General features: G+C 69.7%; 43 protein-coding genes and 2 tRNA genes (1 of these 45 cut by a window edge). 17 read left to right on the top strand and 28 right to left on the bottom strand.

From position 1 onward, the window contains the following. The 9 genes from FZO89_RS18675 to FZO89_RS17055 all read left to right on the top strand — a co-directional run. Positions 1–219 (top strand): hypothetical protein (locus FZO89_RS18675; RefSeq protein ID WP_222928166.1); only part of this gene is annotated, 219 nt, incomplete at its 5' end. Between the two features lie 577 nt (positions 220–796). Further along, the gene (locus tag FZO89_RS17090) at positions 797–1,453 is read left to right on the top strand and encodes a hydrolase (protein ID WP_149104625.1); all 657 of its coding nucleotides are present in this window, start codon (positions 797–799) and stop codon (positions 1,451–1,453) included. An 85-nt stretch (positions 1,454–1,538) separates the two neighbouring features. After that, on the top strand, positions 1,539–1,988 hold the full coding sequence (locus FZO89_RS17085; RefSeq protein WP_149104624.1) for a DoxX family protein: 450 nt from the start codon (positions 1,539–1,541) through the stop codon (positions 1,986–1,988). 110 nt (positions 1,989–2,098) lie between these two features. Then, the gene (locus FZO89_RS17080) at positions 2,099–3,940 is read left to right on the top strand and encodes an amidohydrolase (protein ID WP_149104673.1); all 1,842 of its coding nucleotides are present in this window, start codon (positions 2,099–2,101) and stop codon (positions 3,938–3,940) included. A gap of 52 nt (positions 3,941–3,992) precedes the next feature. Continuing rightward, entirely contained in the window at positions 3,993–5,648 is a 1,656-nt protein-coding gene (locus FZO89_RS17075) for an MFS transporter (RefSeq protein WP_149104623.1), read from the top strand. Then, the gene (locus FZO89_RS17070; RefSeq protein ID WP_149104622.1) at positions 5,645–7,075 is read left to right on the top strand and encodes an alginate export family protein; all 1,431 of its coding nucleotides are present in this window, start codon (positions 5,645–5,647) and stop codon (positions 7,073–7,075) included. Before FZO89_RS17075 ends, FZO89_RS17070 begins: the two co-directional genes overlap by 4 nt. Before the next feature lie 579 nt (positions 7,076–7,654). After that, a tRNA-Ala gene (locus FZO89_RS17065) sits at positions 7,655–7,730 on the top strand. A gap of 61 nt (positions 7,731–7,791) precedes the next feature. Then, a tRNA-Glu gene (locus FZO89_RS17060) sits at positions 7,792–7,867 on the top strand. Between the two features lie 356 nt (positions 7,868–8,223). Continuing rightward, positions 8,224–8,436, top strand: coding sequence for a hypothetical protein (locus tag FZO89_RS17055; protein WP_149104621.1), 213 nt, complete (start codon positions 8,224–8,226; stop codon positions 8,434–8,436). Positions 8,437–8,467: 31 nt separating this feature from the next. Here the strand turns inward: FZO89_RS17055 and FZO89_RS17050 are convergent, their stop codons facing one another. Both FZO89_RS17050 and ppsR read right to left on the bottom strand, forming a co-directional pair. Then, the gene (locus FZO89_RS17050) at positions 8,468–8,986 is read right to left on the bottom strand and encodes a DUF1249 domain-containing protein (protein ID WP_149104620.1); all 519 of its coding nucleotides are present in this window, start codon (positions 8,984–8,986) and stop codon (positions 8,468–8,470) included. 151 nt (positions 8,987–9,137) lie between these two features. After that, a complete protein-coding gene (gene ppsR, locus FZO89_RS17045) occupies positions 9,138–9,959 on the bottom strand; it encodes a posphoenolpyruvate synthetase regulatory kinase/phosphorylase PpsR (protein ID WP_149104619.1) in 822 nt (273 codons plus the stop codon). Positions 9,960–10,071: 112 nt separating this feature from the next. Between ppsR and ppsA the strand changes: the two genes are divergently transcribed. Continuing rightward, positions 10,072–12,489: a phosphoenolpyruvate synthase gene (gene ppsA, locus FZO89_RS17040; RefSeq protein ID WP_149104618.1), complete on the top strand. Its 2,418-nt coding sequence runs from the start codon at positions 10,072–10,074 to the stop codon at positions 12,487–12,489. Between the two features lie 51 nt (positions 12,490–12,540). On the opposite strand, the gene FZO89_RS17035 is transcribed toward ppsA, so the two are convergent. Together FZO89_RS17035 and orn are read right to left on the bottom strand one after the other, a co-directional pair. Then, positions 12,541–13,398: an EcsC family protein gene (locus FZO89_RS17035; protein WP_149104617.1), complete on the bottom strand. Its 858-nt coding sequence runs from the start codon at positions 13,396–13,398 to the stop codon at positions 12,541–12,543. A 61-nt stretch (positions 13,399–13,459) separates the two neighbouring features. Further along, a complete protein-coding gene (gene orn / locus FZO89_RS17030; protein WP_149104616.1) occupies positions 13,460–14,041 on the bottom strand; it encodes an oligoribonuclease in 582 nt (193 codons plus the stop codon). A 61-nt stretch (positions 14,042–14,102) separates the two neighbouring features. Here orn and FZO89_RS17025 point away from each other — a divergent pair, with 61 nt between their 5' ends. Next, positions 14,103–14,582: a DUF2721 domain-containing protein gene (locus FZO89_RS17025; protein ID WP_149104615.1), complete on the top strand. Its 480-nt coding sequence runs from the start codon at positions 14,103–14,105 to the stop codon at positions 14,580–14,582. 90 nt (positions 14,583–14,672) lie between these two features. On the opposite strand, the gene tadA is transcribed toward FZO89_RS17025, so the two are convergent. From tadA to FZO89_RS16990, 7 genes are all read right to left on the bottom strand, one after another. Continuing rightward, a complete protein-coding gene (tadA, locus tag FZO89_RS17020) occupies positions 14,673–15,206 on the bottom strand; it encodes a tRNA adenosine(34) deaminase TadA (protein WP_149104672.1) in 534 nt (177 codons plus the stop codon). Between the two features lie 19 nt (positions 15,207–15,225). After that, entirely contained in the window at positions 15,226–16,212 is a 987-nt protein-coding gene (locus tag FZO89_RS17015; RefSeq protein WP_149104614.1) for an aldo/keto reductase, read from the bottom strand. A 228-nt stretch (positions 16,213–16,440) separates the two neighbouring features. Beyond that, entirely contained in the window at positions 16,441–16,941 is a 501-nt protein-coding gene (locus FZO89_RS17010; protein WP_149104613.1) for a hypothetical protein, read from the bottom strand. A gap of 62 nt (positions 16,942–17,003) precedes the next feature. After that, positions 17,004–18,569 (bottom strand): glutamine-hydrolyzing GMP synthase, encoded by a 1,566-nt coding sequence (gene guaA, locus FZO89_RS17005; protein ID WP_149104612.1) that lies wholly within the window; start codon positions 18,567–18,569, stop codon positions 17,004–17,006. A 37-nt stretch (positions 18,570–18,606) separates the two neighbouring features. Beyond that, on the bottom strand, positions 18,607–19,239 hold the full coding sequence (locus tag FZO89_RS17000; RefSeq protein WP_149104611.1) for a LysE family translocator: 633 nt from the start codon (positions 19,237–19,239) through the stop codon (positions 18,607–18,609). A 149-nt stretch (positions 19,240–19,388) separates the two neighbouring features. Continuing rightward, positions 19,389–20,846, bottom strand: coding sequence for an IMP dehydrogenase (gene guaB, locus FZO89_RS16995; protein ID WP_149104610.1), 1,458 nt, complete (start codon positions 20,844–20,846; stop codon positions 19,389–19,391). Between the two features lie 321 nt (positions 20,847–21,167). Continuing rightward, positions 21,168–22,025 carry a cytochrome c oxidase assembly protein gene (locus FZO89_RS16990; RefSeq protein WP_425480490.1) on the bottom strand — a complete coding sequence of 286 codons (858 nt, stop codon included), beginning with the start codon at positions 22,023–22,025 and terminating at the stop codon, positions 21,168–21,170. Between the two features lie 54 nt (positions 22,026–22,079). On the opposite strand from FZO89_RS16990, the gene FZO89_RS16985 reads away from it, so the two are divergent. Then, the gene (locus FZO89_RS16985) at positions 22,080–22,601 is read left to right on the top strand and encodes a CopD family protein (RefSeq protein ID WP_262378756.1); all 522 of its coding nucleotides are present in this window, start codon (positions 22,080–22,082) and stop codon (positions 22,599–22,601) included. Here FZO89_RS16985 and FZO89_RS16980 read toward each other — a convergent pair. From FZO89_RS16980 to folD, 5 genes are all read right to left on the bottom strand, one after another. After that, on the bottom strand, positions 22,547–23,077 hold the full coding sequence (locus FZO89_RS16980; protein WP_149104607.1) for a DUF2231 domain-containing protein: 531 nt from the start codon (positions 23,075–23,077) through the stop codon (positions 22,547–22,549). The two genes, FZO89_RS16985 and FZO89_RS16980, sit on opposite strands and share 55 nt — an antisense overlap. A gap of 8 nt (positions 23,078–23,085) precedes the next feature. Then, positions 23,086–23,421, bottom strand: a complete 336-nt coding sequence (locus FZO89_RS16975; protein ID WP_149104606.1) for a hypothetical protein — start codon at positions 23,419–23,421, stop codon at positions 23,086–23,088. Further along, positions 23,418–25,961 carry a cytochrome c oxidase subunit I gene (gene ctaD / locus FZO89_RS16970; protein ID WP_149104605.1) on the bottom strand — a complete coding sequence of 848 codons (2,544 nt, stop codon included), beginning with the start codon at positions 25,959–25,961 and terminating at the stop codon, positions 23,418–23,420. The genes FZO89_RS16975 and ctaD overlap by 4 nt, the downstream gene beginning before the upstream one ends. After that, the gene (locus FZO89_RS16965) at positions 25,958–26,542 is read right to left on the bottom strand and encodes a cytochrome c oxidase subunit II (protein ID WP_262378755.1); all 585 of its coding nucleotides are present in this window, start codon (positions 26,540–26,542) and stop codon (positions 25,958–25,960) included. The genes ctaD and FZO89_RS16965 overlap by 4 nt, the downstream gene beginning before the upstream one ends. Positions 26,543–26,797: 255 nt before the next feature. Next, entirely contained in the window at positions 26,798–27,658 is an 861-nt protein-coding gene (folD, locus tag FZO89_RS16960) for a bifunctional methylenetetrahydrofolate dehydrogenase/methenyltetrahydrofolate cyclohydrolase FolD (protein ID WP_149104604.1), read from the bottom strand. A 67-nt stretch (positions 27,659–27,725) separates the two neighbouring features. Here folD and FZO89_RS16955 point away from each other — a divergent pair, with 67 nt between their 5' ends. Together FZO89_RS16955 and FZO89_RS16950 are read left to right on the top strand one after the other, a co-directional pair. Next, positions 27,726–28,031, top strand: a complete 306-nt coding sequence (locus FZO89_RS16955; RefSeq protein ID WP_149104603.1) for a DUF1244 domain-containing protein — start codon at positions 27,726–27,728, stop codon at positions 28,029–28,031. Between the two features lie 6 nt (positions 28,032–28,037). Next, the gene (locus FZO89_RS16950; RefSeq protein ID WP_149104602.1) at positions 28,038–28,805 is read left to right on the top strand and encodes an alpha/beta hydrolase; all 768 of its coding nucleotides are present in this window, start codon (positions 28,038–28,040) and stop codon (positions 28,803–28,805) included. An 82-nt stretch (positions 28,806–28,887) separates the two neighbouring features. Here the strand turns inward: FZO89_RS16950 and FZO89_RS16945 are convergent, their stop codons facing one another. From FZO89_RS16945 to ndk, 11 genes are all read right to left on the bottom strand, one after another. Then, positions 28,888–29,952: a DUF2272 domain-containing protein gene (locus FZO89_RS16945; RefSeq protein ID WP_187471235.1), complete on the bottom strand. Its 1,065-nt coding sequence runs from the start codon at positions 29,950–29,952 to the stop codon at positions 28,888–28,890. 131 nt (positions 29,953–30,083) lie between these two features. Then, positions 30,084–31,211, bottom strand: coding sequence for a molybdopterin-synthase adenylyltransferase MoeB (gene moeB, locus FZO89_RS16940; protein ID WP_149104600.1), 1,128 nt, complete (start codon positions 31,209–31,211; stop codon positions 30,084–30,086). Positions 31,212–31,249: 38 nt separating this feature from the next. Continuing rightward, on the bottom strand, positions 31,250–32,476 hold the full coding sequence (locus FZO89_RS16935; protein WP_149104599.1) for a molybdopterin molybdotransferase MoeA: 1,227 nt from the start codon (positions 32,474–32,476) through the stop codon (positions 31,250–31,252). Between the two features lie 3 nt (positions 32,477–32,479). Further along, positions 32,480–33,073, bottom strand: coding sequence for a molybdenum cofactor guanylyltransferase (gene mobA, locus FZO89_RS16930; protein ID WP_149104598.1), 594 nt, complete (start codon positions 33,071–33,073; stop codon positions 32,480–32,482). Positions 33,074–33,085: 12 nt separating this feature from the next. Further along, a complete protein-coding gene (gene der / locus FZO89_RS16925) occupies positions 33,086–34,486 on the bottom strand; it encodes a ribosome biogenesis GTPase Der (protein ID WP_149104597.1) in 1,401 nt (466 codons plus the stop codon). 245 nt (positions 34,487–34,731) lie between these two features. After that, a complete protein-coding gene (bamB, locus tag FZO89_RS16920) occupies positions 34,732–35,958 on the bottom strand; it encodes an outer membrane protein assembly factor BamB (protein ID WP_149104596.1) in 1,227 nt (408 codons plus the stop codon). After that, entirely contained in the window at positions 35,958–36,590 is a 633-nt protein-coding gene (locus FZO89_RS16915; protein ID WP_149104595.1) for a YfgM family protein, read from the bottom strand. Before FZO89_RS16915 ends, bamB begins: the two co-directional genes overlap by 1 nt. Positions 36,591–36,697: 107 nt before the next feature. After that, complete coding sequence (locus tag FZO89_RS16910; RefSeq protein ID WP_149104594.1) at positions 36,698–37,528, bottom strand: helix-turn-helix domain-containing protein; 831 nt, start codon at positions 37,526–37,528, stop codon at positions 36,698–36,700. Then, positions 37,525–38,340 carry a tetratricopeptide repeat protein gene (locus tag FZO89_RS16905; protein ID WP_149104593.1) on the bottom strand — a complete coding sequence of 272 codons (816 nt, stop codon included), beginning with the start codon at positions 38,338–38,340 and terminating at the stop codon, positions 37,525–37,527. Before FZO89_RS16905 ends, FZO89_RS16910 begins: the two co-directional genes overlap by 4 nt. Further along, a complete protein-coding gene (gene rlmN, locus FZO89_RS16900; protein WP_149104592.1) occupies positions 38,327–39,481 on the bottom strand; it encodes a dual-specificity RNA methyltransferase RlmN in 1,155 nt (384 codons plus the stop codon). The genes FZO89_RS16905 and rlmN overlap by 14 nt, the downstream gene beginning before the upstream one ends. A gap of 26 nt (positions 39,482–39,507) precedes the next feature. After that, complete coding sequence (ndk, locus tag FZO89_RS16895) at positions 39,508–39,933, bottom strand: nucleoside-diphosphate kinase (protein ID WP_149104591.1); 426 nt, start codon at positions 39,931–39,933, stop codon at positions 39,508–39,510. 197 nt (positions 39,934–40,130) lie between these two features. Between ndk and FZO89_RS16890 the strand changes: the two genes are divergently transcribed. From FZO89_RS16890 to FZO89_RS16880, 3 genes are all read left to right on the top strand, one after another. After that, the gene (locus FZO89_RS16890; RefSeq protein ID WP_149104590.1) at positions 40,131–40,751 is read left to right on the top strand and encodes a TetR/AcrR family transcriptional regulator; all 621 of its coding nucleotides are present in this window, start codon (positions 40,131–40,133) and stop codon (positions 40,749–40,751) included. Between the two features lie 29 nt (positions 40,752–40,780). Further along, the gene (locus FZO89_RS16885) at positions 40,781–43,153 is read left to right on the top strand and encodes a 3-hydroxyacyl-CoA dehydrogenase/enoyl-CoA hydratase family protein (RefSeq protein ID WP_149104589.1); all 2,373 of its coding nucleotides are present in this window, start codon (positions 40,781–40,783) and stop codon (positions 43,151–43,153) included. A gap of 156 nt (positions 43,154–43,309) precedes the next feature. After that, the gene (locus FZO89_RS16880) at positions 43,310–44,512 is read left to right on the top strand and encodes an acetyl-CoA C-acyltransferase (protein ID WP_149104588.1); all 1,203 of its coding nucleotides are present in this window, start codon (positions 43,310–43,312) and stop codon (positions 44,510–44,512) included. A 76-nt stretch (positions 44,513–44,588) separates the two neighbouring features. Here FZO89_RS16880 and galU read toward each other — a convergent pair whose 3' ends face one another. Next, on the bottom strand, positions 44,589–45,312 hold the 3' portion of the coding sequence (gene galU, locus FZO89_RS16875; RefSeq protein WP_149104587.1) for a UTP--glucose-1-phosphate uridylyltransferase GalU. The gene runs 179 nt beyond the window's last position; the window shows 724 of its 903 coding nt (coding positions 180–903); the start codon falls outside the window, past its right edge — the gene reads right to left on this strand; its stop codon occupies positions 44,589–44,591.

Here is a 45,312-nt window from a genome sequence, read left to right as displayed (position 1 = left end):
GAAGGGACAACCGTGGTGCGCCAGCGCGAGGCCGCATCGAAGTCACGGGTTCAGCTTACGTTGTCACGCCGGTTCCAGTCGATACGATCAGACCAGGCGGGCATGGGGCGCACCGCGTCCGGGGAGACGCTCCCGGGACGCGAACCATCTGCGGTCGCGACATCGCGCTGGACGGAGATACCGACGTGCTTCGGCGCCGAAGTGATCGACTGCAAATGAACGATGCGTACGGGCGTCGAATTTTCCTCAGCGTGAACGCAATCCGTGCAGTCGGGTCTATGCGAGGAACATCCGATCCCGCGCGAGGAAACATCGAGCGTGCCGGGTACCCAACTGCGCATGCGGGGACGATTCAGGCCCGTACGCATCGCGCGGAGTCGCCTAGCTTTTCCCACATGAGAATCGGAAGACGCGTCCGGCGGCGGTTCGATCCAAATCACCGTATAGAACGACAATCCCCTTGCGTCCTCCTGATCGACACTGGACGCCAAGAAAGCTGACGGCATGGCGCATGTCTCCGAGAGCCCGATGCCGCCAACAGGTGAGGTGCACGGTGGTCGTGCCGAGGCTGGGGGTGTGAAGATGCATTCGGCCGTCTTCGGCACGACGCCCGCCCACGCCGGACACCTCGCTGCGCTGTTCCTGGCCGGCGGCCCGCGCGCGCTCTTGTGCGATGCCGAAGTCTCGCCGTTGACAGCCGCGTCTGCCACCGCTCATCGCATCCGCACCTGTCGGTTGGCACACGGATGCCATCGCAAGCCAATCCTCCCCTGCCCACCAACAGACTGGACGCCCCATGCCTAGCGCTACCCCGAGCCCGGCCAAGAGCCTGCTGACCCCGAACGACCACACGTTGATCCTGATCGACCACCAGTCGCAGATGGCCTTCGCGACCAGGTCGATCGCCGCCGAAGTGCTGCGCAACAACACCGCACTGGTCGCCAAGAGTGCCGCGGGCTTCAGGGTCCCCACCATCCTGACCACGGTCGCCGAGAAGAGCTTCTCCGGTCCGATCTTCGACGAGATCACCGATGCCTTTCCCGACGAGCCGAAGATCGACCGCACCACGATGAACACCTGGGAGGACTCGCGCATCGCCGAGAAGGTCAACGCCATCGGCAAGGACCGCATCGTGTTCGCCGGACTCTGGACCAGCGTCTGCATCGTGGGTCCAGTGCTGTCGGCGCTCGACCAGGGCTTCGAGGCCTACGTCATCACCGACGCCAGTGGCGACATCAGCGACGAGGCGCACGAGCGTGCAGTGCAACGCATGGTCCAGTCCGGCGCGCGGCCGTTGACCAGCGTGCAGTACCTGCTGGAACTCCAGCGAGACTGGGCGCGCAGCGGGACCTACGAACTGGCCACCGGCATCGCACGGGTCAACGGCGGCGCCTATGGCCTCGGAATCACCTATGCCAGGACGATGTTCAATGCCGGCGAGGGCGGGCACTGACCGACTGACTCCAGATGCCGTGCCCCGGCCAATGTGGCACGGCTTCCGCGCATTCGATTCTTTCCCTTGCCAAGGAGAGCAAAGGATGCCTACGTATCCCGCCCCTCCTGACTTCCCGCCTGCCGACATCGGCCTGCTGCTGCTGCGGCTGGCCGCCGGCGGCTTCCTGCTGCCACATGGCCTGGGCAAGCTGTTCGGCTGGTTCAGCGGCCCCGGGCTGTCCGGATTCGCCCAGGAACTGCGCGGGTTCGGCCTGCCTGCTCCGCCCCCGGTCCCTCTGATGCTGGCGGCGGCGCAGACCCTGGCCGGGCTGTGTGTCGTGCTCGGACTGTTCACTGCCGCCGCTGCGGTTCTGGGAGCCGGCTTCCTCGCCTTCACCGCTGCGCTCAACCGCGGACGCGGCTGGTTCTGGATGCACGGCGGCATGGAGTACCCGCTGCTGTGGACAGCGACGCTGCTGGCGTTGGCGCTGCTGGGTGGCGGGCACTGGTCGTTCGATGCACTGCTGTTCCATCACACCGGAGCGACGCCATGACCGCGCCGATCCACGATCCCTCCCGGCGCCGCTTCGTCGGTGCGCTCGCCGCTGGCGCCACCGTCGCCAGCCTTCCCGTCCACGGCCTCAATCCTGCGCAGGAGCGTTCCATGGCGGACCTGATCGTCCACAACGCCCGGATCACCACCCTCGAACCCAGGCAACCGGTGGCAAGTGCCATCGCGGTCGCCAACGGTGTCGTCGTGGCGGTTGGCGACGAGGCGGCGGTGATGGAGAAGGCCGGCAGCACTACCCGCATCGTCGATGCGCAGGGCCGCCGCCTGATTCCCGGCCTCAACGACAGCCACACCCATCTGATCCGCGGCGGCCTGAACTACAACCTCGAACTGCGATGGGACGGCGTGCGCTCGCTGGCCGATGCCATGGCCATGCTCAAGGCGCAGGTCGCACGCACACCCGCGCCGCAATGGGTGCGCGTGATCGGCGGTTTCACCGAGCACCAGTTCGTCGAGAAGCGACTGCCGACGCTCGAGGAGATCAATGCTGCCGCGCCGGAAACCCCGGTCTTCATCATGCGCCTGTACGACCGCGCCCTGCTCAACCGCGCCGCGCTGCGCGCGGTGGGCTACGGCAAGGACACCCCGAACCCGCCCGGCGGCGAGATCCAGCGCGACAAGGCCGGCAACCCCACGGGGTTGTTGCTGGCCAAGCCGAACGCGATGATCCTCTACGCCACGCTCGCTGCGGGGCCGAAACTGCCGCCCGAGTACCAGATCAACTCCACGCGCCACTTCATGCGCGAGTTGAACCGCCTGGGCATCACTTCGGTGATCGACGCCGGCGGGGGCGGCCAGAACTACCCGGACGACTACGCGATCATCCGCAAGCTGCATGCCGACGGCGAGCTCACGGTGCGCATCGCCTACAACCTGTTCACCCAGAACCAGGGCGGCGAGCTGGCCGACTTCGAGCGCTGGACGCAGATGCTGTCCGCGCGCGAAGGCGACGACATGCTGCGCCACAACGGCGCCGGTGAGATGCTGGTGTTCTCGGCCGCGGATTTCGAACTCTTCGGCGAACCGCGCCCCGAGCTGCCGGCGGGACTGGAACCGGGCCTGGAACAGGTGGTGCGGCTGCTGGCCGAACACCGCTGGCCATTCCGCATCCATGCCACCTACGACGAGAGCATCTCGCGCATCCTCGACGTGTACGAGAAGGTGGACCGCGATGTACCGTTCGACGGCTTGCACTGGATCGTCGACCACGCCGAGACCATTTCCGACCGCAACATCGACCGGGTACGTGCGCTGGGCGGCGGCATCGCCGTGCAGCACCGCATGGTCTACCAGGGCGAGGAGTTCGTCGAACGCTATGGCGCCCGGGCCGCGCGCCACACGCCGCCGATCCGGCGCATGCTCGATGCCGGCGTGCCGGTCGGCGCCGGCACCGACGCCACCCGCGTGGCGAGCTACAACCCGTGGGTGGCGCTGTACTGGCTCAGCACAGGACGCACCCTCGGTGGCCTGCAGCTCTACCGCGACGACAACCGCCTCGAGCGGGAGCAGGCGCTGCGCCTGTGGACCCACGGCAGCGCATGGTTCTCGACCGAACAGGCGCACAAGGGCGTGCTGGCCGTCGGCCGGTTCGCGGATTTCAGCGTGCTGTCGGCCGACTTCTTCGCCGTGCCCGACGAGGCGATCCTCGACATCACCAGCGTGCTGACCGTGGTCGCCGGCAAGGTGGTCCACGGCGACGGCGACTACGCGGCACTGGCGCCGGCGCTGCCCGCGCCGATGCCCGACTGGTCGCCGGTGCGGCACTTCGGTGGCTACCAGGGCGCCACGCTGGCGCAGGCCTCGGCCGCGTTCGCCGCCGCGCATGGCGCCGGTTGCAGCGTGCACGGCCACGGCCATGCCGCGCATCACGCCGCACCGACCGGCGATCACCAGGGCTTCTGGGGCGCGCTGGGCTGCTCCTGCTTCGCATTCTGAGGACCGCCCTCACGCTTGCCTCCGCCACGTGGCGCGGCAACAGGAGACCACGATGAGTCAGCCTCCCCCACCCGCCGACGCGCCCGCTCCCGGCCCCTGGTCGCCGCTCACCCAGCCCACGTTCCGGATGATGTGGCTGGCCGTGCTGATCGGCAACATCGGCACCTGGATCCATGACGTCGCCGCCGCATGGGTGATGGCCGAGAACACCGGCTCACCTCTCATGGTCGCCGCGGTGCAGTCGGCCACCACCCTGCCGGTGGTGCTGCTGGCCGTGCTCGCCGGCACGCTCGCCGACATCGTCGATCGCCGCAAGTACCTGATCCTCGCCCAGCTGTGGATGCTGCTGGTCGCCGGCACACTGGCCCTGCTCGCCCATCTGGACATGCTCGGGCCGTGGACGCTGATCGCGCTGACATTCGCGCTGGGCGTCGGCGCGGCGATGGCCATGCCCGCCCAGCAGGCCACCGTGCCCGAACTGGTGCCGCGCACGATGCTCGGCCCGGCGGTGGCCCTGTCGTCGCTGAGCATGAACATCGCGCGTGCGATCGGCCCGGCGCTGGGCGGCCTGATCGTCGCCAGCGCCGGCATCGAATCGGCGTTCGCGATCAACGCGCTGAGCTTCCTGTGCATCGTGGCCGTGCTGGTGATCTGGCGCCGCACGCCGGCGAAGACCGCGTTGCCGCCCGAATCGTTCGGTGTCGCCCTGCGCGCGGGGCTGCGCTATGCCACCCAGGCCTCGGTGCTGCAGTCGGTCCTGGTCAAGGCCGCGAGCTTCTTCATGTTCGCGAGTGCGTTGACCGCACTGCTGCCGATCGTCGTCAATCGCGAACTGCAGGCCAGCGCCGGCAGCTACGGTCTGCTCCTGGGCTGCATCGGCATCGGCGCGATCTGCGGAGCGGTGCTGTTGCCGAAGCTGCGCGCCCGCATCCCCCCGGACCGCATGGTACTGGTCGCGACCCTCGTCTACGCCGGCTGCATGCTGGCACTGGCGCTGCTGCGCGACATCCCGCTGCTGTACGTCGTCTCGCTGGTCAACGGCTTCGCCTGGATCACCGTGCTGTCGTCGCTGCAGATCGCGGCCCAGACCTCGGTGCCGGCCTGGGTGCGCGCTCGCGCCCTCGCGCTCTACATCGTGGTGTTCTCCGGGGGCATGGCCATCGGCAGCCTCGGCTGGGGCACGCTCGCCCAGCACACCGGTACCACGACTGCACTGCTGGCGGCCGCCGCCGGAACCGTACTGGCCGCGTTCTTCGGGCTGCGCTTCCGCCTGGGCGAGGCGGCCAACGTCAACGTCACCCCGTCGGGCCACTGGCCGCAGCCGGTCGTGGTGGACGACATCGCCGGCGACCGGGGCCCGGTGCTGGTCACGATCGAATACAGGATCGAGCTTGCGAAACGCGAAGAGTTCCTGCGCCTGATGCACCGCCTCGGCCGCAGCAGGCGCCGCGATGGCGCCGTGCAGTGGGGCGTGGCCGAAGACACCGAAACCCCGGGCACCTATCTGGAGTATTTCATCGACGGCAGCTGGCTGGAACACCTGCGGCAGCACGAACGCGTGACCGAAAGCGAACGCATGTTGCAGGGCCGGATCATGCAGCTGCTGGCCGACCCCGCCCACGCGCCGAGGGTGCGCCACTTCGTCGGCGGCGCGCCAGGCGCGCCCCTGCAGCAGGCTGGGCCATCCGGCGCACAGATCCTGGGATGAGCGCGAAGCGTCCGATCGTGCCGCCGCCCGAGCCGCGATCGCGACGCCTGCGGCGGCCACGCGCGCCGGAGATGCGCAGCGCGTGGCTCGGCATGCCCTTGCTGGTGGCGATGGACGCCACGCCGGCGCAGTTCCGCCCACTGCGCTTCGACGATGACTTCAGCGCCCAGCGCCAGGCCTGTGCGCAGGAAAACCGCAGCGCATGCTGGAAGGATGTTCCGGTTGGCGAGCACCTGCGCCTGAGTGTCGGCGGCGACCTGCGCTGGCGCTACGAATATACCGGCAACCCCCGCTACGGCCTGGAGCCCCAGGACCGCTGGGGGGTATGGATGCAGCGCCATTCCGTATTCGCCGACCTGCAGGTCGGCGCGCACTGGCGCGGCTTCGCGCAACTGGCCAGCTCGCACGCCAACGGCCGCGCCGCAGGTCCCTCTCCCGTGGACGAGAACAGGCTCGATCCCGGCAACCTCTTCGTCGAATGGCGATCGGCGACGACCGGCGATCGCGGCATCGGGGTACGCATCGGCATCCAGGAACTGCAGCTCGGGTCGGGGCGTGCCATCGATGCACGCGAAGGACCCAACGTGCGGCGCAGCTTCGAAGCCGTCCGTGGCTATATGGCCAGCGGGTCCTGGCGCGTCGATGCATTCGCCGCAGCCCCCCGCCAGAACCATCCCGGAAGCTTCGACGACGCCCGCTCGCAGACCGAGGCGCTGCGTGGCATCTACGCCACCCGCACCGCGACGACCACCTCCTGGGACGTCTACGCGTTGCATTACGAAAACACCGTCGCCCGCTACGTCCAGGATGTGGCGCACGAACGCCGTTGGACCCTCGGTGCCCGCGCGTTCGGCGGCCGCGATGCCTGGGACTGGAACTGGGAGGCCATCCTCCAGGGCGGCCGGTTCGGCGACGCCGACATCGGCGCCTGGTCGATCGCGACCGACACCGGCTACACCTTCGACGAAGCGGCTGGCCAACCCCGGTTGGGCCTGCTCATCGCCGCCGCCAGCGGCGACCGGGATCCGGACGATGATCGCCTCGGCACCCTCAATCCACTCTATCCACGCGGCAACTACTTCGGCGACGAAGCGACCCTCGGACCCCGCAACTTCTTCAACATCCATCCTGCCCTGACCATGCGCCTATCCCCATTGGTCGAAGTGAATGCAAGCCTCGATTTCTTCTGGCGCTACAGCACCCGCGACAGCGTCTATGCACCCAACGGCATGCTGATCGTGCCCGCGGGCGGCAGCGACGCCCGCTATGTCGCGACCATCGCATCGCTCGGCATCACCTGGACGCCGAAACCAGGGTGGTCCTCGAGCGCGGTCGTCGCCCATTCGCAGCCCGGCGCATTCCTGCGCGAAACCGGCGCCGACGATGCATTGAGCCTGATCAGCCTCACGCTGCAGTGCCGGTTCTGAAGACATCGTCCAGTGCCGGACTGGTCCGGCGAGCTACTGTTCCGTCATCGCCGGTCATCCGGACTCCACGCGCAGGCGAGTCGAAAGACACGGATCACCGGTGACCTGCGCATCGGCCCGCGGACCGCACCGCAACCCGGCGATGGCGCACGGCCGGCGTGACGCAAATCGACGTGCAGAAGCGAATCGGCGGCGAGCATCCGGATGTCCGGCACTACCGTACTTCGATGGCCTGCCTGCGGCCTGATTCGGGCCCCCGACATCCGCCGCACGCGTCGCCGGTCGCGGTGTCCCGTGAGGGCCCGGATCCTCGCATTGCCTCGACCCGACGCCTGGCGGCGGTCACGGAGCATCGGCGCCCCGTGACGGACGCGCTCACTGCCCGACTCGCCCTCATCGCCCCGGACTTCGATCGCGATGGCGAACCGGTCAGTCATTTGCCAAGGCCAGACCACCGCGGGGTAGCCGCGAATCAGGACCGGCAAGCGACGAGAACACAGCTGAACTCCCGCTCCCCCCGGCGCGGACGCTGTTGACGGTGACTGCACGGCCCCATACAATTTCGCGCTTTCCAGCCGTGGGGCCATAGCTCAGCTGGGAGAGCGCCTGCATGGCATGCAGGAGGTCGGCGGTTCGATCCCGCCTGGCTCCACCAGTTATTCGTCGACAGGTTTCCTCGCACAGGCCGCGCGGGAGCCAGACATCAGCTTCACCGCGTCCCCATCGTCTAGAGGCCTAGGACATTACCCTTTCACGGTAGCGACCGGGGTTCGAATCCCCGTGGGGACGCCATTTTACGCAGGGGCCCGGGCAACCGGGCCCTTGTTTTTTGCCTGTCTGGCGCCCTCCTGTCGCCAGGCCAACCGGGCTGTCGGCCACCGCCTCCCGGTGAGACTGCCGCCTCGCGACGTCCGCGGACCCCATCCGCGACGGCCTGCTCGCCGCCAACGACCTGCGTCCGTGCCCGCTTTCGGACGCGAAACCGGCGCCGGCTCCACGTCGTTGGAAAGGTCGCCTGCCCACCCTGGCGGGTCAGGCTTTTCCTACACGAAGCCGCTCCATCGTCCGACTGCGCCGCGCCTGCGGCAGGCGGATGCTTCCCGAACGGTCGATCGGGCCGGAAGGCCAGTGCCATCGGGAGTCGCCACATGGAACGCACGTTGATCGCGGTGGAGCCGGACGTCCCGGGCTGGCAGGTCCGGATCGACCATTACCAGGTCGCCCGCAACGTGGAGCGGTCGGTCGCGATCGCCAGGGCCACGGAAATGGCGCGCGACTGCCACGCGTCGATCGGCGTCCCCACGGGGGTGCGGGTGCACATGCGCTGTGGCGACAACGTGCTGGTCGGCGCCTGCGGCTGAACACGCCCTGCCGGCGGCTCGCGGAACTTCCCTACCCCTGGCTCGGGGTCCACGCCGTGGCCGCCCCGACCCCCGCCTCCGCCGCTTCCCCGCACCGCCGCAGCGTGGCCACGCCGTGCCCGCTCTCGGCCAGGTACTGGAGCCACTTGCCGAGGAAGGTGTTCATGCGCATGCGATGGTCGAGCACTTCCGCCGGCGGCGGGTACATGCCGATCACGTCCTGCCAGCGCCGCCCCACGTAGCAGTGCGTGGCCTCGGCCTGTTTCGCGTCGCGATACAGGCGCAGGAACGCCGACGGGTCCGGCTCCCCGGTAACAGGGTCGATCACGCCATAAGTCAGCCGCAGTTCCGTGGTGTAGACGTGCTGGTGCAGGACGTCGAGCTGGACGTCGAGCCCGTCGCCGATGGTCGAGACATAGCGGCCGGCCTCGAGGTCCGCGGGTTCGAACAGGCGGGTCATGCGCCGGAAGTTCTCCGCGTACAGCGCCATCAGCCAGCCGAAACGGCCCAACCTGGGGATGACGGCATTGCGGGCGGCGACCTCGTGCATGGCCCGATGCTACACGCTGGAATCGCGCGCGTGCAGCATTGACGGATCCACTACGAGCGCCTACGTTAAGTGTTCCTGCGCTGCGTTCACGGTTCGCTGCCGCGCATCCCCGATCGCCGCACCTGCGTGCCCTGCCCTGCGCGCGTACCGCTCAGTACATGACCCGCTGGATCCCCAGCGTCGACATCACCTTGCTCGAGATCTCCTCGATCGACACGTGCGTGGTGCTGAGCACCGGGATGCGTTCGGCCCGGAACAGTTTCTCGGCCGCCGACACCTCGCGCTGGCAGGTGTCCAGCCGGGCGTAGCGGGAGTCGGGGCGGCGCTCCTGGCGGATCTGCTGCAGGCGCACGGGGTCGATCGTCAGGCCGAAAAGCTTCGAACGGTGCGCGCGCAGGCGCGGCGGCAGGCGGTCGTGCTCGAGATCCTCGTCCGTGAGCGGATAGTTGGCCGCGGCGACGCCATGGTGGAGCGCGAGATAGATGCAGGTGGGCGTCTTTCCGGCGCGCGAGACGGCCACCAGGATCACGTCGGCGTGGTCGTAGTTGATCGACATGCCGTCGTCGTGCGTCAGCGCGAAGTTCATCGCATTGATGCGCCGGTGGTAGGTCTCGAAATCGACCATGCCGTGCGCCTGCCCCACCTTCGGCTGCCGCTTCTCGCCGAGTTCGGCCTCGAGCGGATCGATGAAGGGCGCGAACACGTCCAGCATCAGCGCGCCGCTGCGGGCGATGGCCGCCGAAATGTCCGGATCCACCGAGGAATTGACCACGATCGGGCGCACGCCCTGCGCCTCCCCGGTGGCGCGGATGCGGTCTGCGACCTCGAGCGCACGCTCCACGCTGTCGACGAACGGAATGCGGTTGGTGCTGAACTTGGTGCCCGCGAACTGCGTGAGCAGGCTGTGGCCGATGGTCTCGGCAGTGATACCGGTTCCATCGGAGACGTAGAACACCGGTCTGATCGTTGACAACGCTGTCTCCAGGGCCCCGTGCGGATGCCGTGGCCGATGTGGGGGCTAAAATAGCGTTTTCGGTCGGGCAACGCCCGATCCTTGCGTCATTCTCGACTTCGGAGAGTCCACCTTGAACCAGCCTGCCCCGCAGCCGTCGGCCACGACGGCGAACATCCTGTGGCTCCACGACCTGCGGCTGGCCGACCTGGCCCAGGTCGGCGGCAAGAATTCCTCGCTGGGCGAGATGATCGGGGAACTGTCGGGGCTGGGGGTCTCGGTGCCCGGCGGATTCGCGACCACGGCCGATGCGTTCCGGGCCTTCATCGCGCACAACACCCTGCACCAGCGCATCTTCGACCGGCTCGCCACGCTCGACGTGGAGGATGTCGGTGCGCTGACGGCGGCCGGCGGCGAGATCCGCGGCTGGGTCATCGACGCCCCGCTCCACCCGGAGCTCGACGCCGACATCCGCAAGGCCTACGCCCGCCTCTGCGAGGAGAACGGAGGCGGCGACGTCGCGGTGGCGGTGCGCTCCTCGGCCACCGCCGAAGACCTGCCCGATGCCTCCTTCGCCGGCCAGCAGGAAACGTTCCTCAACGTCACCGGCGCCGACGACGTGGTGCGCAAGGTCAAGGAAGTCTTCGCAAGCCTCTACAACGACCGCGCGATCGCCTACCGCGTGCACCATGGCTTCAAGCACGAGGACGTGTTCCTGTCCGCCGGCGTGCAGCTGATGGTGCGCTCGGATGTCGGCGCGTCCGGCGTGCTGTTCACGCTCGATACCGAGTCCGGCTTCCGCGACGTGGTGTTCATAACTTCGAGCTACGGCCTGGGCGAGATGGTCGTGCAGGGGGCGGTGAACCCGGACGAGTTCTACGTCTACAAGCCCACGCTCAAGGCCGGCAAGCCGGCGATCCTGCGCCGTTCGATCGGCGCCAAGCAGCTGCGCATGGTGTACTCCGACCGGCCCGGCGAGCGGGTGCGCACCGAGGACACGCCGGCCGAACTGCGCAACGCGTTCTCGATCTCCGATGCGGACGTGCAGGAACTCGCGAAGCAGGCGCTGGTGATCGAGGACCACTACGGCCGCCCGATGGACATCGAGTGGGCGAAGGACGGCGTGAGCGGCAAGCTGTTCATCGTCCAGGCGCGTCCGGAAACGGTCAGATCGCGTACCCGCGCCACGCAGATCGAGCGCTACTCGCTGGAGCGGCGCGGCGACGTCGTGGCCGAAGGCCGCGCCATCGGCCAGAAGATCGGCAGCGGCGTGGCGCGCGTGGTGCGCCGCCTCGAGGACATGGAGCGGGTGCAGCCGGGCGACGTGCTGGTGGCCGACATGACCGACCCGGACTGGGAGCCGGTGATGAAGCGCGCCTCGGCGATCGTGACCAATCGCGGCGGGCGCACCTGCCATGCGGCGATCATCGCCCGCGAGCTGGGCGTACCCGCGGTGGTCGGCACCGGCAACGCGCTCGACGCGATCGCGGACGGCGTCGAGGTCACGGTGAGCTGCGCCGAGGGCGATACCGGCTACATCTACGCCGGCGCCCTGCCCTTCGAGCGCATCACCACCGACCTGACCTCGATGCCCGAGGCGCCGCTCAAGATCATGATGAACGTCGCCAACCCCGAGCGCGCGTTCGACTTCGGCCAGTTGCCGAACGCCGGCATCGGACTGGCGCGGCTGGAGATGATCATCGCTGCGCACATCGGCGTGCATCCCAATGCCCTGCTCGAATACGACCGCCAGGACGCGGAGACGAAGAAGAAGATCGACGGCAAGACCGCCGGCTACGCCTCGCCGGTCGACTTCTACGTGGACCGCCTCGCCGAAGGCATCGCCACGCTGACCGCATCGGTCGCGCCGCATCCGGTGATCGTGCGCCTGTCGGACTTCAAGTCGAACGAGTACGCGAACCTGATCGGCGGCCAGGCCTACGAGCCGCACGAGGAGAACCCGATGATCGGCTTCCGCGGCGCCAGCCGCTACGTCGATCCGTCCTTCTCCGCGGCCTTCGCGCTCGAATGCCGCGCGGTGCGCAAGGTGCGCAACGAGATGGGCATGGACAACCTGTGGGTGATGATCCCGTTCGTGCGCACGCTCGACGAGGGGCGCAAGGTGATCGAGGTGCTGGCCGCGAACGGCCTGAAGCAGGGCGAGGACGGGTTGAAGATCATCATGATGTGCGAGGTGCCGTCGAACGCGCTGCTGGCGGACGAGTTCCTCGACATCTTCGACGGCTTCTCGATCGGTTCCAACGACCTGACCCAGCTCACCCTGGGCCTGGACCGGGATTCGGCGGTTGTCGCCCACCTGTTCGACGAGCGCAATCCGGCGGTGAAGAAGCTGCTGTCGATGGCCATCAAGGCGGCGCGCGCGAAGGGCAAGTACATCGGCATCTGCGGCCAGGGGCCGAGCGACCATCCCGACCTCGCCCAGTGGCTGATGGAGCAAGGCATCGAATCGGTGTCGCTCAATCCCGACACCGTGGTCGATACCTGGCTGAGGCTGGCGAAGTCCAAGGCGAAGGCGGAGGCCGCCGGCTGACGCTGCGGTTCCGGCGGTGGCGGCCTTTCCCCGGGAGGGTCGCCGCCGTCCTCAATCGCGCCGGCGCATCGCCAGCGCGTCGTAGGCCTCCTGCACCGCCGCCTCGCCGTAACGCTGCTCCAGCCGGCGGACGATGAAGTGGCCGCGCGCGACGTCCTGGTAGTAGTCGGTGAACATCGTGTTCAGTGCCGCGCCGGTGGCGGCGCCCACGATCGGCACCGCCTGCGCGGCGAACTTCTCCGTCACCACCACGCCGAAGCGGGTGGCGACCCGCTCGACCAGCTTGGCCAGCCATTTGCCGGCCTCCTTCGAACCCAGACCCGTAGTGATCCCCCGCCCCGCCACCGTGCGTCCTGCCAGCTCGGCCGACAGGTGGCGCATGACGTCGGCGGTGAAGCCGCGTGCGAGGTAGTAGCCGGTCTCGCTGGCGTCGTCCTGGCCGGAGTGGCCGCCGAGCGCGAACACTTCCAGGCACGCGTGGCGGGTGGAGGGCTCGGCGAGGTCGAAGCCTTCGCTGCGCGCCACGTCGGCCACCGCCCGCATCATGATCGTGGTCGATACCGGCAATTCCAGGAACAGCGCGGTGAAGCCGAACGCGCCCCCGACCGCACCGGTGCCGGCCGCGGCCAGCTTGTGCCAGCGCGTCGAGGCGGCACGGCCGGGAACGTTGGCCATGCTCCACAACGCGGCCTGCGCCGACTTGTACAGCGCCGCCTCGACCGCGCCGTGGATGCGCGCAGACACCTTCCCGGGCAGGGCGCGTACCGCGAACTCCAGCGGCGCGCCGACGAGGTTGGCCATGCGCGCGGTGATCGTCGGCGCCTCGAGCAGCTCGACGGCGCGCTGCAGGTCCGCATGATCGAGGCTGTCCGCCTCGATGCCGCTCGCGCGGGCGATGGTGCGCGTCATGTCCATGCTCCCCGGATGGCCGGCATCGCCAACGCACATCGAAGCGGGGAAACAACCCGGCTCACTGGACGGCCGCGGGCCCCGCCAGCTCGCCCATGAAACGGCGGTAATGGCGCAACTCATCGATCGAATCGCGCACGTCGCTGAGCGCGGTGTGCGCGGCGGTCTTCTTCACCCCCGCAAGCACCTGCGGCGCCCAGCGCCGCGCCAGTTCCTTGAGCGTGCTGACGTCGAGGTTGCGGTAGTGGAAGTAGCGTTCCAGCGCCGGCATCTCGCGATGCAGGAAGCGCCGGTCCTGGCAGATCGAGTTGCCGCACATCGGCGACTGGCCCGGCCCGATCCACCGCGCCAGGAATTCCAGCGTGCGGGCTTCGGCATCCGCCGCAGAAACCCCCTCCTCCAGCACCCGCCGCCACAGGCCCGACCTGCCATGCTGGGTGCGGTTCCAGTCATCCATCGCCTCGAGCGCGGACATCGGGTGCGCGATCGCGAAGACCGGCCCTTCCGCCAGCACGTTGAGCGCGGAATCGGTGACCACGGTGGCGAGTTCGAGGATCGAATCGCGGTCGGTATCCAGGCCGGTCATCTCCAGGTCGATCCAGACCAGGCGGCCCTCGCCATGTGCGGTGTCGTGCAGTGCCATGCGCTCGCAGTCGTTGCCGGGAAGCGGCATGATACCCCGGCGCCCATTCGCCCCGACGGCCATGCCCCCGAACGCCTCCCTCGCCCACTACGCGATCCTGACCGCCATGCTCGCGCCGGCGTTCTTCCTGACCGCGACCGCGGCGCTGCTGGCGTCGGCCAACGCGCGCCTGGCCCGCATCATCGACCGCGCACGCACCCTGCTCGAGGACCTGGCCGAGAGCGAGGACGTCGAGGAACGTGCGCTGCTGGAGCGTCGGATCGCGGTGCAGCGCCGCCGCAGCCTGACCATCCTGCGCGCCAGCCAGCTGCTGTACGTGGCGATCAGCTGCTTCGTCGCCACCAGCCTGCTGGTCGCCGGCGATTCGTTCTTCAACCACGTGTTCGGCCAGTGGCCGACGATCATGGCGGTGCTGGGGGTGCTGTCGATGTTCGGCTCGAGCCTGCTGCTGGCGAGCGAGGCGTCCATGGCGGTGCGCGCGGTGAACGACGAGATGGACGACGGCCACCGCTACGCCAACCGGCGCAGTCCGCTGCTCTGACGCGGCCTTCGCAGGCCGTTGGGGAACAGCATGGCGGCGACCGGGCCGTGACGCGGCGCGGGACGCGGCCACGCCGCACTTCGGCAGGTCTCAGCTGGCGCCCGGCGGGCCGCCCTGTCCGTCCAGCGGCGGCTTGCCGCGCTTGGCCCGGAAATAGTTGCTGAGCCGGCGCCCGGCCTCCTCGCCCAGCACCCCTCCGTTCACGGCGACGCGGTGGTTGTGGCGCGGGTCGGCCAGCAGGTCGAACACGCTGCCGCAGGCACCGGTCTTGGGATCGGCCGCACCGTAGACCAGCCTCGCCACGCGCGCATGCACGATCGCCATCGCGCACATCGCGCACGGCTCGAGCGTCACGTACAGCGTGGCGCCCGGCAGCCGGTGGTTGCCCAGCGCCTGCCCGCCGGCCCGCAGCGCCACGATCTCGGCATGCGCGGTGGGATCGTGCGTAGCGATGTTGCGGTTGAAGCCTTCGCCGATGAGGCGGCCGTCGGCGGCCACCAGCACCGCGCCGACCGGGATCTCGTCGAACTCGCGCTCGGCGCGCTCGGCCAGTGCGAACGCCTGCTGCATCCAGCGCTCGTCGTCCTGTGCGCTACCGGCCGGTTGTTCGTGCGCGTCGTGCATCAGCATCGCCAGCGTCGGGTCACCAGCGCTGGTGCACGTGCGGCCGGATGTCCTCATCGTAGATCCGGGCGACCGCCGACATGGTCGCCTCGGGCAACGGCGGCAGTTCGGCCGCGGCGAGGTTGGCGAGCGCCTGGGCGGGCGTGCGGGCGCCGGGAATGACCACGCTCACCGCCTCGTCCATCAGGATCCAGCGCAAGGCGAGCTGGACGAGGGTCGCAGCCTCGGGCACCAGCGGCCGCAGCTTCTCCACCGCGGCCAGCCCGACCTCGTAGGGCACGCCGGCGAAGGTCTCGCCCACATCGAAGGCCTCGCCGTGGCGGTTGAACCGGCGATGGTCGTCTTCCTCGAAACGCGTGTCGGCGCGGAACTTGCCTGTGAGCAGCCCGCTGGCCAGCGGCACGCGCACGATCACCGCGACGCCGCGACGCTTCGCCTCGCGGAAGAACAGGTCCGCCGCTCGCTGGCGGAACATGTTGTAGATGATCTGCACGCTCGCCACGTTCGGGTATTCGATGGCCTTGAGCGCTTCCTCCACGCGCTCCACGCTCACGCCGTAGTGGCGCAGCTTGCCACGCTCCACCAGGCGATCCATGTGGTCGAAAAGTTCGGGGTGGTAGTACGCGTCGGTCGGCGGGCAGTGCAGCTGCAGCAGGTCCAGGCAATCGGTCTGCAGGTTCTGCAGGCTGCGGTCGATCCAGCCTTCCAGGTTGGCCACCGTGTATCCGTCCACCGTCTGCGCCGGCAGGCGGCGGCCAGCCTTGGTGGCCACGAACGGGCGCTCGCCGCCACGCTCCTTCAGCACCCGTGCGATCAGGCGCTCGGAATGGCCGTCGCCGTAGACGTCGGCGGTATCGATGAAATCCAGGCCGGCGTCGAGTGCCGCGTGCAGCGCGGCCAGCGACGTGACGTCGTCGACCTTGCCCCAGGCCGCACCGATCGCCCAGGCGCCGAACCCGATCTCGCCGACGGTATGGCCGGTTCGGCCGAAGGGTCTGGACTGCATGCGGTTCTCCGTCAGTTGCGGCGGCGCGCCCGCATCACGGGCGCCGAGCGGCCGGCGTGGCCACATCGATGGGATTCTACCGCCAGGGATGCATCGCGCCCCTCGGATTGCTGCGCAGACCAACTGGTCCGCCAGCCGGATCCTCGAGGTGGCAGGTGACTTCTGCGGGCCGCCAGGCCCCGCGCCGCACCGGAGTCCACCCTGTCGCCATGAGGCGAGAGCGCCTGATCAGCCGCCGTAGCTCCAGACCTGCGCATCCCCTCCATGGCTGCGGGTCCGCCAGAACGAACGCGACAGCTTTTCCCGGCCACGGGTGCGGCTGATCAGCCGGTCGCCGAGTTTGGCCGTGCTGGTCGCCTCTACCATTGCCGTGCGGCCGTCGGGCGCAATCACCACCGAACCGATGTCGTAGCTGACATCGATCGTGAGCAGGCCGCCGGTCTGTTCCGACATCTGGCGCATGAACCCCAGCATCTTCCGGCTCAGGTCGCAGGATTCGGATCCGTTCAATGTCGTGCTCCCGGGCCGTCCGCCGGTGCGATCGACCACCGCGAGGCTGTAGTCGTCGGCCATGCCGGCGCATACGGCTTCCTCGTCGAACGCACGCAGGGCTTCGAGCTGTTCCCGGTAATGGGCACGCACGTCGGCTTCGTCGATCGAACGACCCTGCTCATACGCCACCACGGCACCAATCCCCAGACCAGCCACGAGCAACAGCTTCCCCAGCATCAGGTTCCCTCCCCGTTCGATCCCGAATCATCAGGCCCGCCCCCGCGGGCCCGGGGGCGATCTTACTCCCACTCGATCGTCGCCGGCGGCTTGCCCGAGATGTCGTAGACCACGCGCGAGATGCCGCGCAATTCGTTGATGATGCGGTTGGAGACCGTGCCGAGGAACTCGTACGGCAGGTGCGCCCAGTGCGCGGTCATGAAGTCGATGGTCTCCACCGCGCGCAGCGCGATCACCCACTCGTAGGCGCGCGCATCGCCCACCACGCCGACGGACTTCACCGGCAGGAACACCGCGAAGGCCTGGCTGGTCCTGTCGTACAGGTCGGCCTTGCGCAGTTCCTCGATGAAGATCGCATCGGCCTTCGCCAGCAACTCCGCATACTCGCGCCTGACCTCGCCGAGGATACGCACGCCCAGTCCGGGGCCCGGGAACGGATGGCGGTAGACCATGGTGCGCGGCAGGCCGAGTTCGACCCCCAGCCGACGCACCTCGTCCTTGAACAGCTCGCGCAACGGCTCCACAAGGCCGAGCTTCATGTGGGCGGGCAGGCCGCCCACGTTGTGGTGGCTCTTGATCACGTGGGCCTTGCCGGTCCTGCTTCCGGCCGACTCGATCACGTCGGGGTAGATCGTGCCCTGCGCCAGCCATTTCGCGTTGGCGAGCTTCGCCGACTCCTCCTCGAAGATCTCGACGAACAGGTTGCCGATGATCTTGCGCTTGGCCTCGGGATCGGCGACGCCCGCCAGCGCCTCGAAGTAGCGGTCGGCCGCATCCACCCGCACCACGCGCACGCCCATGTGCTCGGCGAACATCGCCATCACCTGGTCGCCTTCCTGCCAGCGCAGCAGGCCGGTGTCGACGAAAACGCAGGTCAGCTGGTCGCCGATGGCCCTGTGCAGCAGCGCGGCTACCACCGACGAGTCCACGCCGCCGGACAGGCCCAGCACCACCTCGTCCGAACCGACCTGTTCGCGCACGCGCGCGATCTGGTCGTCGATGATGTGGGCCGCGGTCCACAGCGTGGCGCAGCCGCACACGTCCACCGCGAAACGCCGCAGCAGGGTCTGCCCCTGCAGGGTGTGCGTGACTTCGGGATGGAACTGCACGCCGTACCAGCGCCGGTCCTCGTTCGCCATCGCGGCGACCGGGATGCGATCGGTGGCGGCGGTGATGGCGAATCCGGGTGGCACCTGGGAGACGTGGTCGCCATGGCTCATCCAGACGTTGAGCCGCGCCTTGCCCGGATGGTCGGTCAACCCCGAGAACAGCGCGTCCGGCGAGACGATCTCGACCTCGGCATGCCCGAACTCGCGCTGGTCCGCGGCCTCGGTGGCACCGCCCAGCTGCGCCGCCATCGTCTGCATGCCGTAGCAGATGCCGAGCAGCGGCAGGCCGCAATCGAACACTTCCCGGGGCGCGGCGGGCGCGCCCGGCAACGTGGTCGATTCCGGGCCACCGGAGAGGATGATGCCCTTCGGCGCGAACGTCGCGATCTCGGCCGGGTCGTGGTCCCAGGCCCAGATCTCGCAGTAGACCCCGAGTTCGCGGATTCGGCGCGCGATCAGCTGGGTGTACTGCGCGCCGAAGTCGAGGATCAGGATCTTGTCGCTGTGGATGTCGGTCATGCGGCGGGTTCGGATTGAATCGCGGGAAAAGTGGGGATCAACGTCTTGCTTCGGTCGCCATCCGGACCGCCAGGCCCGCCAGCACGGTGGCCATCAGCCAGCGCTGCATGCGGGCCCATGTCGGATGGCCCGCCAGCAGGGCCGCGACCGCACCGGCGCAGCACACGATGGCGGCGTTGACGGCGACGCTGATCGCGATCTGCGCCGTCCCCAGCGCCAGCGTCTGGCCGAACACGTTGCCCTGCGCGGGATCGATGAACTGCGGCAGCAGCGACAGGTACATCACCGCGATCTTCGGATTGAGCAGGTTGGTGAGAAAGCCCATGGCGAACAGCCTGCGCGGGCTGTCGGCCCGCAGCGTCCTGACCTCGAACGGCGAACGCCCGCCCGGGCGGATCGCCTGCCAGGCCAGCCACAGCAGGTAGACCGCACCCGCGATTCTCAACGTGTCGTAGGCAAAGGGCACCGCCATGACCAGCGCGGTGATGCCGACCGCGGCGCACAGCATGTAGAACACGAACCCGAGCGCGACGCCGGCGAGCGACACCAGGCCTGCGTTGCGCCCCTGGCAGATCGATCGCGAGACCAGGTAGACCATGTTCGGCCCGGGCGTCAGCACCATGCCCAGCGCGATCAGGGAGAACGCGATCAGGCTCGACAGCTCTGGCATGGAGTCCCCTTCCCGGTATGGACCTGCCCGCGTCGACGGGCAGTGATCGATGGCGACGGCGTGATGCTGCTGCGTGATGCTGCCGGATGGGCCGGCCTTCGCAGGCCGGGCATCGCGTGGTTCGCGCGACGTTGCGCGCGAGCGAGCGCCTAGCTCATCCGGTAGTTCGGCGGTTCCTTGGTGATCTGCACATCATGGACGTGGCTTTCGCGCTGCCCGGCGCCGGAGACTTTCACGAACTGCGGCTTCCTGCGCATCTCTTCGATGCTCGCGCAGCCGACGTAGCCCATGGTCGCGCGCAGTCCGCCGGCGAGCTGGTGGACCACGCCGCTGAGCGGTCCGCGGTACGGCACCCGGCCCTCGATCCCTTCCGGCACCAGCTTGTCGGCTTCGCTGGCATCCTGGAAATAGCGGTCCTTGCTGCCCTTCTCCATCGCCCCCAGCGAGCCCATGCCGCGGTAGCTCTTGTAGCTGCGGCCCTGGAACAGCTCGGTCTCGCCAGGCGATTCCTCGGTGCCGGCGAACAGGCCGCCGATCATGATCGTGGATGCGCCAGCTGCGAGCGCCTTGCCCAGGTCGCCGGAATAGCGGATGCCGCCATCGGCGATCAGCGGGATGCGGTCCTGCAGCGCTTCGGCCACCATCGACACCGCGGTCACCTGCGGCACGCCGACGCCGGCGACCATGCGCGTGGTGCAGATCGAACCCGGGCCCACGCCCACCTTCACCGCATCGGCACCGACATCCATCAAAGCCAGCGCGGCATCGCCGCTGACGATGTTGCCGGCGACCACCTGCAGGTTCGGGAAGGTCTTCTTGACCCAGGCCACTCGGTCGAGCACGCCCTGGGAATGGCCATGCGCCGTGTCCACCACCACCACGTCCACGCCGGCGGCGACCAGCAGCTCCACGCGATGTTCGGTGTCGCCACCCACGCCCACCGCGGCGCCGACCAGCAGTTGTTCGTCGGCGTCGTAGGCGGCGTTGGGGTTGTCGGACTTCTTCTGGATGTCCTTGACCGTGATCAGGCCGCGCAGCTCGAACGCATCGTTGACCACCAGCACCTTCTCGATGCGGTGCTTGTGCAGCAGTCCGATGACCTCGTCGTCGCTGGCGCCTTCGCGCACCGTGACCAGGCGGTCCTTCTTGGTCATGATGTTGCGGACCGGGTCGTCGAGCTTCTTCTCGAAGCGCATGTCGCGGCCGGTGACGATGCCGACCAGGCGGCCTTCGTCGACCACCGGCACGCCGGAGATGCGGCGCGCGCGGGTGAGCTTGAGCACCTCGCCGATGGTGGTCTCGGGGCTGACCGTGAACGGTTCGCGGATCACCCCGGCCTCGAAATTCTTGACCTGCTGCACCTCGGCCGCCTGGCGTTCGGCGCTGAGGTTCTTGTGCACGATGCCGATGCCGCCGAGCTGGGCCATGGCGATCGCCAGGCGCGCTTCGGTCACGGTGTCCATCGCCGCCGACACGATCGGCAGGTTCAGGCGCAGGGATTTCGTGAGGGGGGTGGCGAGCGAGACGTCCTTGGGCAGGACGGTGGAATGCGCGGGGACGAGGGAAACGTCGTCGTACGTCAGTGCTTCAGCCTGGATGCGGAGCATCGGCAGTCCCGGGATCGGTGGGGAAGCGCGGCATTATACCGCGCTGCGGCAACGCCCGGCACCGTGCCGGTGGTCCGCAGCGTGCCGGCCGGACGCGCAATCCACGCCCGGGGCCGCGCCTGTGACCAAGGCTCATGCATCGACTCGCCGGCTGTCGACCACGCGCCGGGGCGAGCGGCCAATGCCCGCATCCCTGCAGCGACCGGTGCGGGAGCAACCACCCGCCCGCGCCCGGCCCGGGATCCTGCGATCAGGCCACCGCGCGGGTGCCTCGCGTCCACGCGCCGACGGGCAAGAGCCCGCCACGGTGCAGCCCCGGGCTCAGCCGGGGCGACCCCTCACCCCGCGCAGTTCACGCGCCAGCAGCCACAATGCGCCGGCGAGGTATGGCAGGCACGCGGGAACCCACATCACCAGCCCGGCGAGTTGCTGGTCGACCAGCGCCTCCATTCCCAGGCGGGGCGCCCGCTCCGCGTAGACCGGGTACAGCACTCGTCCGGAAAACGTCAGCAGCGCTCCCAGGAAGCCCATCTGCATCATGACGACCACCACCGCCACGGCGCCCGCGAGCGCTCCCCCCGAATCGTCCCGCAGCCGCTGCCACAGCAGCGCCCACAGCCACAGGCCGGCGAGCAGGAAGCTGCCGTGCATCAGCCAGTGCACCGGCTCGCTGCGCAGCGCCAGGTCCAGGACCGCGGGCAGGTGCCAGCCCCACATCACCGCGACGTTCGTGGCCGTGGCGAACGCGAGCGAGAGCGCCACCGGCTGCGGCAGTGCGCGCAGTGCGCGATGCAGCGTCCGCGACCACGCCACCGGCAGCGCCGCCGCGAGCACCGCGACCGGGCGCGCGGCGAGCAGCAGCGGCGGCGCCACCGCCAGCAGCAGCATGTGCTGCGCCATGTGCGCCGCCAGCGACCATTCGCCCAACGCGTCGAAGGGCCAGACCGTCGCCAGCAGCAGCGCCACCAGGCCCGCCGCGCAGGCAGCGGCTTGCGCGCGCGAAACGCCACGGCCGGCATGTCCGCCACGCCACAGCCGGGCGATGCCGAGCGCATACGCCGTCGCGAACATCAGCAGCGGCACCAGCAGCCAGGGCGACAGGGACCAGGCCTCTTGCAGCGCCGGCGGTCCCTCGCCACGCGAATGCGCGGTCGCAAGTCCCGGCACCACGGCCACCATCAAGACGCAGGCGGGCCTCCACATCCGGCGCCGGACCTGCAACGGAGACGCGTGATGCTGTTCTGGCTGAAGGTCACCCACATCGGCAGCATGGCGGTCTGGTTCACCGGGCTGTTCCTGATGGCGCGCCTGTTCGCGGCACGCAGGCGCGGGCAGCGCGATGGCCGCGACGCGTTCTTCAACCCGGTGGCGAACCGCCTGTTCTTCCGCATCGCCACGCCGGCGGGCGTGCTGACCATCGGTTTCGGAATGGCGCTGATTCCCTGGGCGACGCCCGGCGGCTGGCTGGTGGCCAAGCTGTGCCTGGTGACCCTGGTGGTGCTGCTGCACCTGTGGCTCGGGGCGCACCTGCATGCGCTGGGGCACGGCCGGCGCGTGCGCGGCATCGCGCTCCTCACTGGTGTCCTGGCGTGGGCACCGCTGGTCCTGCTGCTCGCGATCGCCGCGCTCACCGGCGCCAAGCCCCGCAGCGCGGGCGATCTGCCGGCGCCCGGCGGCGCCCGGACCGCGGAGCCTGTCGCTCATTCGTCCAGCGCCTCGTCGGCCGCGTCCGCGGAGTCCTCGCCCGGGCAGTGACCGTAGACGCCGATCCCGTGACCGAAGGTCAGCGTGCCGCCCAGCCATCCGACCACCAGCACCATCAGCAGCGTGAACGACGATTGCAGCAGGGCCCATGGCCAGACGGCCGCATGGTCCGGGGCCCGCAGCCAGACGCCCATCGCCGCCAGCGCCAGCAGCATCACCCCTGCCACGAAATGGCTCCAGACCGAGACGTGGCGGCGCGCGAGCGGAATCAGGAACATGTCGGCCATCCCGAGCACGGCCGCCAGCAGGCCGCTGCCCAGGCCGAGCACGTTCAGCCACCACGCCGCCGTCGCCCAGAACCCGTTGCCCGTCCACAGGAACAGCGCATCCGCCGGCAGCAGCAGGCTGAGCGCCGTGACCGGATAGACCACGATGATCGGATGCAGCGGATGCTGGCGGAAGGCCACGCGGCTGGGAACCGTGGGGCTGCGCTCTTCGGCGACGGGTTGCTCGAGGGTCTTGCGCATGCGCCGGGTCACTCGCAGGGAAGGAGCAGGAACATCGGCAGCGCGGTGAAGCCGATCGCGACCGCGGCCAGCAGCGACAGGATCGCCACCAGCCGCGCGGCGAACGTGCCGTCCCGGGTGCCCGCCACCGTGCGCAGGCGTCGCCACGCACGCAGCCCGATCCAGCCCACCGCCACCAGCGCCAGCACGGTGGCGGCGCCCATCGCCAGGCGCGTCGCCGCATCGCCCCAGCCGCGTGCGCAGCCCAGGCCCTGCAGCGAATAGACCGTGGCGAAGTGCAGGCCCCACGCCAGCATCGGCGAGGCGATCCACGAGAAGCGGCGCGGGCGCGGCGGTGCGTTCATTGCAGCACCGGGAACAGGTGCAACACCGCCCACCCGATCGCGGCCTGGACCAGCGCATAGCGCAGGAAGGCATGCGCGACGCGCCATTCGAGCCCGCGTCCGGCATGCTCGTGGCCGCGCACGACGCGCGCGCAGACGAACCCGCACAGCAGCGCCGCCACCGCGAGATGCAGCGCGCAGAACCCCGCCAGCGTCCAGACCACCGCGGCGTAGGCATGTGCCTGCGGCGCGCCGACCGACATCGCCAATACCGCCGGGTGCGCGAGCGCGAATCCCGCGGCCGCCAGGGCGGCCAGCGCCATCGCCGTGGCAGCGCGGCGTCCCTGCCCGCCACGCAGCGAGGCGGTTGCGCGCCGGCCCGCGAGCCCGGCACCCACGAGCAGCAGCAGGGGCCACAGCTGCGAGCCGCGGAGCGCCGCGGGAGGCTGTCCCGCCGGCGGCCATGCCGCCGCGCCCAGCCACAGGTAGAAGTAGGCGAACACCAGCGAGGCGAACAGCGAGCCGACGATCAGCAGCGTGCCCACCACCGCCCACCAGCCCGGGGCGTTGCGGCAGGCGTATTGCGGCGGCAGCGATGTGCCCTGCCCCGCCTCGACCCGGTCCGGCGCCCCGCGGTGCCCGGTGGTCCAGGCCCAGCCGACGAACAGCGCCACCAGCGGCAGCAGGCAGGCGGCGGCCAGCGCGTACAGCCCGGCGATGAAGCACGCCAGCAGCGCCGCGATCACCAGCGCGCAGGCCAGTGGCAGCCACGAGGAGCCGGACAGGAACACCACCTGCTCCGGGCGCGCCGAGACCGGGCCGGTGCCCAGCAGTTCGCGCCGTCCGCTGGCCGGGTCGCCGAGCAGGCCGTCGGTGCGCGCGCTGCGCGCGGCCAGGCCGCGGTCGTGCCACAGCGGATACAGGTCCGCCACCACCGGCATCGAGGCGAAGTTGTAGTTCGGGACCGGTGCGCGCAGCGCCCATTCCAGCGTGCCGGCCCGCCACGGGTTCGCGCGCGCACGCCGGCCGTGGGCGAAGCACAGGCCCGCATCGATGAGGATCGCGACGATCCCCACCGCCAGCAGGAAGCCCGCGGCGGTGGACAGCAGGTTGAGCCATTCCACGCCCAGTTGCGGCGAATAGGTGGACACCCGCCGCGGCATGCCCAGCAGGCCGGTCAGGTGCATCGGCAGGAAGGTCAGGTTGAAGCCGACGAATACCAGCCAGAACGCCGTGCGGCTGGTGCTCTCCGAGGACATACGTCCCGTGGCTAGCGGCAGCCAGTAGTACAGCCCGGCGAACAGCGGGAACATCATCCCGCCGATCAGCACATAGTGCAGGTGCGCGACCACGAAGTGGGTGTCGTGCGCCTGCCAGTCGAACGGCACGAAGGCCAGCATCACCCCGGTCAGCCCGCCGAGCACGAACACGACGAAGAAGCCGAAGATGTGCAGCATCGGCAGCCGCAGCCAGGGCCGCCCGGACCACAGCGTCGCGATCCAGGCGAACACCTGGATCGAGGTCGGGATCGCCACCGCCATGCTCGCCGCGCTGAAGAACGCCAGCGCCAGCAGCGGGATGCCGACCGCGAACATGTGGTGCACCCACAGCCCGAAGCTGAGGAAGCCGGTGGCCACCAACGCCAGCACGATCCAGGAATATCCCACCACCGGGCGCCGCGCGAAGGTCGGCACCACCATCGACACCATGCCCGCCGCCGGCAGGAAGATGATGTAGACCTCCGGATGCCCGAACAGCCAGAACAGGTGCTGCCACAACAGCGGATCGCCACCCAGCGCGGGATCGAAGAACACGAATCCGAACGCGCGCTGCAGCTCCAGCAGGATGCTGGCCAGGATCAGCGGCGGGAACCCCAGCGCGATCATGAAGGCCGTCACCAGGATCGCCCAGGCGAACAGCGGCATCTTCCGGATGTCCATGCCCGGCGCCCGCGTGACCAGCACCGCCACGATCAGCTCCACCGCCGCGGTCACCGCCGCGATCTCGGCGAAGGTCACGCCGATCAGCCAGAAATCGGGCCCCTTTCCCGGCGAGAACGTGGCGTCGGTCAGCGGCACGTACATGAACCAGCCGCCATCGGGCGCCGCGTCGAACAGCAGGCTCGAATACAGGAACAGTCCGCCGAACAGGTAGCACCACCAGCCGAACGCGCTCAGCCGCGGGAACGGCAGGTCGCGCGCGCCGATCATCTTCGGCAGCAGGTACATCGCGAAGCCTTCCATGATCGGCACCGCGAACAGGAACATCATCGTGGTCCCGTGCAGGGTCACGAACTGGTTGTAGCGGCGCGGGTCCAGCACCTCGGCGTCGAACCAGGCCAGCTGCAGGCGGATGAACATCGACAGCAACCCGCCCACCAGCAGGAACACGAAGCCGGTGGCGATGAAGCGCACCGCGATCGTGCCGTGGTTGACCGCGGTCAGCTGGCCGGCCAGGCCCGGCCCGTTGCTCCAGATGCGCGCCAGCGCATCGAGCCGGCGCGCGTTCTCCCCCGCTTCCATCGCGTCCATCGCGCGCGCGTCGCCCGGCGTGCCGCTCATCGCGCCGCCCCATCGTCGGCGACGACCGCGTTCTCGCGCAGCCAGGCCCGGTAGGCGCGCGCATCCAGCACATCGACCCGGAACGCCATCCGCGCATGCTCGAGTCCGCAGAACTCGGCGCATTGCCCGCGCATCGGCACCGTGCGGTCCGCGCGCAGGCGCAGCAGGTTGGTGCGCCCGGGAATCGCATCGACCTTGCCGCCCAGGCGCGGGATCCAGAAGCTGTGGATCACGTCGATGCTGCCGACGTGGAACTCGACCATCTCGCCCAGCGGCATCGCCAGGCGGTCGACCGAGGCCGCACGGACGACGCCGTCGCGGTCGAGGTACTCGAACTCCCAGCGCCACTGGCGCGCGGTTACGCGCACCACGTGGGCGACATCGGCGCCGCTTCCGGTCACCCGGTCGCTCGCGAGCGTTCCGTACACCAGCAGCGCCGCCAGCAACACCGTCGGCAGGGCCACGCCGCCGGCGAGGATCAGCCGCCCGCCCGCGCGTGGGGCCAGTCCGCGCCCTCGCCGCATCGCCAGCAGCACCAGCGCCAGCACCAGCGTCCACGCGGCGCACGCGCCGGCGAACATCAGCCACCAGCCGGTGGCGATTTCCTCCGCGGCCGGGCCGGCCGGATCGAGTGCGGACTGGGGCCCACCGCATGCGGCCAGCAGCAGCGCCAGGGACGCTGCCCCGAAGACCGACCGGCGAATGGTGCGCCAACGAGCGACGATGGTTCCTGCCTCCGACACGCAGCACGACGCTGCCGACCCGCACACGAACCGGCAGTGTGGCGCCGCGGCCGTGAAATCACTGCGAGCGGCAGCGCCCCACGCGACCGGGCGTCAGCGATCCGCCGCCTCGGCGGCCTCGAGCGTGTTCTGCATCAGCGTCGCCACCGTCATCGGCCCCACCCCGCCCGGCACCGGCGTGATCCAGCTCGCGCGTTCGGCAGCGGCGGCGAATCCGACATCGCCGGTCAGGCGGCCGTCGTCGAGCCGGTTGATGCCGACGTCGATCACCACCGCGCCCGGCCTCACCCACTCGCCCGGGACCAGCCCGGGCCGGCCCACCGCGACCACCAGGATGTCGGCCTCGCCTACATGCCGTCGCAACACCTCGTGCGGGGTGAACTTGTGGCAGCTGGTGACCGTGCAGCCGGCGATCAGCAGTTCCAACGCCATCGGCCGGCCGACGTGGTTGCTCACGCCGACGATCGTCGCGCTGCGGCCGCGTACCGGCCGGTCGGTATACGCCAGCAGCGTGGTGATGCCGCGCGGCGTGCACGGACGCAGGCCGAACTGGCGCAGCGCCAGGTGGCCGACGTTCTCCGGGTGGAAGCCGTCGACGTCCTTGCGCGGATCGATGCGGTGGATCAGCCGGGTGGCATCGGCGATGCCCGGCAGCGGCAACTGGACGAGGATGCCGTGCACCGCCGGATCGGCGTTGAGCCGGTCGATCAGGCCGAGCAGCTCGGCCTCGCCGGTGCCGGCCGGCAGGTCGAAATCGAAGGCCTGGATGCCGACCTTCTCGGCCGCGCGACGCTTGTTGCGCACGTACGACTGCGACGCGGGATCGCTGCCCACCAGCACCACCGCCAGCCCCGGCCGTGCCCGCCCCTGGGCGACGCGTGCGTCGACCCGCAGGCGCAGTTCGTCGAGCAGGGAATCGGCGATGCGCTTGCCGTCGAGGATGCGTGCGGTCATGCGGCGTGGAAGGCGGAATCGGGAGCGCGTATTGTCTCACGACCCCGCCGCAGCCAAGGAGCGAGCCATGGACACCGATGCCGACACCGTGCAGATCGAGGCCGCCGTGTTCCGACGCCTGCGCCAGCACCTGCTGGAGGCGCGGCCGGACGTGCAGAACATCGACCTGATGATACTCGCCGGCTTCTGCCGCAACTGCCTGGCCGACTGGTATCGCGAGGCCGCGCAGTTGCAGGGCCTCGTCATGACCCGCGACGAGGCTCGAGAAGCGGTCTACGGCGAGCCGTTCGCGGACTGGAAGGCCAGGCACCAGCGCGAGGCGACGCCGGAACAGCTCGCCGCGTTCGAGGCGGCTCGCGCGCGCCACGGCTGAGGATCCATGCGCCGGATGCTGGTGACCCTGCTGCTGGTGCCGGTGCTGGCCTACGTCGCGCTGTGCGCGATGCTGTTCCTTGCGCAGCGCAAGCTGGTCTACCTGCCGGACTACACGCACGTTCCGCGCGCCGGCACCGATTACGCGCTCGACCGCGACGACGTCACCCTGCGCGGCTGGATCGTCAATCCGGGCCGGCCGGCGGCCATCGTCTATTTCGGCGGCAACGCCGAGGCGGTGCAGGCCAACGCGGGGGATTTCGCGCGCTGGTTCCCCGGCCACAGCGTGTACCTGCTCGCCTACCGCGGTTATGGCGCCAGCGACGGCACGCCCGCGGCTTCCGAGCTGCTCGACGATGCGCTGGCTTTCTTCGACGACGTACAGACACGCCACCCGGGCAAGCCGGTCTCCGCGATCGGCCGCAGCCTCGGCAGCGGCATCGCCGCCCACGTCGCCGCACGCCGGCCGGTCGACCGGCTGGTGCTGGTCACGCCCTTCGACAGCCTCGCGAACGTCGCACAGGCGCACTATCCGTGGCTGCCGGTACGCTGGCTCATGCGCGAACGCTATCCTGCCGTCGACGCACTGCGCGACTATCCGCGACCGGTGCTGGTGCTGCGCGCCGGTCGCGACGAGGTGATCCCGGGGGCGAACACCGATGCGCTGCTGCGCGTGTTGCCACGGGCCGGCGTGGTGTCGATCCAGGCGGCCGGACACAACGACCTCCATGCGTCCCCGGCATACGGCGAGGCCATGGCGGCGTTCTTGCGCTGAGCATTGCCGGGCCGTCCCTGCGGCAACGTCGGCGATTCCCCAAGGGCCCGTGTCGTCGCCTGCGGACGACCCTGCCGGTACCTCAGGGACGCGTGGGCGTCACCGGGCACCGCGGGAGTCCCACCTCGGGGTCGCAGTGATTGCAGCACCTGGGTTGCGGGGCGGCTTCCGTCGAGGGCAGCGCCTGCTCCGGGCCCGGCACCGTGAACCGCGAAACCGGCGCGCGGACCGTGGACGGCATCGACGGTGCCGGCGCCAGCGTCGCCAGCTCCTCCGCCGGCCGCAGTTGCAGCAGCACCGACCAGTCCTGCCGGTTGAGGTCGCAGGCGTAGGCGCTCTCGGGCGAGCATTCCGGATCGCTCGCCAGGCGCATCGGCAACCGGTCGAAGCGGTCGCCCGGCGTCAGCCGCAACCGGCGCATGGCCACTGCGTCGTAGACGTTGCCGCCGACCAGGTAGGCGCTGCGCGCATGGTCGGCGTCCACGCCGATGCCCACCACCACGTCGCAGTGCATCGCCAGGCCCGGTTCGTTGCCGCTGAGCAGGGTCGCCAGTTCGCTGAAGCCGTAGGTACGCGCGGTGCCGCGCACGTAGCAGAGCATGTCGCCCGTCCGGACCTGGGAAGCCAGCGGGTTGGCCACCCGGTACGGACTGAGGAACGGTTCGCGGTAGGCGCGGCGCACATAATTCAGATGGCTGGCAGACCCGTCGAAACCGGGCACCGCCGCCCGGCGCATCACCCAGGAGACGAACGCCGCCGACCACGGGGTGTCGACCACGAATGCGCGGCACGAAGGTGCTGGCATGTCGCCGTAGGCGCAGTCGCCCGCCCCCGCCTGCCAGAGCAGGCCGCTGCCACGCCAGTACTCGATCACCCGCTGCCAGGCCGGCTCGCCATCCGCCAGCCGCGCGCGCTCGGCCTCGCGGACCTTCATCGATCCGATCCGGCCCTCGGTGTCGATCAGGGGGCGGTACCACTGCCGGTGCTCCTCGCAGGCCGCCGCGGCGATGCGCGCAGGCACCTCGGCGGCCTGGATCGCCTGCACGGACAGCTTCAGGCAGGGGTCGGCGGCCGCGGCCGGGACCGGCGCCATCCAGGCGCACAGCAGCAACACGACGATGGGCAGGCAGGCAAACCGTGCGGGCATGGGGCAACCGGTCAGGCGACGGAGAGACGACGACACGCATCGTGCAGCAAACCGCGTGAAACGCGAGGGATGCTGCGCGCCGGCGCCTGGCCCCCTCGCGCGGCGCCGCGACGTCCGCACGCGGGCGAGCGTCATCCGGCGCAGAACGCGGCGTAGTCGATGTAACCCGGGAACGGCACGCCCGGAGCGCACAACGGGCAGTCCGGATCCGGCGCCAGCCGCGTCTCGCGGAAGCGCATGGCCAGCGCATCGAAATGCAACAGGCGCCCGGCCAGCGGCTCGCCGATGTGCAGCAGCAGCTTGAGCGCCTCGGTGGCCTGCAGCGTGCCGATCACGCCCGGCAGCACGCCCAGCACGCCGACCTCGCTGCAGTTGGGCGCGGCCTCGGGCGGCGGCGGCGCCGGGAACAGGCAGCGGTAGCACGGCGCGCGGCCTCGCTGGCGCCCGGCGTCGAACACGCCGACCTGCCCTTCGAAGCGGTGCACCGCGCCGTAGACCAGCGGTTTGCCCAGGTGCACGCAGGCATCGTTGAGCAGGTAGCGCACCGGGAAGTTGTCGCCGCCGTCGATCACCACGTCCGCGTCGGCGATCAGCCGCTCGACGTTGGCCGAGTCCAGGCGCTCGGCGACGGGGTCGATCGCCACCCGCGGATTGAGCGCCGACAGCCGCGTGTGCGCCGACTCCACCTTGGGCACGCCGGTGTCGGCATCGACGTGCAGGATCTGTCGCTGCAGGTTGCTGCGGTCAACCACGTCGTCGTCCACCAGCCGCAGGTGCCCGACCCCGGCCGCGGCCAGGTAGAACGCCGCCGGCGATCCCAGGCCGCCGGCGCCGACCACCACCACGCTCGCCGCCTCCAGCCGGCGCTGGCCACGCGCGCCGATCTCGGACAGGCGCAGGTGGCGCGAGTAGCGCTCGTGGAAGTCCTCGTCGACCGGTTCCTCCGGCCGGGTCATCGGGAAGCCTTCGGCCTGCCACATCAGCGTACCGCCGCGCACCGAGGTGACGCGCTGGTAGCCCAGCCGCTGCAACTGCTCGGCCGCCAGCATCGAACGGCCGCCGCTCTGGCAGATCAGCAGCACCTCCAGGTCGGGGCGCGTGATGAACCGGTGCGGCGCCTGCTCGAGTTCGCTGCGCGCGACGCCGACCGCGCCCTGCGCCATGCCCAGCTCGCGCTCGTGGTCCTCGCGCACGTCCACCAGCAGCGCGCCCTGCGCGATCCGGTAGTTCGCTTCCCGCGGCGTGATCTCCTTGCCCATGCCGTCGATTATGGCGCCGCCGGCCGCTGCCGGGAAACTCAGTACGGCAAGACTTCGACCACGCTGCCCTGCGGGTAGTCGCGCTCGCCCTCTTCGAGCACGATCAGGGCGTCGGCGTCGGCGGCCGCGCGCATCCGGTGCGAGCCGTCGGCGGGATCGGGTTCGACCAGGAGGGTGCCGTCATCGGCGCTGGCGAGCCGGCCGCGCAGGAATTCGAGGCGCTCATGACGCTTGCGCCACGGCGCAGCCAGGCGCGCCCGCCATGCCCTGCGCGGGGCCCGGGCCTGCAACCCGTCCAGCAGCGGCCGTGCCAGCGCGAACCACGTGGCGAGCACGGACACCGGGTTGCCCGGCAGCGCGAGGAACAACGCCGGCCCGAGCGTGCCGCCGTCGGCGAACAGCACCGGCATGCCCGGGCGCATCCGCACCTTCCAGAAATGCACCTGGCCGCGCCGCTGCAGGAGAGCCGGCAGGTGATCCTTTTCTCCGGCCGACACGCCGCCGCAGGTCAGCACCAGGTCGAAGGCCTCGCCCGCGTGGCGCAGCGCCGATTCGATCGCGTGCGGATCGTCGGGCAGCGTCGGCCAGGCCACCGGTTCCAGCCCCTCGGCACGAAGCAGGCCCATCAGCAGTTCGCGGTTGGAATCGTAGACCTGGCCGTGCGCCAGCGGCAGGCCGGGTTCGACCAGCTCGTCGCCGGTGGAGAACACCGCCACCGTGGGGCGCCGGGCCACGTCGATCCCGGCGATTCCCTGGCCGGCCAGCAGCGCGACCCGCGCCGGCGAAAGCGCCTCGCCCACCACCGCCAGCAGGTCGCCCGCCCGCACGTCCTCGCCGCGATGGCGGACGTGGCTGCCGGCGGCGGGCGCCTGCAGCACGCGCACGTTGCCGTCTTCGATGCGGGTGTGTTCCTTGATCACCACCGTGTCGCTGCCGTCCGGCAACGGTGCACCGGTGGTGATGCGCACGCATTCCCCGGCACGCACCAGCGGTGCGGCAGGACCGCCCGCGAACTGTTCGCCGCGCAGCGCCAGCAGGGTTTCGCCCGGCAGCAGGTCGGCACGGCGCAGCGCGAAGCCGTCCATCGCCGAATTGTCGAAGGCGGGCATCGCGATCCGCGCGAGCGCATCGGTGGCCAGCACGCGGCCATGCGCCCGCGCGAGCGCGATGTGTTCGGCAGGGAGCCGTCGCCCGCGCGCGACGCGCGACACGATCGCGAGCGCCTCGGCGTAGGCGATCCTGGTGGGGAAGGCGTCGCTGGCCATGCCTCAAAGGCCCGCGATGCCGGCCGCGCGCAGGTCGGCGGGCGTGTTGAGATTCCCGAAACGGACCCCGTCGAGGTGGACCTCCGCCATGTCGAGCCGCGCCTGCAGGGCGTGTACGGCGAACTCCCCCGCCGCGAGCGCCGCGCTGGTGGCTTCGCGCAATGCGGCGACGCGCCACAGCCCGACCAGCGGCTGCGGACCGTCCTCATCTCGAGCGCGGGCGCCGTCCGCCTTGTGCCCCGCCACGAGACTGCGCAGCAGGTCGTCGCCATAGTCGACTATGTCGACCGGAAGCGTGAGCAGCCACGGCGTGCGGCAGGCCGCGCCCAGCGCGTCGAGGCCCGACATCGGGCCTGCGCCGGTGCTGCGGTCGCGCACCACGGCCAGCCCCGCTTCCCCGTAGCGCTCCGACTGCGCATTCGCGCTGACCAGGACGCCAGCCGTTTCATCCGCGAACCGCGCCGCGATACGCAGCACCTGCGGCACCCCGTTGCGTATCAGCCATGCCTTGTCGCGACCTCCCAGGCGCACCGCGCCCCCGCCGGCGAGGATGCCGAGCGTGATCGCGCTACGCGCGATGGCGGCGGGCCTGTCCATCGACTCCCGGCCCTAGCGTCCGCGCTTGACGTGGCGGATCAGCCGCTTTTTCTTCGCCACCTGGCGCTCGGTCAGCACGTTCTTCTTGTCCTTGTACGGGTTCTCGCCCTCCTTGAACACGAACTTCACCGGCGTGCCGACCAGCTTGAAGCGCTTGCGGAAGAAATTCTCGAGGTAGCGCGTGTAGCTGGCCGACAGCGTGCGCAGACGGGAGCCGTGGACGACGAAGGTCGGCGGGTTCTCGCCGCCCGGGTGGGCGAATCGCAGCTTGGCCACGTGCCCGCGCACCACCGGCGGCGGGCTGGCCTCGTAGGCGATCTCGAGCGCGCGGGTGACCTCGGCGGTGCTGAACTGCCGCGTCGCCGACGCATGCGCGCGGTGGATCGCCTTGAACAGTTCGCGCAGTCCCGAACCGTGCGCGGCGCTGATCCGCACCGCTTCGGCCCATTGCACGAAGGCCAGCTTGCGCGAGAGCAGCGCCTCGGTCTGCTCGCGCTGGTAGCTGCTCAGCCCGTCCCACTTGTTGACCGCCACCACCAGGGCGCGGCCGGCGTCGAGCACCGCACCGAGCACGCTCGCATCCTGCTCGGTCACGCCCTCGGTGGCATCGAGCATGATCACCGCGACCTGGCAGTGCTCGATCGCCTGCAGGGTCTTGATGATCGAGAACTTCTCGACCGCGGCATCGACCTTGCCCTTGCGGCGGATGCCCGCGGTGTCGATCAGGCGGTACTTGCGACCGTCGCGCTCGAGATCGACCGCGATCGAATCGCGGGTGGTGCCCGGCACGTCGGAGGCGATCATCCGCTCCTCGCCGAGGATCCGGTTGACCAGGGTCGACTTGCCCACGTTGGGCCGGCCGACGAAAGCGATGCGCACGCGCTCGGGATCCTCCTCCGGCACATCGACGTCGCTGTCGGCGGGCAGGCGTTCGAGGATCGTGTCGAACAGCTCGTCGATGCCCTGGCGATGCGCGGACGACACCGCCAGGGTGTCGGCGAAGCCATAGCGCGCGAACTCGGCCAGCGCGGCGCGCGCGTCGAGGCCGTCGGTCTTGTTGACCAGCAGCAGTACCGGTCGCCCGGCCTTGCGCAGCCAGCGCAGGATCTCGTCGTCGAGCGAGGACGCCCCTTCGCGGCCGTCGACCACGAACAGGACCAGATCCGCCTCCTCGGCGGCCGCACGCGACTGGCGGGCGGTGGCGCCGGCCAGCCCCTCCTCGTCGCCGGCGATGCCGCCGGTGTCCACGACCACGAATGGCCGCTCCCCCTCCAGGCGGCAGACGCCGTAGTGGCGGTCGCGGGTCACGCCCGGTTCGTCGTGCACCAGCGCGTCGCGGGTGCGGGTCAGCGCATTGAACAGCGTCGACTTGCCGACGTTGGGGCGGCCCACGAGGGCGACGGAAGGAAGCATGGCGGCCGGATCGGGATCGGAAAGGGGAGCGTAACGCGTGCAGGCGCGCCATACACGGCGCGGCGCCTGTCGCGACGGAAAAACGGGCGGAAGATACCTGCCGGAGCAGGCCGCAGCGACGATCCGCGCGATTGTTCGAATCCGGCGGCGCTGCCGTCAGCGCATGCGTCGTCCCGCAACCGTGCCGCGCAGCGAGAACGCAGTGCGGCGTGACGGGCAGGCGGCGCCTGCCCCTTGCGGACCGGTTACTGCACGCGCCAGGCGGTCAGGTCGCCGTCCACGTCCTGCACGACGAGAACGCCGTCGGCCACCACCGGCGCACCCTTGATGGCGCTGCCACCGACCCGCTCGCGCGCGGCGAACTCGCCATTGTCCAGGCGCAGCCAGTGCAGGTAGCCGTCGTAGTCGCCGACGACCGCGTAGTCGCCCTGGATCGCCACGCCGCTCAGGTTGCGGCGGGCCAGTGCCGGCTGCTCCCAGCTGGCGCTGCCCGAGCTGCGGTCCAGGCCCCATACCGAGCCGTCGCGATCGGACACAACCAGCTTGTCGACCGCCAGGCCGGGCCGGTTGGAACCGCCATGGTCGCTGCCCCAGATCGGGCGGCCGCTGGGCGCATCGATCGCCACGGTCGCCTGCTTGTAGCTGCTGGCGTACAGCACGGTGCCGTCGAGCACGGGCGTGCCGTCGACATCGGCCATGCGGTCGAGCTCGGTGCGCCCGTCCGGCTGCGCCACCGGCACCTCCCAGAGCTGGCGGCCGTCGGCGATCGCGAGCGCCGCCAGGGTGCCATCGTCGTTGCCGACGAAGACGAAGCCCGGGCCGAGCACCGGACTGTCGTTGCCGCGCACGGTCAGCGTCGGCAGCTCCTGGGTCCAGAACCAGCGCCGTTCGCCGCTGGCGACGTCGAACGCGGTCACGCGCCCGTCGTTGGAACGCACGAACACCAGGCCCTGCCCGATGGCGGGCGCGGCGATCACCTCGTTGGTCACCTGCGCCTGCCAGCGCTCGGCGCCGGTCGCCGCGTCGAGCGCGACCACTTCGCCCTGCAGGCTGCCGACCACGACCAGTCCCTCGCCGACGCCGGGGCCGCCGCTGAGCCGGAGCTCCGAGTCGTACTGCCACACCGTGTCGCCCGACTGCAGGTCGTACGCACGCACGCCACCCTCCACCGCCGCCGCGTAGACACGGCCGTCGGCGATCGCCGGCGCCTGGCGCACGCCGAGCCGGTCCTCGCCCTTGCCGGCGCTGGCCGACCACAGCCGGGATACGGTTGCCGAGGGCGTGAACTCGACCAGTTCGGCCGGTTCGGCGGCCTTCTTCGCCGCGGCCTTCTCGCCATCGCCGTCGAACCAGCCCCTGACGGTGCTGCAGCCGGCGAGCGCGAACACGCAGGCGAGCAGGACGAGGGTACGGCCTGCGCGGAGGCGCCGGCCGGTTTGCGGTGCGCCCGGCGCGGTGCTGTCGGACTTCATCAGGATTCGTTTCCGGTCGTGTCCGGCGAGCCGCCGGCCTGGGTCAGTTTCAGTTCGAGCAACTGGCGCTGCGGTGCGGCGACATCGAGCTTGCGCAACGCTTCTTCGTAATCGGTGCGTGCTTCCTCGGTCTTTCCGAGCGCGAAGCGGGCGTCGCCGCGGGTTTCGATCGAGGAGGCATCCTCGGCACCGGCGAGCAGCGTCAGCGCTTCCTCACCCTTGCCGGCGTCGACCAGAAGGCGCGCGAGCCGTTGCCGGATCACCGCCGCCAGCCCCGGATCCTCGCTGCCGGCGGCGCGCAGCGTGGCGATCGCCTCGTCGCGCTTGCCGGCGTCGAGCTGGGCCTTGGCCAGGTCGAGCGCGGCCAGCGCGGCATACGCGGTTCCGGCCAGCGGCGCGGCTTCGGTCCGGGCCTTCTCCAGATCGCCCGCCTGCAGCGTCTTCTGCACGGTGTCGTAGGTTTCGCCGGTCGCGACCCGTTCCTGGTGCGCCCGCTGCATCCACCACTTGCCGCCGCCGATCAGGGCCAGGCCAAGTGCGAGCCCGCCGATCAGGCCGAGGCTGTTCTGCTTCAGCCAGTCACGGACCTTCTCGCCTTGTTCGTGCTCGTCGAGCAGTTCATCCAACGCCATCGTCTACTGCCAGTGGGTCCTGTCCGCGGCCGATGGCGGGACAAGCGGAGCGATCGGGAACACCCGGCGTCGGAGCCGGGCGCGCATTCCATCGGGTGGTCGCGGCGCTACTGGCCGGCCGGTGCGATGGAGCCGTCAGAGGATACCGTAAAGCGCGCGACGTTCGCTCGCTGGAAGGCAGACAGATCCTGAACGCTGTCGCTGCCCCGCACCTCGACCGCATCGGCGTTTCCGATCACGACGCGACCGACCTCGCCCTTGCCGTAATCGCGGCGTTCGCCGGCCTCGAGCAGGCCGCGTTCGAGCACGTCGCCATTGGCGTCGAAGATTTCCACCCAGCTGTCCCCGGAGAATCGCAGGGACAGCGCGGGTGCCGGTTCGTCCCGCTTCGCCGCACGCTGCGGCAGCGACGCCATCGACGCCACCAGCGGGCGCGGGCCCGGATCGACCGGCACGGCAACCGGGGTGCCGGCAGTCGTCGACGCCGGACCGGGTGCCGGGTCGAGCGAGGCGTCGACCCGGATCTGCGAGTCCAGGTGCGAACGCGTCGCCATCCAGACCGGCACCGCGATCAGCGCGGTGATCACGATGTAGACCATGCGCCCCATCATCCTGTCGGCGACCCGGCGCAGCGGCGGCGTATACGTCCGCGGCTCGAGCCGCGCCGGCTCGATCGGCAGCGAGGCGGAGGCGGCGGGCAGGTCCTGTTCGATGCGAACGCCCAGCAGGCGCGCGTAGCTGCGCAGCTGTCCGCGGACGAAGACCGGGGCATCCAGCCGGTCCCAGGCATCGGCCTCGAGCGACTCGATCACCCGGACCGGCATCTTCAGGCGCCGTGCCACCTCGGCGATTTCAAGGCCAGCGGCCTCGCGCGCGTGGCGCAGGCGCTCGCCGTCTCCATGGCTGTGCTGGCCAGCGATCTGGTCGGAAGACGTCATGGTGTGATGCTTTCCCCTGGAAACGCGTTCCCTGCCTGCGGAAACTCCATCCTCAGGCGGCGAACATAACGGGCCGCGGCGACGCTGTCGCCGAGTTTATCCTCGATCCGTGACGCCAATTCGAGTGTAGCGGGCGTCGCCGGTGCCGCCGCGAGCCGGCGTTCGGAGAACGCGCGGGCTTCGAGGTAGCGTCCGCGGCGGAAGGCGTCCTCTGCCATCGCGCCAAGCGCCACGGCATTGGTGGGCTCGAGTTCGAGCGCGGCGCGCAGATCGCGTTCGACCCGGTCGTACTGCCCTGCCTTCGCAGCGCAGGCGCCGGCATTGGCCATCGCGCCGGCGCGGTCGCCATAACGCGGGTCGCGCAGCGCATTGTCGAACCATTCCAGGGACTCGCCGGCCCGCTCGTTGCCGCACAGCCATGCGCCGTAGTTGTTGTAGGTGGCCCCCGACGGCCCCACGCGCGCGGCTTCCGCGTGATGCTGCCCGGCCAGTTCGTGCCGCCCCTGGCGGCCGGCCACCAGGGCCATCACGGTATGCGCTTCGGGCAGGGAGGGGTCGGCCTTGAGCGCCGCCCGGGCCTCTGCAGCCGCTTCGTCCAGTTCGCCCGCGCGCAGCTTGCGGTCCGCGGCCGAGATCCTGCGGCGCGCTTCCATCCGGGACTTCCCGCTGGCCGATTCCTTGAAGGTGTACTCGGGTGCGATCTGGTCCATGCCCTTGCGCTGCGCGCTCGGCTTGACGAACGTCAGCCGCGAGCAGGCCGTCGCCAGCAGGGTCAGGGTCGCCGCCAGCAGCACCAGCTCAAGCGGCCGCATCGACGCCCCCCGCCTGCAGCCGCTTGCGGAATTCCGCCTGGCGCCGGGTGCGGTCCATCACCTGGCCCTTGAGCTGGCCGCAGGCGGCGTCGATGTCGTCGCCACGCGTGCGCCGCACCGGCGCGATCCGCCCCGCTTCGTTGAGCAGCTTCTGGAAACGGCGGATGGCGGCGTCGTCGGGGCGCTCGAAACGCGTGCCGGGGAACGGGTTGAACGGGATCAGGTTGACCTTGGCCGCGTCTTTCATCTGCAGCCGGTTGTCGAAGTCGCGCATCAGCCGGATCAACCCGCGCGCATGCTGCGGCTGGTCGTTGACGTCCTTCATCAGCGTGTATTCGAAGGTCACCGATTCGCCGCGCTTGCGCTGCGCGTAGCGCACGCACGATTCCATCAGTTCGGCGATCGGATACTTCCTGTTGAGCGGCACCAGCTGGCTGCGCAACTCGTCGTCGGGCGCGTGCAGCGAAACCGCCAGCGAAACATCGCTCACCTCGCCAAGCCTGTCGATCATGGGCACGAGACCCGCGGTGGACAGAGTGACGCGCTTGTTGGCGAGGCCGTAGCCGAGATCGTCGCGCATCACGCTCATCGCGCCCACCACGTTGTCGAAGTTCATGAGCGGCTCGCCCATGCCCATCATCACCACGTTGGTGAGCCTGCGCTGCTTGTGCGGGACGTTGCCCAGGTGCTTCGCGGCCGTCCAGACCTGGCCGATGATCTCGGCGGTGGACAGGTTGCGGTTGAAGCCCTGGGTGGCGGTGGAGCAGAACTGGCAGTTGAGCGCGCAACCCACCTGCGATGACACGCACAGCGTGCCGCGGCCCTTGTCGGGGATGTAGACGGTTTCGATGGCGTTGCTGCCATCCATCGCCAGCAACCACTTGTGGGTGCCGTCGCTGGAGGGCTTCTCGAACTGGACCTGCGGCACGCGGATCTCGGCGTGTGCTTCGAGCTTGGCGCGCAGCGCCTTGCCCAGGTCGGTCATCTGTTCGAATGCGGTGACGTGGCGGTGGTGGATCCACTTCATCACCTGGTGGGCGCGGAAACGCTTCTCGCCGAGGGTATCGGCGAAGAAGCGCTCCAGGCCCTCGCGATCGAGGTCGAGCAGGTTGCGTTTCGTGCTGGCTGCGACTTCGGTCACTTCAACGGGATCGGATCAGAGGACGGTCAACGGGGAAACACTTCGGTGCTGGCGAAGAAGTACGCGATTTCGATCGCGGCGTTCTCCGCCGAATCGGACCCGTGCACCGCGTTGGCATCGATGCTGTCGGCGAAGTCCGCGCGGATCGTGCCGGCCGCCGCTTCCTTGGGATTGGTCGCGCCCATCAGCTCGCGGTTCTTCAGCACCGCGCCCTCGCCCTCGAGCACCTGGATCATCACCGGGCCGCTGATCATGAACTCGACCAGCGCGTTGAAGAACGGGCGTTCGCTATGCACCGCGTAGAAGCCTTCGGCCTCCTTGCGCGAGAGGTGCTTCATCTTCGAGGCGACGACCTTCAGGCCGCCCTTCTCGAAACGGGAATAGATCTCGCCGATCACGTTCTTCGCGACCGCGTCGGGCTTGATGATGGAAAGGGTGCGCTCCAGCGCCATGGACGTTCTCCGGGCAGGGCCGCTCGCTCAGGAGACGGCCAGATTAACATGGAAAAACCCGCGTGTGGACGCGGGTTTAGCCGATATGGCTGCGGTAATTCTATCGGATTGTGCGGCAAAGCAGCAGCCGGTTGTTTGCACCCTTGCGCCACTCCGCCTAAGATCAAACAAGCGTTTGATTGAGCGACGGAGGCAGGATGGCGGTGACCGCACAGCAGTTCTCGACCAAGGACCGGATCCTCGGTGCGGCCGAGGAGCTGTTCGCCCTGCACGGGTTCTCCGGGACGTCGCTGCGGCAGGTCACCACCCGCGCCGCCGTCAACATCGCCGCGGTCAACTACCACTTCGGCAGCAAGGAAAACCTGGTCAACGAGGTCTTCCGGCGGCGCATGGACGTGATGAGCGGGCAGCGCCTGGAACGGTTGCGCGTGGCCCTGGCCGAGCGCCCGGGAGAGCTGGAGCCGATCCTCGCCGCCTTCGTCGAGCCGGCGCTGGACCTGGCCCAGGATCGCCACGGCGGCGCCTTCATCCGCGTGATCGCGCGTGCCTACGCCGAGAAGAACGACAGTCTGCGCAAGTTCCTGTCGGACCAGTACGGCCATGTGCAGCGCGATTTCGCACGCGCGATCGCCGGCTGCCTGCCCGCCATGGGCAAGGAGCAACTGTACTGGCGGCTCGACTTCCTCGGCGGCGCGCTGACCTATGCCATGGCCGATTTCGGCCTGATCAAGCGGCCCCAGGGTGCCAGCGAGGCCGCGCATCGGGAACGGGCCGCGCGCGAACTGATCCGCTTTGCCGCGGCCGGATTCAAGGCTTGATTCCTTTACGAAACAAACGGATGAACAACATGTCTGAGAAACTGCTTGTACGGCGTGCCGCGGTGCTTGGCGCCGGCGTGATGGGGGCGCAGATCGCCGCGCACCTGACCAACGCCGGGGTCGATACGGTCCTGTTCGACCTGCCCGCAAAGGAGGGCGATCCGAACGGCGTGGTCAACAAGGCGCTCGCTGGCCTGTTGAAACTCAGCCCGGCCCCGCTCGCCGCCAGGTCGCTGGCCGGGGCGATCGTGCCGGCCAATTACGACACCGGGCTGGACCTGCTCCGCGATTGCGACCTGATCATCGAGGCGATCGCCGAGCGGATGGACTGGAAGCAGGACCTGTACCGCAGGATCGCCCCGTTCGTCCCCGCCCATGCGGTCCTTGCCAGCAACACTTCTGGATTGGGAATCAATGCCTTGGCGGATGTTCTTCCCGAAGAACTTCGTCACCGGTTCTGCGGTGTGCACTTCTTCAATCCGCCCCGCTACATGCACCTGGCCGAACTGATCCCGGCCAGGACCACCGATCCGGCCGTGCTCGAAGGCCTGGAAACCTTCCTCACCACCACCCTGGGCAAGGGGGTGGTCTACGCCAGGGACACGCCGAACTTCATCGGCAACCGCATCGGCGTGTTCTCGATCCTCGCCACCGCGCACCACACCGCCGGGTTCGGGCTGGGCTTCGACGAGGCCGATGCCCTGACCGGTCCGCTGATCGGCCGGCCGAAGTCGGCGACCTATCGCACCTCGGACGTGGTCGGTCTCGACACCATGGCCCATGTCATCAAGACCATGGCCGATACCCTGCCGGACGATCCGTGGCACGAGTACTTCCGCTCGCCGAAATGGCTCGAGGCGCTGGTGGCCAAGGGCGCGCTGGGGCAGAAGACGGGTGCGGGGGTCTTCCGCAAGGCCGGCAAGGACATCCTGGTGCTCGATGTCGAGAAGCAGAACTACCGCCCGGCCGACCGCAAGGCCGCCGACGAGGTCGTCGAGATCCTCAAGACGAAGAACCCCGCCGAGAAGTTCGCGAAGCTGCGCGAGAGCCAGCACCCGCAGGCACGGTTCCTGTGGGCGGTGTTCCGCGACCTGTTCCACTACAGCGCCTACCACCTGGCCGACATCGCCGAGACCGCGCGCGACGTCGACCTGGCCATCCGCTGGGGCTACGGCTGGTCGCTGGGCCCGTTCGAGACCTGGCAGGCGGCGGGCTGGAAGCAGGTGGCGCAGTGGATCGCCGACGACATCGTCGCCGGCGAGGCCATGAGCAGCGCTCCCCTGCCCGACTGGGTGTTCGACGGGCGCGAGGGCGTCCACGCCGGCGAAGGCAGCTACAGCCCGAAGCAGGACGCCAAGCTGCCGCGCTCGTCGCTGGCCGTGTACAAGCGCCAGCGCTTCCCCGATCCGCTGCTGGGCGAGTCGTTCCCGCAGGGCGAGACCGTGTTCGAGAACGACGGCGTGCGCCTGTGGACGGACGGCGACGACATCGGCGTGGTGTCTTTCAAGACCAAGATGCACACCGTCTCCGACCAGGTGCTCGACGGCCTGCAGGAAGCGGTCGGCATCGCCGAGAGGAAGTTCGCCGGACTGGTGATCTGGCAGCCGAAGGAGCCGTTCTCCGCAGGCGCCGACCTCGCCGGCGCGCTGGGCCTGCTGCAGGCCGGCAAGGTCGACGCCTTCGAGGCGATGGTGGCCAACTTCCAGGCCACGAGCCAACGCATCAAGTACTCGCTGGTGCCGGTGGTGGCCGCGGTCCGGGGCCTGGCCCTGGGCGGCGGCTGCGAGTTCCAGATGCACTCGGCGCGCACCGTGGCGCACCTGGAAAGCTACATCGGCCTGGTCGAGGCCGGCGTCGGCCTGCTACCGGCCGGCGGCGGGCTCAAGGAGATCGCGGTGCGGGCATCCGAGGCCGCGGGCCCGGGCGGTGACGTGTTCGCCGAACTGAAGAAGACGTTCGAGACGGTGGCGATGGCCAAGGTCTCCACGTCCGCGGTGGAGGCGAAGGAACTCGGGCTGCTGCGCGCGGGCGACAGGATCGCCTTCAACGCCTACGAGCTGCTGCACATCGCCAGGGCCGAAGCGCGCGGCCTGGCCGAGACGGGCTACCGCCCGCCCCTGCCCGCCCGCAACATCCGCGTCGCCGGCGACGTGGGCATCGCCACCTTCCGCATGCTGCTGGTGAACATGCTCGAAGGCCGGTTCATCAGCGCCTACGACGACGAGATCGCGACCCGCATCGCCACCGTGCTGTGCGGCGGCGAGGTCGACCGCGGTGCGCTGGTGGACGAGGACTGGCTGATCCGGCTGGAGCGCAAGCACTTCGTCGAGCTCGCGCAGCAGGAAAAGACCCAGGCGCGGATCGGCCACATGCTCAAGACCGGCAAGCCTTTGCGCAACTGACGTTGCGCGGGATTCGGGATTCGGGATTCGAAACAGCGGTTTTCTAATTCACCTTCAATACAATACTCGCCGGGTGCGGGGCGTCGTTCGGATAGCGGGATTCGCTTTTGCGAATCCCCAATTCCGAATCCCCAATCCCGGCGTTCGGAGAACGCCATGAAACAGATCCAGGACGCCTACATCGTCGCCGCCACCCGTACCCCGGTCGGCAAGGCGCCCAAGGGCGTGTTCCGCAACACCCGCCCCGACGACATGCTCGCGCACGTGTTGCGCAGCGTGGTCGCGCAGGCGCCGGGCATCGACGTCAACCGCATCGACGACGCGATCATCGGCTGCGCCATGCCGGAGGGCGAGCAGGGCATGAACGTGGCGCGCATCGGCGTGCTGCTCGCCGGCCTGCCCGACACCGTGGCAGCGCAGACCATCAACCGGTTCTGTTCGTCCGGCCTGCAGGCGGTGGCGCTGGCGGCCGACCAGATCCGGCTGGGCAACACCGACCTGATGCTGGCCGGCGGCACCGAGTCGATGTCGATGGTGCCGATGATGGGCAACAAGGTCGCGCTCTCGCCCTCGGTATTCAAGGACGACCATGTCGCCATCGCCTATGGCATGGGCATCACCGCCGAGAAGGTCGCAGAGGAGTGGAAGGTCTCGCGCGAGGACCAGGACGCGTTCGCCCTCGCCTCGCACCGGAAGGCGCTGGCGGCGCAGGCGGCCGGCGAATTCAGCGATGAGATCACGCCGTACGAGGTGGTCTCGCACCAGCCCGACCTGGCCGGCAACACGATCCGGCTGCGCAAGCTGCTGGTAGAACAGGACGAAGGGCCGCGCGCGGATACCTCGGCCGAAGGCCTGGCCAAGCTGCGCACGGTGTTCCGCAACGGCCAGTTCGGTGGTTCGGTCACCGCCGGCAACTCCTCGCAGATGAGCGACGGCGCTGGCGCCGTGCTGCTGGCCTCGGAGCAGGCGATCAAGGACTACGGGCTTACGCCGCTGGCCCGCTTCGTCAGCTTCTCGGTCGCGGGCGTGCGTCCCGAGGTCATGGGCATCGGCCCGATCGCGGCGATCCCCAAGGCGCTGAAGCAGGCGGGCCTGTCGAAGGACCAGTTGGACTGGATCGAACTCAACGAGGCCTTCGCCGCGCAGGCACTGGCCGTGATCCGGGACTCGGAACTCGATCCGTCGAAGGTCAATCCGCTCGGCGGCGCGATCGCGCTGGGCCATCCGCTCGGCGCCACCGGCGCGGTGCGTACCGCCACCATCGTCCACGGCCTGCGCCGCCGCCAGCAGAAGTACGGCATGGTCACCATGTGCATCGGCACCGGCATGGGCGCGGCGGGAATCTTCGAGGCGCTGTAGACGGCGACCGCGCACCTCGCCGCGATCGGAAACGGCGCCTCGCGGCGCCGTTGTCCGTCACACGGGCCGCAACGCGTCAGGCGGCCTCGATGACGCCCAGTTCCTGCAGGGCCCGCGCCATGCTGTCGCGCGCGGCATCGCTGATCTTCTCGTGGTCGAGCGCGAAACGGATCGTGGCCTCGACCAGGCCAATGTGCGTACCGCAGTCGAAGCGGGTGCCGCGGAAGCGGTAGGCATCGATCTGCTTCTCGCCGATCAGGCTGGCGATCGCGTCGGTCAGCTGGATCTCGCCACCGGCACCACGACCGGTCCGCTCCAGGTGGTCGAAGATCTCGCCCGGCAGGACGTAGCGTCCGACCACGGCCAGTGTGCTCGGTGCGTCGTCGGGCGCCGGCTTCTCCACGATCCGCCGGATCGCACCGCTGCGATCGTGGAAGTCGCCGGTCTCGACGATCCCGTAGCTGGCGGTCTGTTCGCGCGGCACGTCCTGCACCGCGATCGCGCCGACGCCGTTCGTGGCGGCGTGGTCGGCCATCTGCTTGAGCGCGCCGTCGCCATTGCGGTTCCAGATCAGGTCGTCCGGCAACAGCACCGCGAACGGCTCGTTGCCGACCACCGGCCTGGCGCACAGGACCGCGTGCCCGAGACCCAGCGCCTCGGCCTGGGTGACGAACACCGCCTGCACGCCCTTGGGCAGCACGTTGCGGATGAGCTCGAGCTGCTCGAGCTTGCCCGCCTTCTCCAGTTTCTGTTCGAGCTCGTAGGCCTTGTCGAAGTAATCGGCCACCGCGTGCTTGTAG

Origin of the sequence: Luteimonas viscosa (assembly GCF_008244685.1) — a bacterium.
GTDB lineage: Bacteria > Pseudomonadota > Gammaproteobacteria > Xanthomonadales > Xanthomonadaceae > Luteimonas > Luteimonas viscosa.
Note: the sequence above shows the minus strand (reverse complement) of the source record. Positions and strands in the feature narration are given on the sequence as shown.

Excerpts from the sequence above, each read along its gene's own strand:
- FZO89_RS16935 (WP_149104599.1), bottom strand. The coding sequence starts at position 32,476 with ATGGCCAGCGACGCCTTCCCCACCAGGATCGCCTACGCCGAGGCGCTC.
- FZO89_RS16955 (WP_149104603.1), top strand. The coding sequence starts at position 27,726 with ATGGACACCGATGCCGACACCGTGCAGATCGAGGCCGCCGTGTTCCGA.
- FZO89_RS16945 (WP_187471235.1), bottom strand. The coding sequence starts at position 29,952 with ATGCCCGCACGGTTTGCCTGCCTGCCCATCGTCGTGTTGCTGCTGTGC.
- FZO89_RS16965 (WP_262378755.1), bottom strand. The coding sequence starts at position 26,542 with ATGTTCGCCGGCGCGTGCGCCGCGTGGACGCTGGTGCTGGCGCTGGTG.
- FZO89_RS16910 (WP_149104594.1), bottom strand. The coding sequence starts at position 37,528 with ATGACGTCTTCCGACCAGATCGCTGGCCAGCACAGCCATGGAGACGGC.
- der (WP_149104597.1), bottom strand. The coding sequence starts at position 34,486 with ATGCTTCCTTCCGTCGCCCTCGTGGGCCGCCCCAACGTCGGCAAGTCG.
- bamB (WP_149104596.1), bottom strand. The coding sequence starts at position 35,958 with ATGAAGTCCGACAGCACCGCGCCGGGCGCACCGCAAACCGGCCGGCGC.
- FZO89_RS17035 (WP_149104617.1), bottom strand. The coding sequence starts at position 13,398 with ATGACGCGCACCATCGCCCGCGCGAGCGGCATCGAGGCGGACAGCCTC.
- FZO89_RS16890 (WP_149104590.1), top strand. The coding sequence starts at position 40,131 with ATGGCGGTGACCGCACAGCAGTTCTCGACCAAGGACCGGATCCTCGGT.
- FZO89_RS17055 (WP_149104621.1), top strand. The coding sequence starts at position 8,224 with ATGGAACGCACGTTGATCGCGGTGGAGCCGGACGTCCCGGGCTGGCAG.
- FZO89_RS17025 (WP_149104615.1), top strand. The coding sequence starts at position 14,103 with ATGCCCCCGAACGCCTCCCTCGCCCACTACGCGATCCTGACCGCCATG.
- ctaD (WP_149104605.1), bottom strand. The coding sequence starts at position 25,961 with ATGAGCGGCACGCCGGGCGACGCGCGCGCGATGGACGCGATGGAAGCG.
- FZO89_RS17010 (WP_149104613.1), bottom strand. The coding sequence starts at position 16,941 with ATGCTGGGGAAGCTGTTGCTCGTGGCTGGTCTGGGGATTGGTGCCGTG.
- tadA (WP_149104672.1), bottom strand. The coding sequence starts at position 15,206 with ATGCACGACGCGCACGAACAACCGGCCGGTAGCGCACAGGACGACGAG.
- folD (WP_149104604.1), bottom strand. The coding sequence starts at position 27,658 with ATGACCGCACGCATCCTCGACGGCAAGCGCATCGCCGATTCCCTGCTC.
- FZO89_RS16915 (WP_149104595.1), bottom strand. The coding sequence starts at position 36,590 with ATGGCGTTGGATGAACTGCTCGACGAGCACGAACAAGGCGAGAAGGTC.
- FZO89_RS17070 (WP_149104622.1), top strand. The coding sequence starts at position 5,645 with ATGAGCGCGAAGCGTCCGATCGTGCCGCCGCCCGAGCCGCGATCGCGA.
- FZO89_RS16885 (WP_149104589.1), top strand. The coding sequence starts at position 40,781 with ATGTCTGAGAAACTGCTTGTACGGCGTGCCGCGGTGCTTGGCGCCGGC.
- FZO89_RS17075 (WP_149104623.1), top strand. The coding sequence starts at position 3,993 with ATGAGTCAGCCTCCCCCACCCGCCGACGCGCCCGCTCCCGGCCCCTGG.
- FZO89_RS17080 (WP_149104673.1), top strand. The coding sequence starts at position 2,099 with ATGGCGGACCTGATCGTCCACAACGCCCGGATCACCACCCTCGAACCC.
- FZO89_RS16950 (WP_149104602.1), top strand. The coding sequence starts at position 28,038 with ATGCGCCGGATGCTGGTGACCCTGCTGCTGGTGCCGGTGCTGGCCTAC.
- guaA (WP_149104612.1), bottom strand. The coding sequence starts at position 18,569 with ATGACCGACATCCACAGCGACAAGATCCTGATCCTCGACTTCGGCGCG.
- FZO89_RS17090 (WP_149104625.1), top strand. The coding sequence starts at position 797 with ATGCCTAGCGCTACCCCGAGCCCGGCCAAGAGCCTGCTGACCCCGAAC.
- FZO89_RS16990 (WP_425480490.1), bottom strand. The coding sequence starts at position 22,025 with ATGGTGGCCGTGGTGCCGGGACTTGCGACCGCGCATTCGCGTGGCGAG.
- FZO89_RS16905 (WP_149104593.1), bottom strand. The coding sequence starts at position 38,340 with ATGCGGCCGCTTGAGCTGGTGCTGCTGGCGGCGACCCTGACCCTGCTG.
- FZO89_RS16975 (WP_149104606.1), bottom strand. The coding sequence starts at position 23,421 with ATGAACGCACCGCCGCGCCCGCGCCGCTTCTCGTGGATCGCCTCGCCG.
- FZO89_RS16985 (WP_262378756.1), top strand. The coding sequence starts at position 22,080 with ATGCTGTTCTGGCTGAAGGTCACCCACATCGGCAGCATGGCGGTCTGG.
- guaB (WP_149104610.1), bottom strand. The coding sequence starts at position 20,846 with ATGCTCCGCATCCAGGCTGAAGCACTGACGTACGACGACGTTTCCCTC.
- FZO89_RS17000 (WP_149104611.1), bottom strand. The coding sequence starts at position 19,239 with ATGCCAGAGCTGTCGAGCCTGATCGCGTTCTCCCTGATCGCGCTGGGC.
- FZO89_RS16980 (WP_149104607.1), bottom strand. The coding sequence starts at position 23,077 with ATGCGCAAGACCCTCGAGCAACCCGTCGCCGAAGAGCGCAGCCCCACG.
- orn (WP_149104616.1), bottom strand. The coding sequence starts at position 14,041 with ATGGCACTGCACGACACCGCACATGGCGAGGGCCGCCTGGTCTGGATC.
- FZO89_RS17050 (WP_149104620.1), bottom strand. The coding sequence starts at position 8,986 with ATGCACGAGGTCGCCGCCCGCAATGCCGTCATCCCCAGGTTGGGCCGT.
- moeB (WP_149104600.1), bottom strand. The coding sequence starts at position 31,211 with ATGGGCAAGGAGATCACGCCGCGGGAAGCGAACTACCGGATCGCGCAG.
- FZO89_RS17085 (WP_149104624.1), top strand. The coding sequence starts at position 1,539 with ATGCCTACGTATCCCGCCCCTCCTGACTTCCCGCCTGCCGACATCGGC.
- ndk (WP_149104591.1), bottom strand. The coding sequence starts at position 39,933 with ATGGCGCTGGAGCGCACCCTTTCCATCATCAAGCCCGACGCGGTCGCG.
- FZO89_RS16880 (WP_149104588.1), top strand. The coding sequence starts at position 43,310 with ATGAAACAGATCCAGGACGCCTACATCGTCGCCGCCACCCGTACCCCG.
- FZO89_RS17015 (WP_149104614.1), bottom strand. The coding sequence starts at position 16,212 with ATGCAGTCCAGACCCTTCGGCCGAACCGGCCATACCGTCGGCGAGATC.
- mobA (WP_149104598.1), bottom strand. The coding sequence starts at position 33,073 with ATGGACAGGCCCGCCGCCATCGCGCGTAGCGCGATCACGCTCGGCATC.